Raw genomic sequence first — 56780 nt, forward strand, 5'->3', positions numbered from 1 at the left:
CTGATTTACGGCGGATTCCTACAAAATGGATTGTTTTTTGGCATGTAGCCATCAACAACCAATTACTTCCAATTTAAAATGGCAACTGTCCTGCTGCTTATCGTGTCGGCCCTGCTTTGCTTCGCCGTATTCTACAAAGCCATCGAATGGTTCGAACGTATCTGACCCATGCTAACACTCCTTTTTATTGTCTCTCTGCTGGTCTTTGCGTATATGCTATACGTACTGATCCGGCCCGAACGCTTCTAAACGTATTGATTCATGATAAATGAATTTTTAGGCGTCGCGCTTATGTACGGCCTGACCGTGCTGCTGGCGATTCCGCTGGGTAAGTACCTCGCCAACGTCTTCGCCGATAAGCCTAACGCCCTGGATTTTATGAAGCCGGTCGAACGGCTGATTTACCGCATCGGCGGTGTCGACCCAACCCGCGATATGCACTGGAAAGAGAACCTGGTAGCTTTGCTGACAATTAACCTTGTCTGGTTTGTGCTGGCGTTCGTGTTGCTGTTAACACAGGGCAATCTGCCGCTTAACCCCGATGGCAACCCGTCGATGTCGCCCGATCTGGCGTTTAACACGGCAATCAGCTTTCTGGTAAACTGCAATTTACAGCACTATTCGGGCGAGACGGGGCTGACGTATCTGACGCAACTGGGCGTTATCACGTTTCTGCAATTTGTGTCTGCCGCTACGGGCATTGCCGCGCTGGTGCTAATTTTTCGGCATTTTCTGCCGCAGACAACCGACCGGTCGGGTAACTTTTATACCTTTTTCGTGAAGTCGATAACCCGGTTATTGCTGCCGCTGTCGCTGGTAATGGGTTTGATTCTGGCGTTCAACGGCACCCCGGCCAGTTTTGAGGGTAAAGACACTATCGTTACCATGCAGGGCGACACTGTTGGTGTGTCGCGCGGGCCAGCGGCTGGTATGATTGCTATCAAGCACCTCGGCACGAATGGGGGTGGATGGTTTGGCGTCAACTCGGCGCACCCGCTCGAAAACCCCAACTACCTGACCAATATTGTTGAGATGGTTGCGCAGGTGTTGATTCCCATTGCGCTGGTGTTTGCGCTCGGTTTTTACATCAATCGGCGGAAATTCGCGTGGGTGGTATACGGCGTAATGACCGTTGGTATGTTGCTATTGCTGATACCAACTATCTGGTCTGAACTGAACGGCAACCCGGCCATCGCGCAGATGGGCGTTGCGCAGCCAACCGGGGCTATGGAAGGCAAGGAGGTGCGTTTTGGGCCGCTGGCGTCGGCCTACTGGAGCATCGTCACAACGATTATCTCAACCGGGTCGGTCAACTCCATGCACGACAGTTCGATGCCGTTATCGGGTGCCATGCAACTGCTGGGTATGATGACCAATGCTTTTTACGGCGGCTGTGGAGTTGGCTTTCTCAACTACTACATCTACCTGATTATTGCTGTATTTATTTCAGGGCTGATGGTGGGCCGGACGCCGGAGTTCTTTGGTCGGAAGGTAGAAGCGCGGGAGATGAAAATTGCTTCTCTGATTGCCATTCTGCACCCGTTCCTGATCCTGGTAGGGACTGCTCTGGCGTCTTATGTGTCCGTGACAATGCCCGATGCCGACTGGGCCGTTAAACCCGCCAACTGGCTTAACAACTCTGGATTCCACGGCTTTTCGGAGATGCTTTACGAATTCACCTCGTCGGCGGCTAACAATGGGTCTGGTTTTGAAGGCTTGGGCGATAATAACGTATTCTGGAACGTAACGACGGGGTTTGTGCTCATCCTGGGGCGGTTCCTGCCCATCATTGGCCCATTGGCTATTGCCGGGCTACTGTCGCAGAAAAAGTTTGTACCGGAAAGTGCCGGGACGCTACCGACGGACACGGGTACGTTCGGGCTGATGACCTTCGCCGTAATTTTCATCATTGCCGCGCTGGCATTTTTCCCGGCTCTGGCACTGGGTCCGCTGGCGGAGTTTTTCAGTCTGCGTTGAGTTGCGACGCGATGAAAACGAGTACTTTCTCCAGCGTCATGGGGTCGGAGGGTTGGACATTCTCTTCGGAGCCGACATGCCGGTGGTGGGGGAAAGTTTCAATATGGTTGTGATGTTCAGCATTATCCCAGCGGATGAGGAGTTGGTTATCAGCCGTCAACCACTGGTAACCGTAGCGGAGGTAGTTAGTGTCGAAATACGTAATCTCGTTCACCACTAATCGTGACAGGTCTATGAAAACAATTTCGATTCGACGCTTCAAGCGATCTTCCTTGTCTTGGTCAATGCGTTCAGTCACGCTGACAGTTAGCGATGCGTAAGGCTCAAGTTCAGGGAGCATCATAGTTGAGAGAGAGCATCGAATTTGCGTTGGTAGGACTGAGCCATATACACAGCATCTTCCCATTCAAAATCGTCGTCCTCTTTCTCGATAATGCCAAACCGCTTCAGTGACGTATCAGATGGGTCCATCACCCGTGCTTTGAACTCTTCATACGTCATGCCATACTTTTGCTCATACAGCTCAACACGACTTTTGTAAAAGGCCAGCTTTTGAGCCGCCCGATTGCTTAACTCAATCCGGGCAAAAGCAATAGCACTTTGATACCCCAGGGCGTGAGCGGTTTCTTCCAGTGCTGGGTCTAACGTAAAGATCATAACTCAACCATTTTCTCAAAGATAACAAAAATGGCAAAACAATCTTCCCCGTCCCTGTTCCAGCGAGAACTCGTTGGAACGGCCATTCGGGAATCGTTCATGAAATTAAATCCGGCGATTCTAATCAAGAACCCGGTCATGTTTACGGTCGAAATCGGTACGGCGGTTATGCTGGCCGTAACGATCTACATCGCGCTGTCGGGCGATACAAGCCAGGGTACGCTGGGCTATAATAGTGTCATCACAGCCATTTTGTTGCTGACGATTTTGTTCGCCAACTTCGCCGAGGCCATTGCCGAAGCGCGGGGTAAAGCACAGGCCGAATCGCTCCGAAAAACGCGGCAGGAAACGCCAGCCAAAGTTATTCGCGAGGTGGGTAACATGATCCTCAACGAAGTGCAGGTAATCTCGTCGGCCCAGCTTAAAAAAGGCGACGTGTTTATGTGCGAACCGGGCGACATCATTCCGTCTGATGGCGAAATCATTGAAGGATTGGCAACGATTGACGAGTCGGCTATCACGGGCGAGTCGGCTCCGGTGATTCGCGAAGCGGGTGGCGATAAATCGTCGGTAACGGGCGGCACGAAGGTCTTGTCCGACAAAATCAAAGTGCGCGTAACAACGCAGCCGGGCGAATCGTTTCTCGACAAAATGATTGCGCTGGTGGAAGGGGCGAGTCGGCAGAAAACGCCGAACGAAATTGCGCTGACAATTCTGCTGGCAGGCTTTACGCTGGTCTTTATCATCGTCTGCATCACGCTGCACCCCTTCGCGGTATACGCCAACACGCCCATCACGATTGCGGCCCTGATTTCGCTGTTCGTTTGCCTTATTCCGACCACCATTGGCGGGCTGCTGTCGGCCATTGGCATTGCCGGTATGGACCGCGCCCTGCGAGCCAACGTAATTGCCAAGTCGGGCCGGGCGGTTGAAACGGCGGGCGATATCGATACGCTGCTGCTCGACAAAACCGGTACGATCACCATTGGCAACCGCAAAGCCACCAACTTCTACACAGCTCCGGGCGTTCAGCAGGCCGACATGATTCGGGCGGCTGTGCTGAGTTCACTGGCCGATGAAACGCCGGAGGGTAAGTCGATTGTAGAGCTGGCCGGGTCAGACATAACGCAGAAACTGAGCACAAAAGGGGCAATGTTGATTAAGTTTACCGCCGAAACGCGCTCGTCGGGCATTGATTTGTCCAATGGTCAACGCATCCGCAAGGGGGCCGTCGATTCAATCCGGGCCATTGTCGAACGGGCTGGCAACACCATGCCTGCCGAGACCGATGCGAAGGCGAAAGAGATTGCTGCCAATGGCGGTACACCACTGGTTGTGGCCGAGAACGAACGCGTGATGGGCGTGGTTGAGTTGCAGGACATCATTAAACCCGGCATTGCCGAACGCTTCGACCGGCTGCGGAAAATGGGCGTCAAAACGGTAATGGTCACGGGCGATAACCCGCTGACAGCTAAGTTTATAGCCGAAAAAGCAGGGGTCGATGATTTTATTGCCGAAGCTAAGCCCGAAGACAAAATGCAGTACATCCGCCATGAGCAAACGGGCGGTAAACTTGTAGCGATGATGGGCGACGGCACCAACGATGCCCCCGCACTGGCGCAGGCCGACGTAGGCGTGGCGATGAACTCTGGTACGCAGGCCGCCAAAGAAGCAGGCAATATGGTCGACCTCGACAACGACCCAACGAAGCTAATCGAAGTAGTGGAAATTGGGAAGCAGTTGCTCATTACACGGGGTACGCTCACCACGTTTAGCATTGCCAATGACGTAGCGAAGTATTTCGCCATTGTGCCAGCCTTGTTTGTGGTTGCCATTCCGTCGTTGCAGCGCATGAACATAATGGGCCTGCACTCGCCTGAGTCGGCAATACTGTCGGCGGTAATTTTCAACGCGATCATCATTCCAATGCTGATTCCGCTGGCACTGCGTGGGGTTGAGTACAAGCCCATTGGTGCGAGTGCATTGCTGCGCCGGAACCTGTTTATTTACGGCTTCGGCGGACTGATAGCCCCGTTTGTAGGAATTAAGCTGCTGGATTTGGTAGTAGGTCTATTTGTATAAAACATGAAAAATCATCTTTCGCCAGCCATTCGCCTGACATTGGTGTTGCTGGTACTACTTTCGGTTATTTATCCGCTCGTGGTAGCGGGCATTGCTACATTAGCTCCCGGCGGGGGCAACGGCGTTACGGTTTCGGCCAATGGTCGCGTGGTTGGATATGCCAATATCGGGCAGTCGTTTACAGAAGACCGTTACTTCAACAGCCGTCCTTCGGCAGTTGACTACAACGCGGCTGCCTCCGCTGGCTCGAACAAAGGCCCGACCAACCCCGATTACCTGAAACAGGTGCAGGCCCGCATCGATACGTTTCTGGTGCATAATCCGAACGCGGCACCGCCCGGCGTACAGAAGGCCGATATACCGGCTGAATTAGTTACGGCCTCGGGGTCGGGGCTGGACCCGCACCTGTCGCCTGCTGCGGCAAAAATTCAGGTGGCCCGTATTGCAAAAATCCGCAACCTGTCGGCTGACCGGCTGAATCAGTTGGTGGACGAACACACCGAAGGGCCGCTGCTGGGTTTGTTTGGCCCGGCCACGGTACATGTCCTAAAATTGAATAGTGCGCTCGATGCGCTGAAATAAAGTTGTTACTCCAACAAAATCACATCCATGAAATTAATTTTTGTGGCCGTATCCTTGCTCACGGTCATGTCATCAACAATCGCTCAAACGCCGGATACAACCCTTGTGTCGGCGCCAACGCAGGCAGCTACTCAGGTTATGCCCAATAGCGGACTGGCGTTATCGGGCTATGTTGAAGCCTATTATTCGCATGATTTTACCGCACCGAAAACCGCGCAGGAGCGATCGGGCTTCACCTACAACCACCGACGCAACCGGGAAGTGAACATCAATCTGGCGTTTGCCAAACTGGCCTACACGTCGGAGCGAGTCCGAGGAAACCTGGCCCTTCAGGTTGGTACGTATGCGCAATACAACTACGCGGCTGAGCAGGAATTAGTCAAAAATATCTTTGAAGCAAACGCGGGGGTGAAGTTGAGTAAAACCAAAGACCTTTGGCTCGATGCGGGTATTTTCGCGTCGCATATTGGGTTTGAGAGTGCTATCTCGAAAGATTGCTGGACACTCAGCCGCAGCATCTTAGCCGAAAATTCGCCCTACTATTTGTCGGGCGTGAAGTTGACGTATACGTCAGCCAATGGCAAATGGACGGTGCTGGGTATGGCTACCAATGGCTGGCAGCACATAAAAAAAGTAGACGGCTACGGTGGTATGTCGTTTACCTCGCAGGTGCAGTACCGGCCCTCGGATAAGCTAACGCTTAACTGGAGCAGCTTTCTTGGCTCCGACCTCCCCGATTCACTAAAACAAACGCGCTTCTTCAATAACTTCTACGCCATCATTAATCCGCAGGGCCGTTTCGGCGTGATTCTGGGCTTTGATGTTGGCACCGAGCAAAAGCCGTTCGTTCGGCTGGCAGGTGAGCGTATCGCGGGCTATTACACATGGTACTCGCCAGTGGTAATTGCCCGCTATAAAACATCGGACAAAAGCTACGTCAACGGTCGGGTGGAATATTACGACGATAAAAATGCGGTCATTATTGGCATTCCGGGTTTTCAAACTACGGGCTACTCGCTCGGTTATGATTATGCCATTTTACCGAATGCCCTGTTCAGGGTAGAGGGGAAAGTTTATTCCAGCCAAACGCCGATTTTTGAGTCAAGCAATGGGCTTAGTCGCACAAATACGAGTTTGACAACGAGTTTAGCCATTTCGTTTTGAATGTTGTTGCATGTTGCACAGAGATGCACAAAGGAGGTATAGAGTTACCCAGAAAAGACGTGTGGAGAAAGATTGAGAAAGAGATGTCTTTTTGAAGAAAAAATCTCTGTGCAACTCTCTATTTCTCAGTGTATCTCTGTGTCACAATTACTTTTTTATGACCCCAAACGACGCCAACGCCGAACGTTTCCTAACCCTCATCCGCGAATCACGACGGGGGAAGTTCAAGGTGTATATTGGCATGAGTGCGGGCGTTGGGAAGTCGTACCGGATGTTGCAGGAGGCTCATGCCCTGCTTGGGTCGGGTATCGATGTGAGAATCGGGTTTATTGAAACCCACAACCGGGCCGAAACAGTCGCGCTGGTGGATGGCCTGCCGGTTATTCCCCGGCGCAGGCTGTTTTACAAAGGCCGCGAACTCGATGAGATGGACGTACAGGCCATCATAAACGCTCACCCCGAATTAGTAATCGTCGACGAACTGGCGCACACAAACATTCCCGGCTCAAAAAATGAAAAACGCTGGCAGGACGTACTCGAAATTCTGGACGCCGGCATCAACGTGATTTCGGCGGTGAACATTCAGCACATCGAGAGCCTGTACGACGAAGTGCGTGACATTACGGGCATCGACGTAACCGAGCGCGTGCCTGACCGCGTGATTCAACTGGCCGACGAAGTGGTAAACATCGACCTGACCGCCGACGAACTCATCCAGCGTCTGCGTGACGGAAAAATTTACGACCCCGCCAAAGTGCAAACCGCGCTGGCGAATTTTTTTCAGGCCGACAAAATTTTGCAACTGCGCGAACTGGCCCTGCGCGAAGTGGCATCGGCAGTAGAACGTAAGATTGACCTGAGCGTGCCAACCGGCGGGCAGGGGCGCAACGAGCGATTTCTGGCGGCCATCAGCAGCAACCACGAAACGGCCCGGCGCGTAATTCGGAAAACGGCCCGGCTGGCGGCTTATTACCAGTCGCGCTGGTATGTGCTGTACGTGCAAACGCCCGCCGAAGCACCCGACCGCATTCGGCTCGACGTGCAGCGGCATTTGCTCAATAACCTGAAACTCGCCACCGAACTGGGGGCCGAAGTGATTCAGGCAAAGGGCAATAACGTGGTGACTTGTTTGATGGATGAAGTGGAAAAACGCAGGATTACGACGGTCTGCATCGGTAAACCGCACTTTAGTCTGGCACAGATTATTTTGCGGACGTTTGCCTTCAACCAGCTACTGACTAAACTCTCGGAGTCTGACACGGATTTGATTATACTATCGTGAGTATCAAAACCAAAATATCGGCGGCACTGGCGTTTATGTTCGCCATCATTCTCGCGCTGGGCGGACTCGGAGCTTTTTACCTGAATCAGCTTTCTAAAGATTCGCAGGCCATTTTGCAGGACAATTATATCTCGCTCGAATACGCGGGAACCATGCAGCGCGCCCTCGCTGATCTGGCACAGGGTCCCAACGCTGAAACATTGGGGCAGTTTAATGAATCGCTCAAAAAACAAGAGAAAAATATCACGGAAGTGGGCGAACGGGAGGCCACTGTTAGCCTCCGGCGCGAGTTTGACCGGTATCGGCGGGGGGCAACCGATTCGCTGACCGTTCGGCGGATTCAGGAGTCTTTGTTTCGGCTCGATGATATTAACCGGCAGGCCATTGTGCGGAAAAACGACGTAGCCAAGCAAACGGCCAATGATGCGCTGCTGTGGCTGGCCGTGGTCGGAACGCTCTGTTTCCTGATTCTCTTCTCATTCATCATCAATTTTCCCGGCTACATCGCCAACCCCCTGCGCGAGTTGACGCGGGGTATTAAGCAGGTGACGAGCCGCAACTTTGAAGAACGGCTGCATTTTCAGTCGTCCGACGAGTTTGGCGAACTGGCGCGGTCGTTCAACCGGATGGCTGAGAAATTAGACGAGTACGAACACTCGAATCTGGCACGCGTGCTGTTTGAAAAACGGCGCATCGATACCCTCATTCAGACCATGAGTGAGGGTATTATCGGCTTAGACGAAAACCGCCGGATTCTGTTTGCCAATCCTGTTGCCTGCCGGTTGCTCGGTATCGACCAGCCGCAATTGATGGGGAAATATGCACCCGACGTAGCCGCTTCCAACGACCTGATGCGGACGCTCATTCGCGACATTATGCCTGCCGACGGCACGCGCCCGGATGCAAATAATCTGCTCAAAATCTACGATAACGGCAAGGAAAGCTATTTCAACAAGCGCACGCACACCGTTGACGTAACGCGCACGGGCGAAGAACAAGCTCAATTAGCGGGCTATGTGCTTGTGCTGGAAAATATTACGCCCTACAAAGAACTCGATCTTGCCAAAACCAACTTCATCGCTACGGTTTCGCATGAACTGAAAACACCGTTGTCGAGCATAAAAATGAGCCTTAAACTGTTGGAAGACAGTCGCATTGGCACGCTGAACGATGAACAGCGCGATCTCATTGGCAACGTCAGAGCCGATGCCGACCGGCTGCTGAACCTGACCAGCGAATTGCTGAACATGGCGCAGGTTGAATCGGGGCAGATTCAACTAAACATCCAGCCCGTTGCCCCCGCCGATATTGTGCAGTATGCCACCAACGCCCTGCGCGTTCAGGCCGAACAGAAGCAGGTACGTTTTGCCATTCAGGCACCCAACGAATTGCCTGCCGTAAAAGCCGACCCTGACAAAGCCTCGTGGGTATTGGTAAATTTTTTGTCGAACGCCGTGCGCCACAGCCCCGACGAAACCGTAATCGACGTGTCGGCAACTCTCCGGAACGGTCATGTCGAGTTTCGCGTGCGCGACTACGGCGCGGGCATCCGCCCCGAACACCGCGACCGCGTGTTTGACCGGTATTTTAAAGCACCCGGTCAGAACGGCCAGGCCAGCGGAACGGGGCTGGGCCTGGCTATTTCGAGCGAGTTTATCCAGAGCATGAACGGAGCAATTGGGTTAGACGCGACCGTAACCGACGGAGCCGCGTTCTATTTCCGACTGCCAGTAGCGTAGTACAGTAGTACCCACGGGCCACTACCAAAAAAACATCTCCCCGGCCAGCCGGAAGGTGTTGCAGTGGGCTTCAACAATATCGGCCAGCCGGGGCGAATAGCCACCACCCATCGACACCGTAATGGGCAGGTTGTGTTTGATGGCCTGCTCAAATACGAAACGGTCGCGTTGTCGGCATCCCTCGCGGCTAACCGACAACTTACCCAGCCGGTCGGACTCCAGAATATCGACGCCTGATACGAAGAACAGAAAATCGGGCTGAACGCGTTGAATCAGGTCGGGCAGCGTGTCGTAAAGCGTATTCAGGTAGACGTCATCGGTAGTGCCGGTGGGCAGAGCAATGTCGAGATTCGAGTGTTCTTTTTTGAGCGGGTAATTGTCTTTGCCGTGTATACTGAACGTAAACACGCGTGGCTCGTGCTGAAACATCACCGCCGTACCATTGCCCTGATGTACGTCTAAATCGATCACTAAAATCTGCTTTGCCTGACCCGTTTCGAGCAAATAATGGGCCGCTACGCCCACATCGTTGAGCATACAAAACCCTTCACCACGGTCAGGGTAGGCGTGATGGGTGCCTCCCGCAACGTTCAGGGCCACGCCATCGCGTCGGGCAATCTGAGTACAGTCGATAGTGCCCTGCGTGATAATCCATTCGCGGTCAATCAGTTCGGGCGTAAGCGGGAAGCCAATGCGTCGAACCATACGCGGGTCAACAGCCAGCGTTTTCAATGCATTGACGTATTCGGGCGTATGAACGCCCCGCACCCAGCGGTCGTCGGCGGGGGCGGGACCGAAGAAATTGGCGTTGGTGCAGGTGCCTTCGTACAGCAGTTGTTCATGAATCAGTTCGTACTTGAGCATTGGAAACCGGTGGCCTTCGGGAAGCCGAAGCCGGTACACGGGCGAAAAAGCAATTTGCAGCATCATCTATGCGTACTGTGTTCTACATTCTCTGTTGGGGCTGTGTCCAGCTCCGGGTAAAGTCAGCGTAGAACATAGTACTTAAAACAGTTAATAGTCCCGTTCGATAAGGATACGGCTAACTTAACGCGGTGTTGGCGGCTTGTGTTACTAAACTGGCGTAGTTTGCTCGTTCTTTCGCTTTATCTGAACGATTTAAACTTGTATGAAAACCGCGATTATCACGGGGGGAGGCCAGGGAATTGGCCGCGTAACAGCACAGTATTTATTGACTCACGGTTATCGGGTTGCCATCTGGGAGGCCGATACCGACGCGCTTGCCGAACTGCGCGAAGCTTTCAAAGCATCGGCCAGCCAGATTTTGTTCGTCTCCTGCGACGTATCGAGCGAGATCAATGTCAAAAAAGCCGCCGACCAGACCATCAGCCACTTCGGGCAGATCGACACGCTCATTAACAATGCGGCCATGATGATCGAGAAGCCGCTCGATAAACTGACGCTCGATGAATGGAACCGCGTTATTGGCACTAATCTGACAGGGGCCTTTTTGTGCGCCAAACATACCGCGCCGTATCTGGCAGCTCAGCGCGGCAGCATCATCAACATCGGTTCTACGCGAGCGTTCCAGTCAGAACCCGACACGTTTGCTTATTCGGCCAGCAAGGGTGGCCTGGTGGCTCTGACGCACTCGCTCGCCGTTAGTCTCGGCCCCGATATTCGTGTCAACGTTATCAGTCCCGGCTGGATCGACGTGTCGGCCCTGCGCAAAAAAGTCAAAGCCAAACCCGACGAACTAACGCCCGAAGACCACGTCCAGCATCCTGCCGGTCGGGTGGGGCAGGCCGACGACATTGCCCGCATGATTCTGTTCCTGATTGCGCCCGAAAACAGTTTTATCACTGGTCAGAACTTTGTGGTCGATGGAGGCATGACCCGGAAAATGATTTACGTGTAGGGAGTCAGACATGCGGAGTATATCGGCAGTGTTCTGATACCACTTACGCCGATTCAGTGCCTGTAGCATACTTGGATTGTCGGCATATACCCGTTTCATTCGCCTGGGGGTCAGCGGTAGGATAGGACTGTCTAAGTCGCGGCTGAAATAATCATAAACGCTCCGGCTCGTATAATAGCGATACAGGCAAATACCGCCAACGTGCGTGAGTTCATACGAGCCGGTTCGACCGAAGCGATACGTTTTTCCTGCCAGTCGGAAACCCCAGGCGGTTGACGGGTCGATGAGCAGGGTTGTATCGGGAGTTTTAAGTTGCCAACGCTCTTTCGATATAGGCAGAAAACGCGTTTTAAGCGTGTAGCCCGGTTGCCCATTGCTAAAGCCATACAGAACTCGCCCCGTGCGCAGATCAGACGATTGCAGGAGCAGGCCGTTTTCGTGCATTGGCACCTGAGAAAAAGCAGGAAGCTGCCAGCCATAGCCTACAAACAGAATTGACAGAAACAATCGCCAGGGGCACGTACTGACTTGCCCGACATGAATCAGACGCCTGCGCCAACTTATCGGGTAAGCCATAGTGATAAGCGAATACATGCCGAAACGGTAATTACGAGTGCAGAGCATTGGTTTATGACGGTTGAGTTAAACTTATTTGCCTGATTAACGGTAGCGAACCCCAGATTGATTGCTGAAATCGCTTAGAAAAATCTTAAAATTTCGTGTTATCAGACAAACTGCTTTGTCAATTGTGAGCGGGCTGAGCTGTCAGCGTGGCCTGCGCTTCGTTGTGCAGGTGAGGGGGCAGGCTGCGTAGCTTGCTCAGGTTGTAGAAAGCGAAGCCAGACTTAGAAACGATGGGCAGCAAAATCAGGAGTGCGGTGGTAGTTAGCGGGCCGAATAGACCAACGCCGGGTGTGCCCAGCAGCCAGACGGTTGGATAGAGCAGCCACTGCACGGTTAAGAATACTGCCGAGTCGCGGTAAACATTGGCAATGGCCTGCCCCTGTTGTTGGGCTATGTTGTAGAGTGGCCCCCAAAACAGGCGTAACACAATAAGCAGAGCCACGCAGCCAGCAATGTACCAGAACCAGCGCGGGCCTGCGGGCGAGAGTTCGGCGAGCAGGCCGGTTAAAATCATAATGACCTGTGTGCCCATCAGAGCCGCCGTTAAGGGACCCTTAACATCGACGGTGTATTTCCCGGTCAATACCAGCGAGAGCAACAGCAGTGGGGTTGTAACGGCCCAGTCGATGTAGCGGGCATAGTAAACGGTTTGCCCGAAGGCGTCTAATTTCCCCTGATTCATAGCCAGCGCGGCATAAGCCAGCCCCGACCACACAACCACAAAGGTGTGAATAAGATACTTGTATTGGGGCACCCCTTTCGGGTTGCGGCTCATCAATAAAAAAGTTAGCGCACTGCCAGCCATTACGGCTACGTACAACCAATGCAGAAGTGATTCGAGTGACATAATAGTTGACTGATTAACGTTGAGTTGATAATCAGTCAACCATTTGCCAGTTGTATGGTTTGCAATCAGGATACTTCTAATTATTTTCTAAGCTACTCATTGCCAAAACATTACTACGAAAACTCGACCTCGGCTTTCTCCCGGAAGAATGCGCCATTTTCGGTGTTCAGAAACGCTTCGAACGGAATTTCTTCCTGCTTCAGAAAACCCTGTTGGGGCAATACGACATCGGCAACCATTTCTACTACAGCCGCTACCGAACCGGCAGTGGTCCACGAAATAGCCCGCCAGTGTTTGCCGTCGATGCGCCGGGGGTGGTAGGCCCGGTAGAACTCTTCGCGGGCTAACTGACCGTTTTTCCAACCTTCAACCACGGCGTAAACATACACGACGTCTTCGCGCACGGGAGGTTTGGCTTCAGTCAGAATCTGCTCGGTTAGTTCGCGTTTGTCTTTCAGAATCAGTTCATATAACAGAAACCGCATCAGGCGGCAGTGACCCGGATAGCGGATGGTTTTGTAATTGAGCGTATCGACGCGCCCGGCATACGTTTCGCACATGGTGCCCAACCCGCCCGATGTGCTGAACGCTTCAAATTCCTGACCCTCAATGTTTATGACTTCGATGCCATCCAACGCAGGAACCAGTTTTACGTTGCCGTTGGCAATCACTTCGCAGTCGTTGATATATTCATTGATGACCCCCGCCGGCGACCACGTGAACGAGTAGCCCAACAAGCCGTTGGGGTAGCGGGGCAGTGCGCCTACCCGCAATTCAATATCGCGAAGCCGGTCGAAGCGATTGGCAAGGTCGGCCCCAACGATGCCAATCAGGCCGGGAGCTAAGCCACACTGCGGGGCCATAACACCCCGCGCCGTTTTTGCCATCTCGCGAATAGCCGACGTAGTTGGCACGTCTTCGGTCAAATCGAAATAGTGGATGCCCGCGTCGAAGGCGGCTTTGCAATGGGCAGATTAAGATTGTAGGGTAAACAGGACACTACCCCGTCGAAACCAGCTACCGTTTGGCGGAGCAGAGCCTCGTCGGCAACGTCGCCCTGAAGCGTAGGAAAAGGAAGAACTTCGGCAGGTGTTTGCCGGTCGAAACCTGTAACGGAAAATCGTTTGTGGAGCAGTGTGCCGACCAATGAGCCGACCTTACCTAACCCCACGACCAACATATTTTTCATGAATAAACAGATGAAGGTGAGGTAGCAAAGTTCGTAATAAACGCGGAAGCCCCGCCATGATTTATGGCGGGGCTTCCTGTTTTCAGAGACGTTGAGTAAATCGGTACTAAAAGAATTAGTTCACTTTGAATGAATCTTTGGTATTCTCGATACCAACCTGAGCATCGTCGGCCAGTTCATCGACTTTGTCGTTGTACTGATCCTTGGTCGCTTGCTTGTTATACTCCGACTGCGCCTGACCTTTATACTGGTTGTATTGATCTTTCGCTTTGTCGGCGTATTGATTTACCTGCGTTTTAGCCTGTTCGAGACCGTCTTTTACCTGGGCCATACCTTTCTCCCACTGATCTTTCAGATCGCCCGACCGTTTGTTAGCTTCTTCAGTCAGTTTCTCGCGGGTTTCTTTGCCCGAACGGGGTGCCGTCAGAATGCCGATAACTACGCCCGTGATGATACCCGTCAGAAAATCGCGTGTGCTTCTCATTGTTACTTTGTTTTTGGGTGATTGGTGATTACTGTTTTGACTTACGTTTGGCCTGTCCGACCACATCATGCGCTTTAGACGCAGTTGTGTCGACATAGTCATTGTACTGGTTTTTGATATTTTCCAAACCCGACTGGAGTTGATCCTGAAGGTCTTTGAAAAATGAGTCAGACTCTGACGAAATCCGTCGGCGGGTTTTCCTGCCGCTCTCAGGGGCCAGCAAAACGCCAACGATTGCGCCAACCGCTAACCCTACTAAAATACCGGGTAATGCTTTCATGTGCTTTCGCGTTCGTGAATGACTTGATACATCTACTTCAGTAGAAAATACCGTACCACATTTGTGCAAAGCTACTAACTAACTGTAAACAAGCGTATTGGGGTGAGATTAAAAATAGGTGCCCATCTGCCATGATGAGGAGTATTTTCTACAATGGCGTCCACGATTTACGCAACACCCTCTGTTTCCAGAACATTTAGGGGCCGTTATTAGTCACTATATCAAACCACACTTACTTTTTCGCCTATACCCGGCATGTACACCACCATCTGGCTCAATGACTACGATCACACTTTTCTTCTCCATCTACGCCACTGTATTAGTCGCGGCATCATTTATCCACTTGGTTCGTCTTGATTACTGGTGGATACGTATCTGGGATTTTCCACATACGCAATTAACCGCTCTTACAACGGCAGGGCTGCTGGGATGGCTTCTGTTCGTTTCCGATTTTAGCTGGCCTGCCGTGCTGATACCCGTTGGGCTGTTGGTCGCCATGATCTATCAGGGGTGGCTGATTTATCCCTACACGCCGTTACACAAAAAGCAGGTGCGCCGAATCTCCCGGCGAGTTGCCAAAGACGAAGTCGAGCCTAATACGATTCGGTTAATGACGGCTAACGTGTATATGGAAAACACCCGGACGCCCGACGTACAGGCTCTGATTGCCCGTTACCAGCCCGACGTGGTGTTGCTGCTCGAAACGAATTTGACCTGGCAGAAGGCGTTAGCCCCTATCGAAGATGAGTACCCATATCGGGTCAGTTGCCCGCTCGAAAACACGTATGGTATGCTCCTGTACTCGCGGCTGCCGATTCAACACCACGAAATTCGATTTATGGTGCAGGATGATATTCCTTCCTTTTATGTACAAATGACTTTACCATCGGGGCAGTTGGTGCATTTCTACGGCGTTCATCCTATGCCGCCCAGCCCCACCGAACACTACCGTTCTACCGAGCGCGATGCAGAGCTGCTACTGGTTGGCAAAGAAGCCCGTCGGCGCGATGAGCCAATCATTGTGGCGGGCGATTTGAACGACGTAGCCTGGTCGCACACAACGCGCCTGTTTCAGCGGGTGAGCGGGCTGTTCGATCCGCGCATTGGAAGAGGGCTGTACAGCACCTTTCACGCCCACTACTTTTTTCTGCGATGGCCGCTCGACCATGTATTTGTGTCGCATCATTTTCAGTTGCAACGGCTTCGGCGGTTGCCCAATTGCGGGTCCGACCATTTCCCTATTCTTGTATCGCTGGTTTACCGACCAACCCGCGCACAAAAAGAAACGATCCCGCAGCCCGAACACGACGACCTGCACGAAGCCAAAGACATCATAGAACGGGCAAAGGGCTGAGTGTGCTGAGTAAATAGGTTATTGCACAGAGCCCTGTTATTGCACAGAGTCTCGCAGAGCAACGAAGAAGATTCTCAGAGAACGTTTTAAATGGATCTCGGTGTGTCTCTTTCTCTCGGCGTATCTCTGTGTAACAACATTTCTTTGGTGAAGAATCAACTCACCCGATAGCTGACAACAAAAAAATCCCTGCGTTCAAACTGACGCAGGGATTCCGTACCCACCGTAACTTGTACTTAACCTAAAATGTCGTTGAGTTTGGCAAAAATAGCTCTTAAACTCAGTATATCGTCAAAACCGCAATGGGTTCAGTTAGTCGACTCAAACGCCACGCCCTTGAATGAGCCGCAGAACAACAGCGATGATGGCAATTACTAATAAAACGTGAATCAGGCTACCGAGTCCAAAGCTGTTGAATCCCAGAAAACCGAGCAGCCAGATGATAACTAAAATGACTGCGACTGTGTAAAGAAGATTTCCCATAACGTTTTTTAGTGAGTAAACCAGAAGAATTAATCTCGCATCTGACAACTGTTTAGAAAATTTTGTGCCAACCCGTTCGGAAAGATTGTATGTTTGAATACACACGGCCTACAGCACTGAAAATGAGCATAAAAATCCGGCGAAATAGCTTGTAGGCCACTTTTACGCCCATTGCAATCGGGTGGAAATTATGTAGATAAAATTCCACACATGTAGAACAATCGTAGAAAAATAGCGCAATTGATAGCGTCTGTTGCTACCACAGTTGCTGAATGGCGAATGAGAAGAGAAAGTAAATTATACGTACAATCACTTAATTCATTGGTAATTACTGCCTAAGAAAATATATTAAAAGACATTAACGGGGTCCGGCACTGTTTTCGGCACTAAATTTTATAGGGATATAGGTAGAATATCACTGATTACGTAAGACTTCAATTACCATGATGACGACGGGAGTCGGCGCAGCACAGCCATATAGACCAGCCGTAATGAATGCTACTACACCCGCTAAGCGCGTATTGATTGTAGACGACGAAACAGATATATGTCTGCTGTTGTCAGGTTTGCTGCGTCGCTTAGGTTATCAGCCTACGTGCGCTCACTTCATTGAGGAGGGCCGGCAGTGTTTGAATGCACAACGCTTTGATGCTGTTTTCCTGGATCTGAATCTTCCCGACGGGTTAGGCTTCGATTTATTGCCCTCCATCAAAGAAAAGCAGATACAGGCTAAAGTGATTATGATCAGTGCTTTCGATGGGCAGGCCGAACGCAGGCGGGCGACCGAACAGGGAGCAGATTACTTTATTGGGAAACCGTTTACCCGGCGGTCGGTTGAGATGGCTTTGCAAACCATTCAGGAATGAGTATATTTGTTAGAGTCGAACTGGCTCTTAACTCTCTTTTTAGACAAAAAGCAGGACAAAGCTTGTCCGGGTAAGCTACTCAGTGTTCATGGAGAAAATCCTGATAATTGACGATAACAACGATATATGCCTGCTTCTCGAACGCTTTCTGAGTAAACAGGGCTATAAAACAGCCTCCGTGCAACGGGGTGAAGATGGCCTCGTGCTTTTACGCAAGGAAGCTTTTGAACTGGTCATTTGTGATTTTAAATTGCCGGATATCGACGGGCTTGAAATGCTGCGCCGAATTAAGGTGATGCATCCCAGTACCGCCGTTATTATTATAACCGGCTACTCCGACGTGCGGGTGGCGGTGCAAACGGTGAAGCACGGTGCGTATGACTATGTAACGAAGCCGCTATATCCCGACGAAATTCTGTACACTATTAAAAGTGCGCTCGAACGCCGGATTCAGTCGTTGGGTCAGGCTGGTAACACAGCCACGTCGGCACCCTCGAATGGAGCCGCATCTCCCCGGCCCGCAGCAGCTAAAGCCACTAAACAAACGCTTGCCCCCGATGGCAAACGATTTATTTTTGGTAAAAGCCGGGCCGCCGAACAACTTCAGAAACACATCGATCTGATTGCACCGACCGATATGTCGGTGATTATTACGGGCGAGACAGGTACTGGTAAAGAGTTTGTTGCCAACGCCATTCACCTTAAAAGCAAACGTGCCGATAAACCGTTTGTGGCTATCGACTGCGGAGCCTTGAGCAAGGAACTGGCGGGCAGCGAGCTGTTTGGACACGTTAAAGGCGCGTTTACAGGGGCCATGTCCGACAAAGCTGGCAGCTTCGAGTTTGCCAACGGTGGTACGCTATTCTTAGATGAGATCGGCAACCTGACCTACGATAATCAGATTAAGCTGCTCCGTGTTTTGCAGGAACGCAAAATTCGGCGTATTGGCAGTAATAACGACATTGCAGTTGATGTCCGTATTATCGTAGCTACAAATGAAGATTTGCGCGATGCCGTTCGGCAGGGGAGGTTCCGTGAAGATATTTACCACCGCATCGACGAGTTTGAGATTCATCTGTCGCCCCTGCGCGAACGCAAGGCCGACATTATGATCTTCGCTGAGCATTTCCTCGAACTCGCCAACCGGCAACTGGAGCGCGATGTAATTGGCTTTGACGATGAGGCTAAAGAGAAGCTTAAAGAATACTTCTGGCATGGCAACCTGCGTGAATTGCAGAACGTAGTAAAACGAGCCGTATTGCTAACACAGGGCGACTATATCGAAGCCGACGTTTTCCCGCAGGAAATTATTTCACCCCAGTACTTCACCCCCGAAGACGCACACGCTGGTGGTGTACAGGTTAATTTCGACATGGGTCGGCCTGGCGTTCCGATTCTCAGTCAGTCGGCGGCTAACTTGAAATCGGTATCCGAAAATGCCGAACGAGCCGCTATACTGAAGGTGCTTGAAAAAACGGGTTACAACAAGACCAAAGCTGCTGAAGTTCTGAATATCGACCGCAAAACGCTGTACAACAAACTGAAAGCATACGATATTCATTTGTAAAAGAGGTGTAAGGTTTTAGGGTGTAGGGTATAAGGGGTAGGGTTTTAAGGTGTAAGGTTGGAAAGGCTTTTGCTATATGTACCTTTCCAACCTTACACCTTAAAACCCTACCCCCTAATTCATACTAAACCCGATAGATAACAGGCCAACGCTGTTTTTGGCGTTACCAAGCAGCGTTCGGGCGGCTCCGTCATTGGCAATTCGTTGCAAACCCTGTTCATAACGGGCACCTACGAACATTTTGCCAAAATAAACATTCAGTCCGCCCGCAACACCATAATCCACTCTATTGAAATTGTTGCGGTTGATGGCTGCAACACCAGAGCCGAAATCGCCGTTGGAGTTGATATTTGAGTTTAGCAGATACGACACGTATGGACCGGCCTGTAGTTCGACGGCCTGCCCCAACTTAAACGTAGCCAGAACCGGCAGTTCGACGTAATTTAGTCGGAATGTGTTACGTCCGTTGATACCCAGCACGTTGTAATCAGCCGATGCGCCTTTGGTCATGTACAATAGTTCGGGCTGAATAGCGAAAAACTCGCCCAGTGGAGCTTGTGCGAAAACACCGGCATGGAAGCCAATACGCTCCTGCTTGTTCGAGACGCCCTGATTATCGTAAAAGAGCGAACTGGCGTTCAGGCCGCCTTTGATGCCAGTACGAACGCGGCCCTGTGCCAGCGCGTCTGTTGTAGGTAGTGTAGTTGCCCCCGCAGCCATCAGGGCAACTGCGAACAGCGTGTTGATTGTTTTTTTCATAACGTTTCGGTAGTTAATGACAAAACGTGGATAAATCCGTTTGTGTGGTTAATTGCCCAAAACCGTGCCAATTGTGGCAAAACGTTGCGGTAGTGGGCTATAGGCTTGTATTTTACCAGTTTGCAAAACAATTGGCCCGAAACGGGCATAGATAATTTAGAACAACTATGCGTAGGTTTTTCCCCAATTTGGTAGAACGTAACAAGCAAACTCAACGTGTATGGTACCGCTTTTGAAGGAGGCAGGTGTAACAGACCCAGTTGCATTCATGTTCGATGCCATGAATGCATCGTTAAGTGGAATTATCATTTACACAGCCGTTCGGAAAGATGTATCTGATGATTTAGCTGGCCCTATCATCGATTTTCGTTTTATGGCCGTTAACCGGGCGGCTATGCAACTGCTTAATCTGACAGAGAATCCGCAGGGCAATACCATGTTAACCTTGTTTCCCGGAACGCAGGAGCATGGTTTTTTTGAGCAGTATGTGCAGGTTGTTGAAACCGGTCAGCCAATGCGTTTCGAGACAGAGTATAACGCCGACGGGGTTAGTGGGTGGTACGATGTCGTTGTCGTAAAACTGTACGATGGCTTTGTCATTACGTTCAATGACATCACTACCCAGAAAAACGCCATTCAACAAATAGCGCAGCAAAACAGCCTGCTCAATGGTGTAATGGACACGTCGCGTAATGGCATTGCGTCGATCCGGGCTGTGCGCAATGCATCGGGCGTAATCACGGACTTCCGGCTCGAAACGTTCAATAACGCGCTGGCAGCGAGTTCGGGTTTTACAGCCGATGAGATCAGAAATCAGTCGATAGCGACAATAGACCCCGATGTACACACATCCGGCCTGTTCGACCAGTATGTTGCGGTCTGCGAAACCGGGCAAATACAGGAGGTCGAGTACCACTATCCTAAAACCGGACACTGGTTTAGTGTGGCCGCTGCCCGTCAGGAAACCGACCGGGTTGTTGTTACCGTGACCGACATTACTGAGACAAAACAGACTCTGCTAACCCTGGAGCGACAGGCCCGCCACGCCGATGTACTGGTTGAAGAATTGCAGAAATCAAACGCCAATCTGGAACAGTTTGCTTACATAGCCAGTCACGATTTGCAGGAGCCGTTACGCAAGATTCAATCGTTTGGCGACATTCTGATCGATCAATACGCGCCGAATCTGGGCGAAACCGGTAGCGATATAATTCGGCGAATGCAGGCCGCTTCGGCCCGGATGCATTCACTCATTCGCGACCTACTGGCCTACTCGCGGGTAGCAAGCCGAACCGATGCTTTTAAACGGGTTGATTTGAACAGCATTTTGCATGACGTGTTGACTGATCTGGAAGCCACCCTGCATGAGAAAAATGGCACCATTGAGGCCGACCGGTTGCCTACCCTTACGGGCGAACCGCTCCAGCTACGTCAGTTGTTTCAGAACTTGCTCAGCAATGCCCTGAAATTCACTAAACCGAACCTGCCCCCTTTTATTCGTATCACCTGTGAGATAAAGCAGAGTCAGGCGTTACAAACCCTGGCTCCGACCCTTACATCCGGAGATTACTGCTGTATTGTTATCAGCGATAACGGTATTGGGTTCGACGCTCAATACAGCGAGCGAATTTTTCAGTTATTTCATCGGTTACACACCCGGTCGGCTTTTGCAGGAACGGGTATTGGCTTGTCTATCGTGAAAAAAGTAGTTGATAACCATAACGGCTTTATAAAGGCTGACGGATTCCCTGGTGAAGGTGCAACATTTACCGTATTATTGCCTACGAATACATAGTGTTTTGTTGATTTTTATTTATTTTTGACTGATTTAACGCAGTCACCGTGCTTACCTATATAGGCACTGCTGTTGATTATCAGCTATTTCGCGGATTTGCGCCAGACTCCAACAAAAACGTAAGTTTTCTTTTTCACAGGCCGTAACGATCCTGCTTTATCAACCCTATGCACCGTAAGCCTACCACTATGACCATATTGATTGCCGACGACGACAACGACGACCGCTTGTTTATGGAACAGGCATTGCGTCAGAGTGGTTACGCCGGAGCCACTGCCTTTGTCGAAGATGGTGAAGAATTAATGGAATACCTGCGATGTGAAGGCCGCTACAACTCAACAAATGCGTCGTGGCCGAATTTGCTTATTCTTGATCTGAATATGCCCCGCAAAAACGGCTTTCAGGCACTTCAGGAAATAAAAAATGACCCAAAACTGCGTCGATTGCCGGTTGTAGTGATGACCACCTCGTCAGCCGACGAAGACGTAATTAAAACTTATAATCTGGGAGTCAATTCATTCGTTACCAAACCATTCAACTTTAGCCGGTTAGTGGAGATGGTGGGTGCGCTGAAAACTTACTGGTTAGACACCGTAAAATTACCCTGACGCCCTGGTAGCTGGTTGTACCTGTTAATTGCTCCTCTGTTATGATCCCTGATCTGACAACACTCGACGTTTCCGAAAAAAAACTGTTATCCGCGTTCTCCTCGTTGAGGACGATGAGGATGATTATATGCTGACTCGTGCGCTGGTGTCGGCACGGGAAAATGCAAACATCCGGCTCGACTGGGCCGATAGCTACGAGCAGGCATTGGCCGCTATTGCTGCCGACAACCACGATGTTTACCTCGTTGATTACCGACTCGGACACTACACCGGTATCGATCTGATTCAGGAAGCATTCCGAATGGGGTGCCGGGCACCGATGATTTTGCTGACCGGTCAGGATGATCTGACCGTCGATCAGTCGGCACTCGAACTGGGCGCGGCTGACTATTTGGTGAAAGGCCGTATCGATGCCCAGTTGCTTGGCCGCAGTATTCGCTATGCGCTCCGGCAAGCCAGCGTTCTGGCCGAGGTAGCGCAGAAAGAAAATAAATACCGAACGCTCTTCGAACGCTCGATAGATGCCATCTTCGTTGCCAACAATGAGCTGAAGTTTCAGGATGCCAATCCATCGGTAGAGCGGCTGCTGGGCTATAGTCGCGACGATTTGCGGGCACTCAATCCTGCCCGGCTTTTTACGGACCTTAACCACCTGCGTGAACTCCGGTTCAATGTACGCGAACACGGCCAGATTAAGGATTTTGAGACAATGCTCCTCCACCGTAACGGGCGTAAGCGCGTTTGTCAGATTTCGGTCTGGGCCGTTGCCGATCAGGTTGGCAAGCCCGAGTGGTTTCAGGGTATCGTGCGCGACATTACCGACCAGAAGCGGGCGCAGCAGGATCTGATTCTGGCCGAAAAGCTGACCATGACGGGAAAAATCGCCCGCAGTATTGCCCACGAAGTACGAAATCCGCTCACTAACCTGAGTCTGGCCCTGGAGCAACTTAAGGAAGAATTAGACACCGACAGCGAGTTTGTGACGATGTACACCGACATTATCGGGCGTAACGTAGACCGCATCGGGCAGTTGATTACCGAAATGCTCAACTCGTCGAAGCCCCGCGAATTAGACCGCAAAAAGCAGGATCTGAACGTGGTGGTGAAGGCAACGTTGCAGTTGGTGACAGACCGTATCAGGCTAAAGCGAATGCGACTGGAAACCAAATTCGCGACCGACGACTGTACTGCGCTGCTCGACCGCGATCAGGTGAAAACGGCACTGCTCAACATTTTGGTCAATGCCGTAGAAGCCATGCAGGAAGGCAAGGGTATATTAACTGTTAAAACGAGTTGCCACGAAGAAGGCCGCGTTTGCATAGAAGTGATCGACAACGGCGACGGCATTAGCGAAACAGATCGGCAGCGGCTATTCGACCCATTTTTCACGGGTAAGTCAGGTGGCATGGGGCTGGGTCTTACCGCTACCCAGAACATCATCAACAGCCATAAAGGGTCTATCGAGGTAGAAAGCCAGGTAGGGCAGGGAACCACTTTCCGGCTCTATTTTCCCAAGTGATAAAAAGTAGTTCTTATCGGTTGCAAACGTCGTGCGAAGCCAGTTTTTAATGAACTGGCTTTTTTGTGGAAAAGAGTGAGTAAAATATTACACACCCCCCAACAGAATTTCCACATATTTGGTATAAATTTTTTAGACAAACTTAGTTCAGTATCTATCAAAATTATTCGCAAACACTTGATTATAAGAGATATACTAATAGTTAAAAGGGTATGGTAGCGGCAATCACATGAACTGGCATAATTTGCGCAGTAGGAAAGTCATGACTATGACACCTATGTGGACACCTACTCACTTTCCGGCTGCTATGCGGTCGCTCAACCCCAGCACGCGGGCCAAAGCGATTGAAATTGCAAACCAACTGCTGGAGCAGGGACAGTTGGATAAGCAACGTGCCATTACCATCAGCATTATTGAGGCCCGTCGTCTGGCCCGAATGTATGCTGTTGAGACAGACCGCATCGGACGCTCTGTTTCATCCTACGCTTAATAACCAAAACCTATTACTCAACTACCGACATGATCTGGAACAAGACCATTTACGACACCTTAACCAGTTGCGCCACACTGTGTGATGAGTTTGCCACCGAATGTTCACGGTCGGAAGATATTGAGAATTGGTATCGCAGCATTTTTTTAAACCTCGACTGCGCCGATATGTGCCGCCAACTGGCGATGCTGTACGTGCGTGGCTCAGAAAATACGCGCCTGTTGGCAACTGCCTGCATTGAAGTATGCGAAAAATGCGCCCAGGAAATAGCTCAGTTCGATACAGAACGTTGCCAGCAGGTTTATGCTATGTGTCAGCAGACCATTCTAAGCTGTGTTAGTATCTTGAACATGCAGCGCAATGACGCCGACGCGAAAAATCCAACGTCAACCCCGGCATCGCTTTTTTACGGCATCGACCTGCGCGAGACCATCTATAATTAATAGCTAACAGCCAGCAGCCAACAGTAGTTTTGCCAATTAGCGAAGCTACTGTTGGCTGCTGATTGTTGGTTGATAACTGAAACAACCGTTATGGAAACCAAACCACAGAAAAACGAAAAATTAGAAAAAGTGCGGAAAATGGTTGGCGACATCCGCATTGCGATGATGACGACCGTTAACGACGAGGGTCAGTTGATGAGCCGCCCAATGGCTGCTTTAGAAATGGATGAAGACGCTACAATCTGGTTCTTTACCCAAAAAACATCGCCCAAAGTTGCTCAGATAGAACAGCACGAACGACAGGTTAATCTGGCGTTTGTCAACGTAAGCGATGCGGATTACGTATCCATTTCGGGTACTGCCGATGAAATTGACGACCGCGCCAAAATCGACGAACTCTGGAATCCACAGGCTAAAGCATGGTTTCCCAACGGCAAAGATGATCCGAATCTGACGCTGTTGCGCGTGCATACTCACATGGCCGAATACTGGGACTCGAACGACAGCACGATGGTTCGGTTGTTCCAGCAGGCCAGTGCAGCCCTAACCGGAACCGTTCCTAAAATGGGCGAAAACGAAAAAGTTTACAACTGAACAGACGCAAGGTAAAAGGGGTAAGGCTGGAAAGAGACTTGGTGTGTCCTTCCGGCCTTACCCCTTACGTTTTATCCCACTTTTATGATTGTTATCCAAACAGATACCGGCTGGCAAGTCATTCATCAGCAGGCGCATGGCTTACTGGCTGTGCAGGCCGCCATGCATTGGCAGGTCGATAAACGACCAAAATACTGGATTGAGACGCTGATCGCGCTCACCGAACACGATGATGGGCAAGACCCGTGGGAGGGCCGCAATCATCTGACAACGGCGGGTGCCCCGCTTCATTTTCAGGTTCTGGAGTATTCTGTGGAGCAATGCCGGAACATGATTGCGATTTCGCTCGACAAAAGCCGCTGGAACGCGCTCATGCTGTCGATGCACACGTCATTCTTGTACGAAGAAAAACGCGGTACGGATAAGGCATTGGATGAATTTTTAGATCAACAGATCGACAACCAGAAGAAGTGGCGTAAGCAATACGCAGCTACGAAAGCCGACGCGCAATATGCCTACGATTTTATTCAATGGTGCGATGCGCTGTCGCTTATTCTGTGCCTGAATCAGGTGCCGCCCGAAGGCCGTCGGCTCGAAATCAGCAAAGGGCCCGATGGTGTCTCGTATTACATCCTGCAAAATCCGAACGGTTCGCTCTGCATTGATCCGTGGCCGTTTGATGTACCGGCGTTCGCGGCTCACGTCGAAGTTTTCGAGTTGAATCAGTTGGTTTTCAGCGATGACAATGAATTGTACAACGCCTTGCAGGATGCGCCCTTAGCGTTGAAAGAGTGGCAGTTTGTGCAACGTAGCCAATAATCGGGGTATATTGCCGCTATGGACGTGTATTTAATTCGACACACTGAAGTGGCTGTGGGCCGCAGCGTAGCCTACGGGCAGTCGGACGTTGACCTGGCCGACGCTTATGATGAGCAGCGCGACCGGCTGCTGGCGCATCTGCCCACCGATGCTGCTGCTATTTTCTCCTCGCCCCTGACCCGCTGCCGACGCTTAGCCGACGACATAGCCGGGAGTATGGCTGCCGGGAGCCGCATAGAAACGGCACCAGGGCAAACCGCCCTAATCGACGCACATCGGCCTGTTGTAGTACACGATGACCGGCTGAAAGAGTACCACTTCGGTGATTGGGAAATGGTTCCGTGGGCCACTATCGACCGTGCGGCTCTCGACCCCTGGATGGCCGACTTTGTAACGGTTCGCGTTCCCAACGGCGAGAACTTTCAGGACCTCTTCGACCGTGTCAGCCGGTTCTGGCGCGAGCAGATTCTGCCGTTGGCCGAAACCCAACCGGGTCAGCCCGTGTTTATCGTTACGCACGGGGGCGTAATTCGGGCTTTGCTCTGTCTGTTTCTGGATTTATCTTTGCACAATGCTTATCGAATAAACCTCGACTACGGAGCCGTAACGAAGCTAACCCTAACGGATTTGTCGTATACGATTCAATACATCAATCGTTGACCCTGTGCCACACCGCAGCGAAGTGGTATGGCACTTACTAACAAACTATATGAAATCGATTTCGATTCGTCCTGCCACGCTGATGCTCATGATTCTGGCTGCCGCGCTGTTCCGCTTGCTGCCTCACTGGCCTAATTTTACGCCCATTGCGGCTATGGCTCTGTTTGGCGCGGCCACCTTCGAGCGCAAATGGCTGGGTCTGGCGACTCCGCTGGCGGCTATGCTACTGAGCGATGCGCTGATTGGTTTTCACGGCAGCATGGGGGCTGTTTACCTGAGCTTCGGTTTAACGTGGCTGTTAGGAATATGGGCCTTGCAACGACCAACCGCCGGGCGCGTGGCTTCGGCGTCGGTCACGGCGTCGGTGCTGTTTTTCCTGATTACCAACTTCGCTGTCTGGTACGGCAGCGCGTTTTACCCGCAAACGCTGGCTGGTCTGGCAAGCTGCTATGTGGCTGGTCTGGCATTTTACAACGGCACGTCGTTTTTCCTGAACGGCCTGCTGGGCGATCTCTTTTTCAGTGGTGTGCTGTTCGGCAGTTTCTACCTCCTTCAGCAACGTTTCCCTGTGCTGCGCGTAGCGCAATAAGTCTGCTGTTATAGATGCATGAATAGCTGGTCGCTCGTTGGGAACGAGCGACCAGCTATTTTAATCCCACTCCCACGAATCTTCGTTGATTAGTTCGGCAACGGCACCGGTCCAGCCGGTTTGGTGGCTGGCTCCAATGCCCTGGGCCGTGTCGCCGTGGAAATACTCGAAAAATAAAATCAACTCCTTGTTTTCAGAACGCTGGTAAAATGGACTGAATGGGCCATTGACGGGGCGATGCCCGTTGGCATCCTGCTCGAAGATACTCACTAAGCGGTCGGCCAATGCCTGCGATACCTGTTTGAGATTGAGCCAGTTGCCTGAGCCAGTTGGGTATTCGACCTGCAAACTGTCGCCGTAGAACTGATAGTATTTTTTCAGCGACTTTATCAGCAGATAATTGATAGGCATCCAAACGGGACCACGCCAGTTGGAATTGCCACCAAACATGCCCGAGTCCGAATCGCCCGGCACGTAGGCGATACTGTATGTGTCGCCATTGATTTGCACGGAATATGGGTGCTGCTCATGGTATTTCGACAATGCCCGAATACCGCCCGGCGACAGAAACTCCGATTCATCGAGCATAACCTGCAATAGCTTTTCCAATTTATCCCGCGAAATCAGCGACAGCAGAATATCACCCTGCTCATTCACAAGCTGTTCGGGCATAGGCCGCCCCAGTTCGAGATGATATCGCTGGAAAAACGACATTCGCTTTAGAAAATCGGCCAGCGGTTCGCACTTTTCCCGCCGGATAACCGACACCGCAAACAACACCGACAGCCCAACCGCCGACCGCACTTCCAATTTTGCCGACGGCCCGCGCATGGGGTGGAGCAGGTCGTAGAAAAACTGGTCTTTTTCGTCCCAGAGTGCCTGATTCAGCGATTCGCCAATCAGTACAAAATGCTCGTAAAACTTGGTCGCCACATCTTCAAACGTTGGGTCGTAGCGCGTGATTTCCAATGCCATATCCATCAGGTTGAGCGCGTACATACCCATCCAGGCAGTGGCGTCGGCCTGCTCAAGGAGGGTGCCGGGCGGGAGGTGGCTGCGGTTGATGACGCCGATATTATCAAGGCCCAGAAAGCCTCCGCCAAAAATATTGTTTTCTTCGTCGTCGTGCCGGTTGGCCCACCACGTAAAATTGATAAGCAGTTTCTGAAATGCCCGCTTCAAAAACTGAATGTCGGCATTGCCATAAATAGCCTTCTCAATTTTATAAACCGACAACGCTCCCCAGGCATGAACGGGCGGGTTTACGTCCGAAAAATTCCATTCATAAGCTGGCATTTGCCCCTGCGGATTCATATACCACTCGCGCATCAGCAGAATCAACTGGTTTTTGGCAAATGCCGGGTCCACCATAGCCAGTGGCACGGTATGAAAGGCCAAATCCCAGGCTGCATACCACGGGTACTCCCACTTGTCGGGCATACTCAGCACGTCTTCGTTATTGAGGTGTTCCCAGCGTGCATTTCGGCCCAGCACCCGTTCGGGCGGGGGAGGCAGGTGGCCGGGATCGCCCTGAAGCCAGCGCGGAATGTCGTAGTGATAGTATTGCTTGGTCCAGAGCATACCGGCCAACGCCTGCCGCATAATTTGCAGCCGGTCGGTGGTGGTATCGGCGGGTGCCAGTTGCCGGTAAAAGTCGTCGGCTTCGCGAACACGGTCGGTAAACACCTGCTGAAACTCTTCGCCAAATGGTTTGAGAATCAATTCATTGACTAACCGAAGACAAACCGACTGCGACTCGCCGGGTTGCAGTGTCAGTGCGTAGACGGGCGCGAATTTGGTGCCACTTTGATTTTCCTGAAGCAGTTGGAGCAGATAGTCGTCATCCTGACAAATAGCTTCGTGAAAGGCGTCTTTCACAAACGGCGACGTGTTTGGTACGCCGTATAGCCGCTTCATATTTGTCTCGTTCTCGGTCAGGAGAGCCGTGTCGGTAGGTTCGTAATACAGAAAATACTGCCCCGTTTTAGGATGGCTGAGTTGCGCCAGACCCGTATGCGGGGCGTCGGGTCGGCGGTTGATGGTCGGTTTTTCGACATTTGGCTCAAATGCCCATCGGTTGCGGCACCAGAGGGTAGGCAGCACCGTCAGCGGAGCCGGGTCGAGGCCTTGATTTACGACCGTAATGCGAATGCAAACGTCATTATCGCTTTTCCTGGCGTATTCAACGTCGACATCGAAATAACGACCTTCTTCAAAAACGCCCGTGTGCAGAATCTCGAATTCAGGTTCCTGCCGGTTGCGGATGCCATTTTCGTGTACGAGCCAGCCGTAAGGAAACGGAGCTTGTGGGTACTTGTAGCGCATCCGCATGTACGAGTGCGTGGGCGTGTTGTCGAGGTAGTAGTATAACTCCTTAACGTCTTCGCCGTGGTTGCCTTCGTTATTGGTCAGGCCAAACAGCCGTTCTTTCAGAATACCGTCGCGGTGATTCCAGAGAGCCAGCGCGAAGCAAACGTTCTGCCGCCGGTCGGAGATGCCGCCGAGACCATCTTCGCCCCAGCGGTACACGCGCGAACGGGCATGGTCGTGCGGAAAGAAATTCCACGCATCGCCATTGGCCGAATAGTCTTCGCGCACCGTACCCCACTGTCGCTCCGACAGATACGGCCCCCATTTGGCAAGCGGGATTGTTTTTTTTGCCGCTTCTTCTACCCGTAGTCGTTCAGCCGAAGGTTTTGTCATCGTTTTTCTGTTTATAAGACCATTTTTTACCCACCTGTTGCGAAACTCTCGAAGACTGTCATGCCCCCATCGATGAAAATACTGGCTCCAGTAATGTAGTCCGAAAGGTCAGAAGCTAAGAAAACGGCTAAGTTGCCGATGTCTTCGGGCTGACCAATTCGATTGTATGGAATAAGCCCCAGCAGGCTCGACATGGCCTGTGGCGTTTCCCAGGCGGGGCGATTAATGGGCGTTTGAATGGCTCCCGGACAAATGCTGTTGACCCGAATCCGACGATCACCGTATTCCTGTGCCAGCGATTGCATCATGAGTTTGACCCCGCCCTTCGAGGCCGCGTAGTTAACGTGACCAGCCCACGGAATCAGCTCATGCACCGAACTCATACAGATAATTTTGCCCGTTGCTGCCGACACCTCCGGGCGTGGACCCCGGCGCAAAAACTCACGAATGGCCGCCCGAGCGCATAGAAACTGGCCCGTCAGGTTCACGTTGATGACAGCGTTCCACTGGTCCAGCGTCTGTTCATGAAAGGGCGCATTTCGCTCGATACCAGCATTATTGACGAGAATATCGACCGTGCCATAACGGGAAACCACATCGCTGAACATTGCCTCGACCTGAGCTTCCTGGCTTACGTCGCATTGGGCCGTCATACCCTGCCCGCCAGCGTCAGTAATTTCCTGTAGCACCGCTTCGGCGGCTACCTGCGACGACGCAACGGGGTAGTTAATCACGACCGTAGCACCGGCCTTTGCCAGTGATTTTGCCACCCCCGCGCCAATGCCGCTGCTGGCTCCCGTAATGAGGGCGATTTGCCCTTTCAGTGTTTGATCCATATAAAATAGCTTGATGAAATAGTACTCTGAGTAAGTTTTTAGCTGATAACGCCGAAAGTTCGCTGGTTCAGGCGGGCATAGCTTGTCCGGTTACGTAATCTAATTGTAAATTAATCCCGCTTCCGTACCTTATCTATACATCTTCAAACACCCCACTTATGTTTACCACTAAGCGCGTTCCTTTTTACATTGTTTTCCCGTTTGCTGCCCGATCCATCCTTTTCTTTCTGCTGTATTCTACCGGAATATGCCTGCTCTACTGGGGTTTAGACTGGAAATTTCTGGCGATTCCATTCGTGCCAATTGCTACCATCGGTACGGCAGTAGCCTTTTACGTAGGCTTCAAAAATAATTCCTCCTATGACCGGCTGTGGGAAGCCCGCCGAATCTGGGGGAGTTTAACGAACGCCAGCCGGTCGTGGAGCATCATGGTGCTCGACTACATCGGCCCCGACCAACTTGCCGATCCTGTCAATGAGGCTGAACTGAAGCGACTACACAAAGAGCTTATTTATCGGCATCTGGCCTATCTGACGGCCCTGCGCGTACAGCTTCGCCAAAAGCCCGTATGGGTGCAACATCGCGACCCGGCGCATGAGGTAATCGAGCGGATTACTGAGTTTAAGCAGTGTAGTTTAGACAAAGAGGTAAGCCGGTTCATCTCCGAACATGAGGCCGAACTGCTCATCAGACACCCCAATCCGGCCACGTATCTGCTACGGCAGCAGTCGGCACAACTACGCGAATTACGTAACGAAGGCTACCTGTCGGAATACTACCACGTTGATCTGGAGCGGATGCTGGTTGAGTTTTATAATCAGCAGGGGGCCTGCGAGCGTATTAAATCGTTTCCGTTTCCGCGCCAGTATGCCTTTTTTAGCTACGTGTTTACATGGTTATTCATTTTTGTGCTGCCGTATGGGCTGTTGAGCGAGATGGCGAAAGCCAGTAGCTGGCACATCTGGCTTATGGTGCCATTTTATACCATTATCGCCTGGGTGTTCAATACAATGGAAGTGGTGGGGGATACCAGCGAAAACCCATTTGAAAATAGTATTAACGACGTACCTATGACGGCCATTTGCCGCAACATCGAAATCGATCTGCGCGATATGCTCGGCGAAACCGACCTGCCAAAACGCGTTCAGGCCGTAAATAATATACTGATGTGAGTACCGGCGGCATGCGTGCTATAAACTGAAATTGCACTATGCGATTGAAAATTGTACCCACCCGAACGTATAGTCCTATATTTTAAGAATATTAGAAAAATACAATTCATGCGGTTCTAACAGGGACTTGTTGTGTTTTTCTAAGAAATGCCCTATTTTGCTCAGATTGAATAGTATTTAAAAATGAACTTTCGATAAACGGCTGATTATCAGGGTAGGGGTTCTTGCATTGGATCGAAGTATTGGCGCACCTTTGTCACGGTAAAACCAAATTTCAAACCAATGAAACAGTTCCGTTTATCAATCGCTGTACTGCTTGCAGTATGGGGTCTGGCTGGCATGGGAGATGCCAACGCCGACAATGGTTCGGGCGCAAATGGGGTGAAGATCGAAAAGTCGGAAAACAAAAAAGTTCGTCTATATATCCCCAACGCTCCCTCGAAAACTGCCGTTGACGTAGCCGTCATCGACGCCGAAGGCAACGTTCTTTACAAAGGAATCGTAGCACACAACAAAGCTGGTCGCCAGTTGTTCAATCTGGCGAACCTGCCCGATGGTCAGTACTTCATTACTGCCACGTCGGATGCGTGGTGGATGTCGCAGGGCATAACCGTGAAAGGCAACGCCCTTAGCGTAGACGCCCGCAATCTGCAACAGGTATCGAAGCCAACGGTAGTGGCTTACGAGAAAAACAAGGTAGAAGTTACGCTGCCCGCCAGCAACCTGAGCGGTGCGCACGTAACGATCTACGACGCGCAGAGTACAGCCGTGTATTCCGACAAGTTTGCCGGTACGACCCGTCGTTTCGACCTGTCGTCGCTGCCCGATGGTGCCTACACAGTGGTGGTTGGCCCCGATCAGAAGCAGTTCAGCACGCCGTTAACGATTCGTCACTAAGCCGAAAGGCCCTAAAAGTCCCGTAGGGACGCAACAGCAGAAGGCGTCGGTAGAGATGTAGGGACGCAACAGCCGAAGGCATCGGTAGAGATGTAGGGACGCAACAGCCGAAGGCATCGGTAGAAATGTAGGGACATAACAGCGCAAGCGTCGGTTCGGGGATAAAACCTACGGAGCCGACGCTTTGCTATTGCGTCATAACGCTACGTCGCTCGTTTCGACAGCTTCGGCAGGTGGGTTTTCGGGGTCTTGCTTTTTGGCCTGATTGATGAGTTTTGCCAGTTTTGGTGTTATCACAGGCTCATTGCCCCGCAGCCGCAAAATGGCTAACTCCTTCATTTTCGACTCGAACACAATATCTACCTCTTTGCCATACGTATTCGCGATTGAGTAGAGCCAATCGGCGTGGGCTTCGCGCCTTGCTTTGGGGTCTTCGCGTTCCTGCCGCGAGTCGGAATAGTGAAAAACGGGCCGAACATCCCAGGTACCATAGGCCATCAGAAAGGCTTCTTCTTCAGTTAGCGTACCGGGATTGAGGGCGTGATGAAAATAATCGAAGACCACGGGCGTACCAATGGCTTCGTAAACCGGCACCAAATCCGCTACGGTGTACAGACTAACCCGGTCGTCGTTTTCAACGGTAAGGCGGGCGCGTAAATTCTCTGACAATAGCCCGAAATTCTGACAAAATCGGGCAATGGTGCCGGGCTTATCGCCGTAGGTGCCGCCTAAATGAATATTAATCTTGTTCCAATGTGACGGTTTCAGACCCATGAGGTCGAAAATTTCAGATTGGTATTCCAGATCCACGAGGGTGTTTTTCAGCACGTTGCCCTGTCCGGCCAAATGATTGAATGGGCCGGGGTGGGTGGTTAGCCGGATAGGCCGACTACCTATTTCTTCCAGCAAGGTCCGGATTTCGGTGAAGTCGGGCAAATTGGCAAGCCGATATTCCGATGCCCACGGGAAAATATCGGATGAGATACGAAACAGGCCAAATCCGTGCGCCAGATTCCAGTCAACAATCGTCAGCAGATCCTGTACATTCTTCAGAGCCAGTTGAGAGGCATACTGAATGCCCCGCTCGGCGAATGTCTTTTTTATCATGCCCCGATTGGTCAGAATTTTTTCGGCCTGAAGGGTCAGATTTATACAGGCATAGCCAACATTGAGTGGTGATACAATCATGCCTGATAAACCTGAATTGGTAGCTTCGGGTTTTGCGCATTTACCGTTCAGTCAAAAGTTGCGAGACAAATACAGCAATAGACCGTCTAAGCCTTATCTTACTATTAACTGATTGAGCAAATTGACAAACAGAACAAAAAACCATCCACCCGCAGCTCACTTTGGCCCATACTGGAACCATACCCCTTCGTCTATGGAAGACTTAACCACCGATCAGATCATTGGTATCGCAACTGGGTATCGAAACATGGCCCGCGCGCTGAACGAGTTTCAGGTACGACGCTGGCCGGAATTTACGCATGAGCAACAGTTAGACGTCAACGCCTATCAGAACAGCCTGCTCAACCGCGCCCACGACCTGCAATCGCTGCTTGTGCGGCCTGCGTTCAAGTACCCGTTAGACATCGCTACGGATATTGTTCAGGCTACCGATACGGCACGCAACAGCCTGAAAATCATTCGTAATCTGACTGTTGCTCTCAATGTAGGGGCAATTATGGTGGCGTTGGCGTCATATGTAGCCCGTGCCAATCTGCGCGGCATTCAAACCGCCCTGCGCGAACTGCGCGAACTGGTTATGCTGGAAGAAGAGAAATAAAATACCCCACCCCGGCTGGGGGTGGGGATAAAAATTATTCGTTTGTCTTTACGCCTACAAGCTCAACCTCAAAAACCAGATTTTGCCCGGCAAGTGGGTGGTTGGCGTCGAGTGTAACGCTACTGTCGCTCAGTTGGCGAACAATGACCGGAATGGGGCGCGGATTGCCATCTTCATGCATGTTGAGCGTCATTCCCACTTCGAGCGGAATATCGTCGGGAATGTCGGAGCGGTTGAGTGTGAAAATCATTTCCTCATTGGCCGAGCCGTAGGCGTCTTCCACCGGAATGTTAATTGTCTTCTTCTCGCCGGTGTTCATGCCTTCCACACCTTCATCGAATCCTTTGATAACCTGACCACTACCAACGATGAATTCGAGGGGAGTGCGTCCCGCCGACGAATCGAAAACAGTGCCGTCGGTGAGAGTGCCGGTATAGTGAACCTGAACGGTATCACCGGCTTTTGCTTGTGCCATGTGTGTAATAGTTTGTTAAACGCCGTCGCAAACCTACCCAATTGCCAGATAAGTCGTAGACTATACGCTAATTTTTGACCAACCCCGGACCAGCGTCAAAAGTTCAGCCTGTACCGACTGGGTGTGGTCGTCGTTGTACCACCGCTGCGCCCGCTCAACAGCCTCCGACAGGGGCAGTTTTTCGGTGCGCCAGTCTATCATCAGGTTCTGTAAACCCGCCGGGCGCGGCCCCCAGGTACCAATTTCGCTCAGATCGCGGGTGCGCAAACAAATCAGTTTCGGAATAGATCGACCCCCGTTGGTCAGGTAGGCATTCATCAGTGCAGGATTTTCGTCGCGCAGCAGATAGCCAACCGTAATACTCGGCGATTCGGAAGCCATCAGATCAATCACCGGCAGGCTCTGGGCCGCGTCGCCACACCACGATTCGGTCAGTACGAGCCACGTCCACGGTTCCAGCACCTCCGCCAGTGCTTTACGCAGTTCCGGCTCAAGGGTTGTCAGTCGATGCAGGCGACTCATGCGGTGCAGATTCAGCTTCACATAACCCAGAATTTCGGGCGTGTTGTAGTGTGGATCGATAGTGGTGCTGCGGCCTTCGTTGAAACGTTCGGTTGACAGCGCAACATACTGGTCATACGTCATGGCCGACGCAATAAGGTCGGGCGTGATAACGGGCGAGTCGATTGACATGCAGGTTGTTAGTTGGCAGAGTAATGTTGCAGATACGTAATGAGCCGCTCAAAATGCAACTGCTCATAGGCGTTCTGCGTCTGCCGGATCATCAGATGCCGGTAGCTGTCTACTAAACCATCGAAGTGCGGGTTGTGGTTCAACCGGGCAGCAATCAGACCTTTGTAGCAGCGGTGCGTCTGGTTATACACGTAGCGGCTGGGCTGGTTGGGCTGGTCGTTGAGGAGCCGGTCGAGGTTGTGGAGGGTACAGGCCGTATCGAGAAACTCAAACCCTTCGAGGTCGAAAAACTGTTCAATTTGCCCGCATACGTCGCTCAACTCGTCGTCGCTATGAATTTTATAGCGGAAATACTGAAAGCCATTGAATTTGCCAATCGACAGAATCAGCGTATTGGCATCGGGCCGATAATCGGGCAGGTTATTGAGAAACTGCTGGGCAATTTGCTCGACCTGATCGCTGCGGCACCCAAAATTAACTTCGAGCATGGTTTCGTCGCTGTAAAAAGCGGGCGACAGAATTACGTTCTGGAATCCGGTTTCGGTCGTTCGGCGAAACTGTTTTTTTTCGCTGAGCAACACGTACTGGTGGCGCGCAAAAAAGGGCGTCAGTTGGTGGTAGAGTTTGGTTTCAAAGGGCGTCAGGGTCATACAGGTGCGGTGAAGCAACCGAAAACAGTTGGATTGGATAGCGGCATAACTAAATAAGCGCGAATAAGTTTTCAAGGGGAACTAATTCGTGTCGGGGGTCGTTTTGTCTTACACGCCCAAACCGGGTGTCATACTCTGGGGACGACCGGAATTGACAGCTTGCTGAGGTCGCGTGTAAGCATGCCGGGAGTTGACGGTATTTCCTGCCCAAACAAATCGTCGAAACAATAACTGGCGAATATAACTACGCCATGGCTGCCTAATTCGGAGAATTAAGCAATAGCCATCGTCTCCCCGACCTACGTACTGCTGGTTGGATCAGGGGGCGTCGACTCGCAGTGCTGGCCCGGCTAATGGTGTTAACACCGGGCGAGATCCAAGCACCTACGGCAATTGGTCGGTCTGATTCGAACCAGCCCCTTGCCCGACAATCCAATCGAATCTAAGCATGTAGAAAGCGCGTTGGTTTCCTTGACTGGACGAGAGTTCGAATCTCTCCGTCTCCACGTTCCAAACAGATAACCCCGGCCAACTGGTTGGGGTTATCTGTTTAGGTTATGTTGTAAATATGACTTTCACTGAACTCATCGCATTGATTGAACAGGGCGAGAGCAACCGGCTGGAGTTTAAACGAACGCTCTCATCGGCACACCGCATTGCCCGCACACTGGCCGCGTTTGCCAATACGGCAGGTGGTACGCTGCTCATCGGCGTGGCCGACGACGGGCGGATTACGGGTGTATCGTCGGAACTGCGCGAGATGCGTAAAATTGAAGAAGCTACCGACCAACTCATCAACCCTCCGCTTACAGTCAGCTACCAAACCATTGCCCCCGATGGTCGCAACGTACTCATCATCAACGTGCCTGAAAGCGATGAGAAACCCCACACAGCCATCAGCGAGGCCGGTAAGCACACAATTTACGTGCGGGCCAGAGATAAATCAGTGCCGACCAATCAACTGATTATCAACCCCGAACCTGCCGACGCGCAACTGCTCAAATCGCCCACAGCCCGAACGCTGATTCAGTACCTGCGTAAAAATGACCACATCACCGCCGACAAATTCGCCAAACTCATCAACGTGTCGGAATACCGGGCGACCAAACTGTTGCGTCAGTTTGCCGGGCAGGGATTATTATTGCTCATCGACAACCAACGCGCCGGGCGGTATGCGCTGAAACTCACAGAATGACTTTTCTCAATTTCGCACCTGACCAACGTCGGGCGTGGGTAACAAAAACTTTCGACCTTTGCAGTATGGTAACTGAACAACGTATCTCGAAAGAAACGATAGCCACCTTTTTCATGGACCTACAGGACCGTATCTGTCGGTCGCTCGAAGACGCCGATGGCGGGGCCACCTTCCGCGAAGACGCCTGGCAACGGCCCGGTGGGGGCGGGGGCCGCTCGCGCATCATTACCGATGGAGCCGTGATTGAAAAAGGGGGCGTGGGGTTTTCTGCCGTTCATGGCGAAGCCACCGAGGCTACCTTACGCTCGCTGAACCTGACCGAACCGGCTGAGTTTTATGCTACCGGCGTGTCGATTGTGTTGCACCCGCGCAACCCGATGGTGCCGATTATTCACATGAATGTGCGGTATTTCGAAGTGAGTACGGCAACATTCGTTGGGGGCCACAACTGGTTTGGCGGTGGCATCGACCTGACCCCGCACTATGTGGATGAAGACGACGCCCGCTGGTTTCACACCTACTTGAAAACCGTTTGCGACCGCCACGCCGTAGCCGACTACAGCCGGTTTAAAACTTGGGCCGATGATTATTTTTATATTCCCCACCGGCAGGAAACACGCGGTATCGGCGGCATCTTTTTCGATTACCTCAAACCAACCGACGACGTCGACAAAGCCGATCTGTTTGCGTTTGTGCAGGACGTGGGCAACGCCTTTGCGCCCATTTACACGCATTTTATGCACCAGAATCGCGAATTACCCTTTGGCGAACGCGAAAAACAGTGGCAGTTACTGCGCCGGGGCCGCTATGTGGAGTTTAATTTGGTCTGGGACCGGGGAACGAAATTTGGATTAGAAACCAATGGCCGTACTGAATCCATTTTGATGAGTATGCCCCCGCAGGCCAACTGGATTTACGACCACCACCCCGAAGCCAACACCCGCGAGGCTGAAACGCTCGGCTGGTTACGAAAAGGCATTGACTGGTAAACCCCACCCCAACCCCTCCCCGTTAAGGAGGGGCTAAACCAGTCGTTTATCGTAAGCCCCTCCCTAACGGGGTGAGGTTTACCCACAAGTCGAGGGTTTTGAATTTTCGTCGCATAGCGACCTAATGTTTGTAGTACAATAAGTGACGCCACCCACGCTGCCGTCGCGTAGCGACCTAACTATTCATGCGGGTTGTTAGGTCGCTACGCGACGGAACGCTTCTTAATTTTGCCAATAGCCTACAAACATTAGGTCGCTACGCGACGAATAGATTACATAAAAGTGTGGGTAAACCTCACCCCTAACGGGGAGGGGTTGGGGTGGGGTCATTTATCGACTGACGACCGGATTGAGCTTTTCTGTAAGGCCGAAAAATCCCACGGCTGACCGGGGTGATAATGCAGATAGCCTTCGCGAATGGTAAGCGGGCTGTCGAAATTATTGTAGTATAGTTGCCCCGTGCCTAACCCCTGCGGCATCAGATTCTTAAACTGTGCCGTGTACTGGGCAATGGCGTTCAGGCCAATATTCGATTCGAGAGCCGAGGTAATCCACCAGCCGATATTCAGCCGCCCGGCCAGTTCGATCCACTCGTCGCAATGGCGCATTCCGCCCAACAGCGTGGGTTTCAGGATGATATACTGCGGGTGTATGCTCTTTAGCAGCTTGTATTTATGGACGTATTCCATCTGCCCGATCAGTTCTTCGTCGAGGGCAATGGGCAGGGGTGAATGGCGGCATAATTCGGCCATCTGTTCGGGCTGTCCGGCACGGATGGGCTGTTCGATGGAGTGCAGGCCGTAGGTGGCCAAGCGTTCGAGTTTCGCCATTGCTTCGTTGGGCCGGAATGCTCCGTTGGCATCAACCCGCAGCGTAATCTGTTCGGGCGAAAAGCGGTCGCGGATCATTGCCAGCAGGTCGCATTCCTGCTCGAAATCAATGGCCCCGATTTTCAGTTTGAGCGTTGTGAAACCGGCCTTAATTTTCTCTTCGATTTGCTGCCTCATTGTGGCCGCGCTACCCATCCAGATTAGCCCATTGATGGGTAAGGACCGCTGCCCGGTCGTAAATTCGGTTTCGTGAACAATGTGCCGCCCACCCGACAGAAAATCGAGCATGGCCGTTTCAAAACCAAACAAAATACTCGGAAATTTCGGGTCTATGAGCTGATTCAGCACAATGGGAACGTTCCAGCTAAACAGTTGGAGATCCAAGCTGGTAAACTCCCGGCAATACTCACGAAGCTGCTCCTCAAAATCGGGCCGGTCATCGTAGCTCAGCCCTTTGAGCGGACCGCATTCGCCATAACCAATGGTCGAGGAGTCTTCATCATCGAAGAGCCGGATTAAATACGACGTTTTTTCGGTAAGTGTACCGCGCGACGTACCCGCTTCGAAGCGAAAGTGCAACGTGTATTTCAGGTAGTCGGCTCGAAGACTCATTGTAACTATTGGTGAGGGCGGTTCGCAGTCCTAAAAGTACTACTTTTGACTGCTCGAAAAAGGCAATATTACGAAATTATTAGCGATTCGCTTCGTGAGAAAATGGCTGCTCTTACCAGTTAGTTGGTTGTATGGCTGGGTAATGAATGTTCGTAACATACTGTTTGACAAGGGTTTATTCGTTTCATTGATGCCTGACGTCCCAACCATTTGTGTTGGCAATCTAACCGTTGGCGGCACCGGTAAGACGCCAGCGGTAGAATATTTGATTAAGTGGTATGTTCGCAACGAGCCGGGTGTGCCTCTTGAGACGGTAACGCTGAGCCGAGGTTACGGACGACGCACAAAAGGCTTTCGGATAACAACGGAATCAGACACTGCCGACACCGTTGGCGACGAACCGCTGCAACTCTATCGCAAGTTCGGCCACCTTGTCCGGGTGTGCGTGGGCGAACGCCGGGCCGATGCCATTCAATTTATTTTGCGGCAATTTCCTGAAACCGAACGGATTCTGTTAGACGATGCGTTTCAGCACCGCGCCGTTCGTTCGCACCTAAACGTGCTGCTCATGGACTACAACCGACCGTTCTACGACGATTATCCGTTTCCTGCCGGGCGGCTGCGCGAATCGCGGCACGGAGCCAGTCGGGCCAACGTTATTATCGTTACCAAATGCCCCGACAACCTGAACGCAACCGAACGGACCGCTATCGAAGCGCACATCCGGCCCTATGCCCGGCCCGAAACGCCGGTATTTTTTGCCGGGTTGCATTATGAGCAACCTGTTTCATTTGCCACTCATCAATCGGCCAATGGGCTGACGAATGTGGTGCTGGTATCGGGTTTAGCCAACGCCGATCCGCTCGAACGCTATGTTAGTCAGGTATTTAAGCTGGTTCGCCATCATCGTTTTGCCGACCATTATGCCTACTCCCGAACCAATCTCAACGCCCTGCTGGCAAGTCTGCCCACGGATGCGGCCTTGCTGACCACGGAAAAAGACTGGGTAAAAATAGATGTATTACTGACGCCCAACGAACGCGCTACGTTGCCGCTGTATTATTTGCCGGTGGCTATGCGTTTTCTGGAAGGTGAAGAACGGTTTAGCGCGTTGTTAACACAAGACGCCCTTAAAAAAAGTTAACCTAAGCCAACTAACCACAGCCGTTCAGCGATTTGGCGTATTTTTGACCGAATGAATCAGCGTTTTCTTTTTCTCCTATTGTTCAGTATAGCTGCCCTTTCGGGCCGGGCGCAGCAATTTCCGGGCACCACCCAGCCGGGGCAGTTTCCGGGCGGCTTTGGCAATCAGCAGGGACGCCCCACCGGCAGCGGCAACAGTCAGTCGAGCAGTTCCGGTGGTATCGACGATTCTACGAAGGTTATTTACGGGCCTAAATCGACGCGGTATATTCTGGAAGACGACGTGCTGAACAATCGGCAGAAACAGTACCTCGTTGACACAACGATGGACGACGTGCATCGGTATCTGTACGTACACCGAACGCAGAATCAATATCAGGATTTGGGGAATCTGGGAACACCCATGCGCCCGGTATTCGTGCAGGTTCCCGACCAGTTAGGGTCGCAGACGGGGTATTCAGTATTTTCAGAATACGCGTATAACCCCATGAATGTCAAGTATTTCAACACCCGTTCGCCGTTTACGGACATGTATGTGGCATTGGGCGGGCGCAATCAGAACATTCTTCGGTTCGATTTCGCGCAGAACATCACTCCCCGCTGGAATGTGGGCTTTGCGCTGCAACGATTTACATCGAACCGGCAATTTGGCGCACAGGGGCAAACCAGTCAGTTGAACCGACAACTCGCTGAAAACTGGGGTTTTCTGGGACACACGAACTACCAGTCGAAAAACAATAAATATACGTTGTTGATGAACTTCATCAACATGAACCATAGCTTAGGTGAACAGGGGGGACTGATACCGGGTCAGTTTCTTGACGGAAGCATCAATCGGTTTGCGTATACGGGCGATGCACGCCTGTCGAGTGGGGTTGTACAAACGGGTTTTGCACCGGCAGTACCTGGCCCGCGCGGTAACGAAATTCGCAACAATTGGCATGTGTATCAGCAATATGTATTAGACAAAGGGTTCCAGATTTATGACCGGCTCGAGTACCAGCGGCAAAAAAATTCGTACCGCGATGATACGTTGCGGTTCAATCAGGAACCGAGGCAAGTAACGGATAATCTGGTTTTGCCGGGCTTTTACCCATCCCGACGCAACGACCCGAACCTGACTACGCTGGGCGATACGTCGCGTATTCTGGTCGATGCCCGGTTTCGGGTGCTTGATAATCAATTCGGTGTAAAGGGCATTTACCAACTTGGCAAGTCGGCGTTCAACTATCGGGCATATTTGCGGAACCGGCTGTTGGGCCAGTATACGCTGTACAATACCGGGCGTGCTGTTGAGAATGAATATGAAACCCGGCGGCTCGAAACGTTTGTAGGCGGCTGGCTTGGCTATTATTTCCCGGATAGTCTTTCACGATTGACGGCAGAACTGGAATATCAGTTAGGTGGCGGATTTCGGCTGAAGGGGCAGCTTGAAAGCAAGTGGTTCACAGCGGGTTACACGGCCATGCTGGTACAGCCAACGCTGTTGCAGGAGCGATTCGAGAGTATTGTATTCAACTGGCGTAACAGCGGCCTGCGTGGTTTCAACCACGCGTATGGCCGGCTGAATCTGCGCTACAAGGGCATCCGGCTCGAACCGGGTTTAGACTATCATCTGCTCAGTAATTACATTTACTTCGACACCAACGCCGTAGCCCGGCAAGACAATGGTTCGTTCAGCGTACTGCGAACGGGGCTGGGCTATCAGTATCAACGGGGGCGATTTCTACTGGCTGGGCAAGCGTATTACACCTTGCAATCGCGCGACGACGTGCTGCGAACACCGCCGTTTTTCTGGAATGGCCGGTTCCAGTACGAGCTGATTTATGCCAAAGTACTTTACATTCAGGTGGGTGTCGATCTGCATTATAAATCGCCGTATTTTGCCGATGCCTACATGCCTGTAACACAGCAATTTCATCTGCAAAACCGGCAGAGGGTCGAAGGCTATGTGCTGGCCGATCTGTACGCCAATCTGCGCGTCAACCGAACCCGGCTATTCGTAAAACTCACCCACGCCAATCAGGGCGTGTTGCAGGGACCGGGCTATTTTGTGGCACCCGATTTCTTACAAATGCGCCGAGGCTTCGCATTCGGCGTCGATTGGTATCTGTTCGATTAGCTTTTCGGGTAAGATTGGCGGAACCGGGTCTTTTTCTCGCAGATTTGCGAAAAATTATGATGAGCGTACTTCCTGCTTTACTATTCTTCAGCCTGATGCTAAACACACCCCTGTTCGATGGTCGGTCGTTTCGGGGCTGGGAGGGCGATACGGCCCGGCTGTGGCACATCCGCGATGGGGCATTGGTGGGCGGTTCGCTCACCGAAATGGTAAAAAACAACGATTTCCTTTGCACTACCCGCTCCTATAAAAACTTCGAGTTGACGCTGAACTGGAAATTGGTCGGCACGGGCTTTGTCAATGCTGGTGTACAATTCCGCAGTCAGCGGCTAACGAATCCGGCTTATGAAATGACGGGCTATCAGGCCGATTTGGGTAAAGGCTACTGGGGCTGTCTGTACGACGAATCGCGCCGAAACACAGTACTGGCCCGGCCCGACTCCGCGCAGGTGCAACGCGTGTTGCGACTCAATGATTGGAATGAGTACAAAATTCGCTGCAACGGCCCGCGCATTCAAATCTGGCTCAATGGCTTGCAGACCGTCGATTATACCGAACCTGACCCGGCTATTCCGCAAACGGGCGTTATTGGTCTGCAAATTCACGGAGGTGGCAAGGCCGAGGCTTCCTACAAAAACATCAGCATTGAAGAATTACCTTAATCGGAACAGGATAATTTGCGGCTTTCTGCCTTTATAGAATAGAATACTAATCTGACGTTCTGCATGGATTCTTTCCAATATCAAAAACCGCCGGTTCAGTACGACGTAGCCATTGTTGGCTCCGGAGCTGGGGGTGGTATGGCCGCCTACACATTGGCAAAAGCCGGGGCAAAAGTCGTGCTGCTCGAAGCGGGCGGCTACTACGACCCCGCCGATCCCAAATACATTACGCAAATGAAATGGCCCTGGGAGTCGCCCCGGCGCGGAGCGGGTACAACGCGAGCCTTCGGCGATTTCGACGCGGCCTGGGGCGGCTGGGATATTGAAGGCGAACCCTATACCACAGCCAAAGGCACTGAATTTCACTGGTTTCGGTCGCGGATGCTGGGCGGTCGCACCAACCACTGGGGGCGTATCTCCCTGCGCTTCGGTCCCGACGACTTCCGGCGCAAATCCATGACCGGCGTGGGCGAAGACTGGCCCATCGGCTACGATGACATCAAACCCTTCTACGACCGGGTCGATAAACTGATCGGCGTGTTTGGCTCGGTAGAGAATTTTCCCAACGAACCCGACGGTATTTTTCTGCCCCCACCCAAGCCGCGTCTGCACGAGCTGATGATTCGGAAAGGGGCCAAGAGCATCGGCATCCCGGTGATTCCCTCGCGGCTGAGTATTCTGACGAAACCCATTAACAATGAGCGCGGAGCCTGTTTTTATTGCAGCCAATGCGGGCGTGCGTGTCAGGCGTATGCCGATTTCTCGTCGTCGTCGGTGCTGGTAAAACCGGCTCTGAAAACGGGTAACGTCACGCTCATCAATGGAGCAATGGTACGCGAGGTAATCACCGACCCGGCAACGGGCCTTTGCACGGGCGTGAGCTACGTAGACACCCAGACGTTGCAGGAGGTGACTGTTCGCGCCAAAAGCGTGGTGCTGGCTGCCAGTGCGGGTGAAACGGCCCGACTGCTGCTCAACTCCAAATCGAGCCGCTTCCCGACGGGCCTTGCCAATGGTAGTAACGTGGTTGGTAAGTACATCAATGATTCTACCGGAGCCAGCCGGTCGGCATTTGTACCGGCCCTGATGGATCGCAAACGCTATAACGAAGACGGCGTGGGCGGAATGCACGTGTTTACACCCTGGTGGCTCGATAACAAGAAGTTAGACTTCCCGCGTGGCTACCACATCGAATACTGGGGCGGTATGGGAATGCCTGCCTACGGTTTTGGCTGGGGTATCGAAGCGATGAATGGCATGATGGCCGCCCGCGATGGCAGCAAGAAACCGGGCGGTGGCTATGGAGCCAGTTTGAAAGACGACTACCGCCGGTTCTACGGAGCTTATGTGGGTATGGCTGGTCGGGGAGAGCCGGTGCCGCTCGAAAGCAACTACTGCGAAATTGACCCGAATGTGGTCGATAAGTATGGTATTCCGGTGCTACGGTTCAACTACAAATGGTCTGATTATGAGGTGAAGCAGGCCAAACACATGCAGGATACTTTCGAGCAGATTATTCACTCGATGGGCGGCATTGCGCTGGGTCAGAAACCTGGCCCCGAAAACAGCTACGGGCTGGAAGCTCCGGGCAAAATCATTCATGAAGTAGGTACGGCGCGTATGGGCAACGATCCCAAAACTTCGGCCCTGAACAAGTTCCAGCAGGCCCACGACGTTAAAAACCTGTTTGTAGTCGATGCAGCAGCGTTCCCCTCGCAGGGCGACAAAAACGTAACCTGGACTATTCTGGCAGCATCCATGCGCACGAGCGAATATTTGATCGATCAGGTGAAGCAGAAAAACATATGAAACGCAGAGACCTCCTCAAAACGATACCCGTAACGGCCCTCGGCATGGCCGTTGCACCCGCCGAAGCCGCTGTTCCGGCTCCACCCGACACCAAACCGCTCAAAATTCCGGGCGGGCGACAGAAGTTTGAAGCCGAACGCGACGCGAAGCTCAACGCCGAAAAATTCTTTACTCCCCACGAGCTGCAAACCGTGACGGTGCTGGCCGACATTATCATTCCTGCCGATGAGCGGTCGGGGAGTGCATCGCAGGCGGGCGTACCGGCGTTTATCGAGTTTATGATGAAAGACCAGCCGCGCAGCCAGACCCCTATGCGGGGCGGCATTCGCTGGCTCGATAACACCTGCGTAAAACGCTACGGCAAGCAGTTTGTGCAATGCACGAAAGCCCAGCAGATCGACATGGTGGAGCAGATTGCTTACCCGGCCAAGGCCACTCCCGACATGACGCAGGGCGCGGCTTTCTTCAGCCTGATGCGCAACATGACTGCCAGCGGTTTTTACACAAGTCAGATCGGTATCAAAGACCTCGGCTATGTAGGTAATGTGCCCAATCAGTGGAACGGCGTTCCCGACGACGTGTTGAAGCAATACGGCCTGGCTTACGAAGACCGCGAACTGGCGTGGTGGAAAGAATAAAGCTGATTATAGCAAAAGCGGCCTGATTCTGTGCATCGGGCCGCTTTTGCTATTTCAGGCGGGTATCGAACGGGTGCGGTTCAATACTGCTGATGTGTAGTGTGCGGTGTTCGGGATGGAGCGGGTTAAGCAGGTAGTTGTATTCAGTAGGCGACTGCGCCGATGGGACGCGCATAATCCAGAACTGCCCCTCGCGCAGCCATTGGTCGGTAAGGTCGGCGAGAGCAGGTAAATATGGAACGTCGCGCCAGTCGGTGGGTAACTGGTCTGGTTCGAGACTCATGATGCTGGCCGAGTCGGGGATTTTCAACATAATCAAAGACTGGTCGTTAGGTAATCTTTTCGAGTTAGCCAAGATTTCTATTTTTGCCAGCGATACATATTCAGAGGTGTAAAGAATGCGAGTGCCCTCGCGGTGCCAGCGACCGGGTCCGAAAAGTCCACCAGTGCCGGTGAGGTCATCAGCATATTTTGTTGAGGCAATGCGGTACAAATTCACACCAACATAGTAAATTAGGGTTCATATAGAATATAACCAACATCGGCGAATTTTACAAATAGATACCATGTAAGATGGCATTTAATACATTCATAACCTGTTTACGCCCCAGCATGGAGCCTAACAGCGTAATTGGTCTTCTATTTTGTAAAGAGGGAATTTTAGCTGTGAGCCAGTCATCAAGGTCTTCCTTATTTTGAAAAACTTCCATTCCCTTTTCATAAACTTCGGCTAAGGAGATAGCTTTTTCGCTTTCATCCTGTGTAAGCCTGGTTTTGGCGCGGACCCTCCGTTGATACGTGCTTTCTGAAATTGCCAAAATATGACTCATCTCCTTGTTAGTGAAGCCGAAGTTATTTTGCAGATAAGCAACTGATGCAATAGGCAGACCTTCTATTGCCACATCCATTAAATCGAACTCCTGACGAACACGGTGATTGATTAGCTGCTCTCCTCCCAAAGCTGCTACTATTCTACTGATTGGTACGTTCATAGTCGATTGATTGTTTTACTGCTGTCAAATGACAACAGGTTGACAAAGATAATAATTCCTACCCATGCAATCCCTGTAGATTTTACCTTTGCAACGATTCACAAAGAGTGAAAGAGCGAAAAGGTGAAAGAGCGAAGAGCCGCACCACTTGCTTGCTCTTTCACTCATTCACTCTTTCGCTTTTTATTCATGGAATACCGCATCGAGAAAGACACGATGGGCCAGGTGCAGGTGCCGGCCAACGTTTATTGGGGCGCGCAGACGCAGCGTTCGATTGAAAACTTCCCCATTGCTCAGGACATCAACAAAATGCCCCGCGAGATTATCCGGGCGTTTGCGTACCTCAAGAAAGCAGCCGCCCTCACCAACCTCGACGCGGGCGTATTGCCACAAGATAAAGCCGACCTTATCGGGCAGGTGTGCGACGAAATTCTGGCCGGTAAGCTCGACGATCAGTTTCCGCTCGTGGTCTGGCAAACCGGCTCCGGTACGCAGAGCAACATGAACGTAAATGAGGTAGTAGCCTACCGCGCCCACGTCCTGAACGGCGGCCAACTCACCGACGAGAAAAAATACCTCAACCCCAACGATGATGTAAATAAGTCGCAGTCGAGCAACGACACGTTCCCGACGGCCATGCACATCGCGGCCTACAAAATTCTGCTCGAAGTAACTATTCCGGGCATTACTAAATTACGTAACACGCTCGATGCCAAAGCGAAGGCGTTTATGCACGTCGTAAAAATTGGCCGGACGCACTTCATGGACGCTACCCCGCTGACGGTTGGGCAGGAGTTTTCGGGCTACGTCTCGCAACTCGACCACGGGCTGCGGGCCATTAACAATTCGCTGGCGCACCTGAGCGAGCTTGCGCTGGGTGGCACCGCCGTTGGCACGGGCATTAACACACCCAAAGGCTACTCGGAAAACGTGGCGAAACACATCGCCAACCTGACGGGCCTGCCGTTCGTGACTGCCGAGAATAAATTTGAAGCTCTGGCCGCCCATGATGCTATTGTTGAAGCGCACGGTGCGCTGAAAACCGTAGCAGCTTCGCTGATGAAAATTGGGAACGACATTCGGATGCTGTCGAGTGGCCCCCGCGCCGGTATTGGTGAGTTATATATTCCTGACAATGAGCCGGGTAGTAGCATTATGCCGGGTAAGGTGAACCCCACGCAGTGCGAAGCCATGACGATGGTGGCCGCGCAGGTGATGGGCAACGACGTAGCGATTAACATCGGCGGTATGAACGGCCATTTTGAACTGAACGTGTTCAAGCCGGTCATGATTTATAACTTCCTGCACTCGGCCCGGCTCATCGGCGACGTGTGCGTATCGTTCAATGATAAATGCGCTGAAGGCATCCGGCCTATCGAAGCCAACATCGAAAAGCACGTACAAAACTCACTGATGCTGGTAACGGCCCTGAACACCAAAATCGGCTACTACAAAGCCGCCGAAATTGCCCAAACGGCGCACAAAAACGGCAGTACGCTGAAAGAAACCGCCGTTGCCCTCGGCTACCTCACCGCCGAAGAATTCGACCAGTGGGTTGTGCCGGGCGACATGGTGGGGGAGGTAACGGGTCAGTAATAGATGTAAAAAATTGCCATGCAGTTTGACAATAAAGGGTTGTTAACTCCAGCGGAGATAGTTCTGTTGTCTCTTGCAGAGCTTAAGGAGGTATTTGTTAATTCTTTCCCTAATTCAGAGACTCAGCATACCATCTTTGCTTCTTATTGTCAGTTTGTAGAAGATTTTACCCGTGAAATTTGCCCTGTTTTCACGCATTGGATAGACGGTAGTTTCATCACAAACAAGTTGAATCCTAACGATATGGATTTTGTTGTCCACGTTGAGGATTTAATGTTCGAGACTAACGTCGCTTGATTGACAGTAAATTTCGTCTCACTGGCGCGAAACGGTTCTACCCAAAACTGGACGTTTACACGGTTCGTTGTTATCGGCCAGAAGATTCGCGGTATTTCATTACAGAGCATGATTTAGCTTACTGGCACGATTGGTTTACACACACACGCCCAAATCGATTTGGGAAGCGGAGCCGAAAGGGGTATATTGAGGTGAATTATAATCGCACTTAAGCAATGGAAACAGAAGAAGTTACTCTGGATATTCGGATGAATGACTTACTTCAGCAGGTTAGGCGGTTGGATGAAATGATCACGTTTCATCAGCAGCATTCCGGCGATGCAGCAACGATACGTCAATACGAGTTTATGAAGGCTGATTTTATTGACAAAGCAAATCAGGCTCTTAAGGCGTATCATGTTCAATTAATAGCCACGCCAGTACACTAATTCAAGTACCTAATCCTCGGCTAACTCGACAATCGGGTTGTATCCGGCGATATGGTGGGGGAGGTACAGTAGTGTATAGCCACCCCTGTTGGTCAGCAGTTTAAATCATACTTTGAGTAACTAACTCTGTGGTAAAAGCCGGAAGAATCAGCTTCCGGCTTTTTTGTTTGGCGGGTTTTCTGTAGAATCGTGGCTGCAAAATCATTTCAACAACCCGTACATGACGAATTCATTTCCGTTACCTTTCCGAGTACCGTATGCGGTTACCCGGCCTTTCAAAAAATCGGTTGTTTATTTTTCGATGGAAATCGCCGTCGATCAGGCTCTGAAAACGTATTCGGGTGGACTGGGGTTTCTGGCCGGGTCGCACATGAAAAGTGCCTATGAACTTGGTCAGAACCTGATTGGAATCAGCGTTTTATGGAAATACGGCTATTACGACCAAAGCCGGAAAACCGACAACAGTATGGACGTACAGTTTCGCGAGAAAATGTACTCGTTCCTGCAAAATACGGGGATCGAATTTACCATCGACGTGTTGGACCGGCCCGTCCGGGTTCGGGCGTATTACTTGGCCCCGGAAGTGTTTCAGACCGTACCGCTGTTCTTTCTGACTACCGACATCGATGGCAACGATACGGCCACCCGGCTGATTTCGTACCGGCTCTACGATAACGACGTGCGGCTGAAAATTGCTCAGTGTATGCTGCTGGGGCTGGGTGGTGCCAAATTAGTCGATGCGCTCGGTTTTGCGCCCGACGTGTATCACCTCAACGAAGCCCACGCCCTGCCCGCAGCGTTTCACCTGTTTCAAAAACTCGACACGGTAGCGAAGGTGAAAAAGAAAATGGTCTTTACTACGCACACGCCCGAAGAAGCCGGAAACGAAAAACACGACATTCATTTGCTTAATGAATTAGGCTTTTTTGGGAGTATTCCACTCGATAAAGTGCGAAAAATCAGCGGTATTCAGGACAGTACGTTCAATCATTCGCTGGTGGCATTGCGGCTGAGTCGGCAGGCCAACGGCGTATCGAAGCTGCACGGTGAGGTAGCGCGTCAGATGTGGAGCCACTACAAAGGTATCTGCCCGATTACGCATGTCACGAACGCCCAAAACCAACGCTACTGGACTGACCCGGCCATTGAAACCGCCCGGCTGGCAGGCGATACCGGGGCGATTATGGCCCGTAAAAAAGAGTTGAAGGCCCCGCTATTCCGGTTCGTAGCCGATCAGGTGGGAAAACTGTTTGACCCAAACGTGCTGACACTGGTGTGGGCGCGTCGGTTTGCCACTTATAAACGCCCCGATTTACTCACGCAGGATGCCGAACGGTTTGCACGGTTGCTCAATCAGACCAAATACCCGGTGCAGATTATCTGGGCCGGTAAGCCATATCCGATGGATGCCGGAGCCATTGAAGTCTTTAACCGGCTCTATTACCTGAGTCATCTGTTTCCGAACATGGCCGTGCTGACGGGCCACGAACTGGCCCTGTCGAAAATGCTGAAAGATGGAGCCGATGGCTGGCTGAATACGCCCATCGTGACGCGCGAGGCATCGGGCACCAGCGGCATGACAGCCGCCATGAACGGAGCCATAAACATGTCAACCAACGATGGCTGGGTTTGCGAATTTGCCAAACCGGGCGAAAACAGTTTCATTGTCCCAACTGCTGACCCCATGCTGTCGTATCATGACCGCGACGACCACGACCGCAGCCACTTGTTCGACCTGCTTGAAACGCAGATTCTGCCCTGTTACTACGACCGCCCCGGCGATTGGCAAAAACTCGTATTCCAAAGCATGAACGACGTAAACGCTTATTTCGGAGCCAACCGCATGGCTGAGGAGTACTACGAGCGGGTGTATTAAGGTAGAACAGCGTAATTTTGTCTTCTATGATCCGCCTTTTACTGCTCTACATTCTTGCTCTATTTACAATCAGCGTTCACGCCCAGACCACTGACGAAAATCCAGCCGCAACCAGTTGGTACAGCGAACCCGACGGTATCAACTGGCTGCTCGAACGCTACCGGCCCATCTACGACTTCAAACCCCGCGAAACCATCGCCAGCATCGGAGCGGGACAGGGCATTCGCGAAGTCGTGTACTCGCTAATGGCCGACAGCCTGACGGTTTACTTACAGGACGTAGAAACCTACTGGCTTTCACCCGAACGACTCTATAAAACGCTGCGGACAATTTACGGGAAAGCGGGCCGTTCTGACTGCTCGGCAACGTTCAAAATTATACGCGGCACTGACCGCGATACCGGTTTGCCCACGCAGCTTTTCGATAAAATTATCATCGAAAACAGCCTGCACGAGTTTGATCATCAGGCAATTATGCTGCAAAGCATACGCGACAATCTGAAACCCGGCGGAACGTTGTTTGTCTGGGAAGAAATCGCCACCAAGCCCAACCGTAAACATTCTGGTTGTCGCAAACCTATGTTTACTGACCAGTCGCTGCGGCAGTTAATGGCCGAACATGGTTTCCAGTTTGTTGATAAAACCGTTGTCGACCCGCCCCGTGGCAGCGATGTAGTGTATCGTTTTTCGTTTTGATTACCGCGTTACTTCGGGCGTTTGTTCATCCATCGTTAAGCCAAGAATGCGGCTGGTTTGCTCGCGGAGTTGGCGGGTCAGTTCGGCGTTTTTCGCCAGCGATTGCCCGTAACTCGGAATCATTTCGCGTAGTTTCTGCTGCCAGTCGGGCGAGGCTATTTGCGTGGGGAAACACTTGGTCATCAGGTCGAGCATGATCGATACGGCAGTGGAGGCACCCGGCGAAGCACCCAGCAGCGCGGCAATGCTGCCGTCAGCAGCACTCACTACCTCTGTGCCAAATTCCAGCACACCGCCCTCTTCGTCGTCTTTTTTGATGACCTGCACCCGCTGCCCGGCAATTTCCAGTTCCCAGTCGTCCATCTGCGCTTCGGGGAAATACTCTTTTAAAGCCGCCAGCCGGTCTTCGGGCGATTGCATCACCTGCTGAATCAGGTACTTCGTCAGCGGAATATTGTGCAAACCAGCCATCAGCATCGGAGCCATGTTGCTTAACTGTATCGACTTCGGCAAATCAAGATACGAACCGTGTTTCAGGAATTTGGTCGAGAACCCGGCGTAGGGACCGAACAGTAACTCCTGCTTACCATCGATCATGCGGGTGTCTAAGTGCGGCACCGACATGGGTGGGGCACCTACCGACGCTTTGCCGTAGACTTTGGCATGGTGCCGTTCGACCACGTCGCGGTTGGTGCATTTGAGCCACTGCCCGCCCACCGGGAAACCACCATAGCCCCGGCTTTCGGGAATGTCTGATTTTTCGAGCAGCCGCAGCGAACCGCCACCAGCCCCGATGAATACAAATCCCGCTTGTACGTCGCGGGTTGCGCCGGTCGTTAGGTTTTCGACCCGAACTTTCCAGCCGCCGAGCGACTTCGACCGCCAGAGGTCGCGCACGTCGTAGCCAAAGTGCATCGTTACGCCCGGCATCTCTTGCAGTTTGGCGAACATGCAGCGCGTGAGTGCGCCAAAATTTACGTCGGTGCCAATGTCCATGCGGGTGGCCGCTACGGGCTGAGCCGGGTCGCGGCCTTCCATTACGAGCGGCATCCAGTCGGCGAGATGTGCCGGGTCTTCGGAATACTGCATCCCATGAAACAGGTGGTTCTGCTGGAGCGCGTCGTAGCGTTTGTGCAAATACCGCACATTCTCATCGCCCCACACGAAACTCATGTGCGGAATCGACCGGATAAAGCCCGGTGCATCATTCAGAAACCCGTTTTCAACCAAATGCGCCCAGAACTGCTTCGACTGCTCAAACGATTCGGCAATTTTGACGGCCTTAGGTGTTTCAATAGTGCCGTCTTCGCGTTCGGGGGTGTAGTTGAGTTCGCAGAAGGCCGAATGGCCGGTGCCTGCGTTATTCCAGGCGTCGGAGCTTTCGGCGGCTGCCTTGTCGAGCCGTTCGTAAATATCAATCGTGAGCGACGGTTCCAGTTCTTTTAACAGTACGCCGAGCGTAGCACTCATAATACCCGCGCCAATCAGCAGAACGTCGGGGCCTTTTTCAGTTGTATTTGTATGCTTTGCCATATTCATAACGGGCTGAACGCCCCTTCTATCTACAAAAATGGTAGGCGGGTTGTTCCGGATTAGACCGTACCTTTAGGGCATGAAGTGGCAAATTAGGGCTGTAAGCCTACTTTTTCTCGCTATCTTTCTATCGAACGTACCGACTCAGGCGCAGCCGTTGCCTGTGGCTCCGGTTTCGCCAGTCGAACAGCCGGGTATCAATCAGGGCCGGTTCATTGGCGTGGTGGCCGGAACGGCTGTCTTCTACACCGTTACGCTGCTCTTACTGCGGAAACAATGGTACAAGAAGCGGGTGCCGTTTCATAGCTTCAATGACAATCGGGAGTGGCTGCAAATGGATAAACTGGGCCATGCAACCACCGCCTATTGCATGAGCCGGGGAGGCTACGAACTCATGCGCTGGAGTGGCGTAAACGAGCGGGCCAGCATTATCACAGGCAGTTTGCTGGCATTGCTGTTTCAGTCGACGCTCGAAGTCTACGACGGATACTCGGAAGGGTGGGGGTTTTCTAAGGGCGATATGATTGCCAACGTTGCCGGAATGGGCCTGTTTATGGGGCAACAGCTTGGAGCCGGGCAGCAGGTGGTGACAATGCGATACGGTTTTCGGAAAACTATCTTTCCGCCGTATCGACCCAATCTGCTGGGTAAAACCACGGGGCAGCAGATGCTGAAAGATTATAATGGACAACAATACTGGCTGTCGGTCAATCTGGCATCAGCGTTGCCCGTTGGTCCCTCGTTTCCGCGCTGGCTGAATCTGGCCGCAGGCTACAGTGGTAGCGGCATGATTGGCGGCCACCAGAACCCCAAAACGTTCGACGCAGCCGGAAACGAAGTGAAATTTGAGCGATACCGTCAGTTTTTTCTCTCGCCCGACGCCGATCTGTCGCGCATCGACGCCTTTAGTCCATCGTTGCAGCGGTTTATCGGAACGGCGCAATTCTTTAAAATTCCCGCCCCTTCGCTGGAATATAATCGGGTGAAGGGTTTTCGGTTTCACCCGCTGCTACTGCCGAAAGAGTAGCATGTCTAAAACCACAGCCACGTAGAGAACAACAAGGTTGGTGTTAGAAAACCTGCTGTCCGCTGCGTGGCTGTGATCACTCATCTTTTACAGCCGACCTCCGCCGATGTCGAAGCCGAGTTTGATGCCGAGGTATGTGTTTTTGCTTTCGATAGTGGCATTGGTAAGTCTATTCGACGTAGTTGGTACGGCATTGTACTCAACGCCAACCACAAAATGTCCGGCTTTAATACCACCCCGGATCATACCACCAAACTTAGTGGCACCGGTGAGCGTAACCTGCTCTGGCCCCTGTCCGTCAACAATGGTTATAGTTCCCGCCGACGCTATCGTGTATAAGCCTGCACCAACACCCAGGAAAGGACGAACACCATTTGTGCCAAACAGATACGTGCCGGTCAGCAAATAGGAGCCAAAGGCACCTGCGTCGCCCGTAACGGTATTACCACCACTTACAACCCCTCGGGCTACCAGTGCCCATTCGGCCCGCAGCCCGAGGTCGAGATTATCGCTAATGCCATATTTGGGTTCAACGGCGAACAAAACTCCCCCCGAAACACCTGAAGCGAGTGGCTTGGCTATGCCTACTGAGAGGTTCACCTTGAACGGCTTGAACTCTTGCGCAGTAGCTGAAAAAGCTACCGAAAGAAATAGAACGGTTAGAAAACGTTTCATGAACTTATAATCTGGTGAACGGTAAAAATTACCGTGCAAACATAGAGCGTCTTCTACTCAACACAAAATAATGTTACACTTTTTTTGAAGTGGTTATTTCAGTTCGCCCGGTGTTACCATAATGCCCTGCTGTCGGTTATCGCGCAGGATAGTAAGCTGAACGCGACGACCAATGATTTCGTCGGTCAGGAGTCGGTGGAGGTCATCGACAGTAGCTACGGGCTGGCCGTTGAAGCCAACGATAATGTCGCCCTGCCGAAGTTCGCCGTTGCCTGCCACGCCGTCGGGTTCAACGCTGGCGACCATAATACCCGTTTTAACCGAAAGCTGGTTGTACTGCCGGATACGCTCCGTGAGGTTAATCAACTGACCGGCAATGCCCAGATAGCCCCGCCGAACGCGCCCTTCCATAATCAGTTTACCAGCCACCAAAGCTGCCAGGTTCGACGAAACGGCGAAACAAATCCCCTGCGCGGGCAAAATTACCGCCGTATTCACGCCAATGACATCACCGCTGGAGTTTACCAGCGGACCGCCTGAATTGCCCGGATTCAGAGCCGCATCGGTCTGGATAACGTCATCGATTAACCGGCCCGACTCAGAACGAAGCGTTCGGCCCAGCGCACTCACAACACCTGCCGTAAGCGAGTACTGAAAACCGTAGGGATTGCCAATGGCGATGGCTATCTGGCCCACCTGTACGTCTTTAGAATTAGCAAACCGAATAGCTTTCAACCCATCGGCATAGATTTTCAAAACAGCTATGTCGGTGGCGGGGTCGCGGCCAATTAATGCGGCCTCGAAAGAGTGGCCCGGCCCGTCGTTGCGGTCGGGCAGTGCAACGTCAATCTGGCTGGCTCCGGCCACAACGTGGTTGTTGGTCACGATATAGCCGTCGGTCGAAATAACAAACCCGGACCCCGTACCTCCCTCATTACCGCCCTGACCGGGCCGACGTTGTGGCGAGTTGGCTGGTTGAGAACGTTTTGAGACCGTACGATTAACTTTTATCTGTACAACTGACGAACTTACTTTTTTGGCTACATTTACGACCGTGTTAGAATAAGCATCTAACAGCGTCGCATCTGACTCGCCCGCCCGGCCCAATGAAGGCGAG

The 56780-nt window shown here is 51.9% G+C and carries 58 protein-coding genes and 1 other RNA gene (1 of these 59 cut by a window edge); 37 read left to right on the plus strand and 22 right to left on the minus strand.

Features of this window, described 5'->3' with window-relative positions; all coding sequences use genetic code 11:
- Nucleotides 1-168 precede the first annotated feature (168 nt).
- Nucleotides 169-249: a potassium-transporting ATPase subunit F gene (locus tag AWR27_RS03940; protein ID WP_018619445.1), complete on the plus strand. Its 81-nt coding sequence runs from the start codon at nucleotides 169-171 to the stop codon at nucleotides 247-249.
- A 12-nt stretch (nucleotides 250-261) separates the two neighbouring features.
- Nucleotides 262-1977 (plus strand): potassium-transporting ATPase subunit KdpA, encoded by a 1716-nt coding sequence (gene kdpA, locus AWR27_RS03945; protein ID WP_077130003.1) that lies wholly within the window; start codon nucleotides 262-264, stop codon nucleotides 1975-1977.
- On the opposite strand, the gene AWR27_RS03950 is transcribed toward kdpA, so the two are convergent.
- Both AWR27_RS03950 and AWR27_RS03955 read right to left on the minus strand, forming a co-directional pair.
- Nucleotides 1964-2320, minus strand: a complete 357-nt coding sequence (locus AWR27_RS03950; protein WP_083732743.1) for a toxin-antitoxin system TumE family protein — start codon at nucleotides 2318-2320, stop codon at nucleotides 1964-1966. The genes kdpA and AWR27_RS03950 overlap by 14 nt on opposite strands.
- Nucleotides 2317-2634 (minus strand): hypothetical protein, encoded by a 318-nt coding sequence (locus AWR27_RS03955; RefSeq protein WP_077130004.1) that lies wholly within the window; start codon nucleotides 2632-2634, stop codon nucleotides 2317-2319. Before AWR27_RS03955 ends, AWR27_RS03950 begins: the two co-directional genes overlap by 4 nt.
- 30 nt (nucleotides 2635-2664) lie before the next feature.
- On the opposite strand from AWR27_RS03955, the gene kdpB reads away from it, so the two are divergent.
- From kdpB to AWR27_RS03980, 5 genes are all read left to right on the plus strand, one after another.
- The gene (gene kdpB, locus AWR27_RS03960) at nucleotides 2665-4716 is read left to right on the plus strand and encodes a potassium-transporting ATPase subunit KdpB (protein WP_077130005.1); all 2052 of its coding nucleotides are present in this window, start codon (nucleotides 2665-2667) and stop codon (nucleotides 4714-4716) included.
- Between the two features lie 3 nt (nucleotides 4717-4719).
- Entirely contained in the window at nucleotides 4720-5298 is a 579-nt protein-coding gene (locus tag AWR27_RS03965; protein ID WP_077130006.1) for a K(+)-transporting ATPase subunit C, read from the plus strand.
- 27 nt (nucleotides 5299-5325) lie between these two features.
- The gene (locus AWR27_RS03970) at nucleotides 5326-6462 is read left to right on the plus strand and encodes a porin (protein WP_077130007.1); all 1137 of its coding nucleotides are present in this window, start codon (nucleotides 5326-5328) and stop codon (nucleotides 6460-6462) included.
- Between the two features lie 157 nt (nucleotides 6463-6619).
- Nucleotides 6620-7744, plus strand: coding sequence for a sensor protein KdpD (locus tag AWR27_RS03975; protein ID WP_077130008.1), 1125 nt, complete (start codon nucleotides 6620-6622; stop codon nucleotides 7742-7744).
- Nucleotides 7741-9483, plus strand: coding sequence for a sensor histidine kinase (locus tag AWR27_RS03980; RefSeq protein WP_077130009.1), 1743 nt, complete (start codon nucleotides 7741-7743; stop codon nucleotides 9481-9483). The genes AWR27_RS03975 and AWR27_RS03980 overlap by 4 nt, the downstream gene beginning before the upstream one ends.
- A gap of 21 nt (nucleotides 9484-9504) precedes the next feature.
- On the opposite strand, the gene AWR27_RS03985 is transcribed toward AWR27_RS03980, so the two are convergent.
- Nucleotides 9505-10410: a histone deacetylase family protein gene (locus AWR27_RS03985; RefSeq protein WP_077133785.1), complete on the minus strand. Its 906-nt coding sequence runs from the start codon at nucleotides 10408-10410 to the stop codon at nucleotides 9505-9507.
- 202 nt (nucleotides 10411-10612) lie between these two features.
- Here AWR27_RS03985 and AWR27_RS03990 point away from each other — a divergent pair, with 202 nt between their 5' ends.
- Complete coding sequence (locus tag AWR27_RS03990) at nucleotides 10613-11362, plus strand: SDR family oxidoreductase (protein WP_077130010.1); 750 nt, start codon at nucleotides 10613-10615, stop codon at nucleotides 11360-11362.
- 742 nt (nucleotides 11363-12104) lie between these two features.
- Here AWR27_RS03990 and AWR27_RS03995 read toward each other — a convergent pair.
- The 5 genes from AWR27_RS03995 to AWR27_RS04010 all read right to left on the minus strand — a co-directional run bounded on the left by AWR27_RS03995 (nucleotide 12105) and on the right by AWR27_RS04010 (nucleotide 14786).
- Entirely contained in the window at nucleotides 12105-12833 is a 729-nt protein-coding gene (locus tag AWR27_RS03995; RefSeq protein WP_157579127.1) for a bacteriorhodopsin, read from the minus strand.
- A 113-nt stretch (nucleotides 12834-12946) separates the two neighbouring features.
- The gene (locus tag AWR27_RS04000; protein ID WP_335695409.1) at nucleotides 12947-13759 is read right to left on the minus strand and encodes a saccharopine dehydrogenase family protein; all 813 of its coding nucleotides are present in this window, start codon (nucleotides 13757-13759) and stop codon (nucleotides 12947-12949) included.
- Nucleotides 13756-14022: a hypothetical protein gene (locus AWR27_RS26025; RefSeq protein ID WP_335695410.1), complete on the minus strand. Its 267-nt coding sequence runs from the start codon at nucleotides 14020-14022 to the stop codon at nucleotides 13756-13758. Before AWR27_RS26025 ends, AWR27_RS04000 begins: the two co-directional genes overlap by 4 nt.
- 115 nt (nucleotides 14023-14137) lie before the next feature.
- The gene (locus tag AWR27_RS04005; RefSeq protein ID WP_077130012.1) at nucleotides 14138-14506 is read right to left on the minus strand and encodes a YtxH domain-containing protein; all 369 of its coding nucleotides are present in this window, start codon (nucleotides 14504-14506) and stop codon (nucleotides 14138-14140) included.
- A 28-nt stretch (nucleotides 14507-14534) separates the two neighbouring features.
- Nucleotides 14535-14786, minus strand: a complete 252-nt coding sequence (locus tag AWR27_RS04010; protein ID WP_077130013.1) for a YtxH domain-containing protein — start codon at nucleotides 14784-14786, stop codon at nucleotides 14535-14537.
- 277 nt (nucleotides 14787-15063) lie between these two features.
- Between AWR27_RS04010 and AWR27_RS04015 the strand changes: the two genes are divergently transcribed.
- Nucleotides 15064-16140, plus strand: a complete 1077-nt coding sequence (locus AWR27_RS04015) for an endonuclease/exonuclease/phosphatase family protein (protein ID WP_077130014.1) — start codon at nucleotides 15064-15066, stop codon at nucleotides 16138-16140.
- Nucleotides 16141-16461: 321 nt separating this feature from the next.
- Here the strand turns inward: AWR27_RS04015 and AWR27_RS25175 are convergent, their stop codons facing one another.
- Nucleotides 16462-16623, minus strand: a complete 162-nt coding sequence (locus AWR27_RS25175; protein ID WP_157579129.1) for a lmo0937 family membrane protein — start codon at nucleotides 16621-16623, stop codon at nucleotides 16462-16464.
- A gap of 491 nt (nucleotides 16624-17114) precedes the next feature.
- Here AWR27_RS25175 and AWR27_RS04020 point away from each other — a divergent pair, with 491 nt between their 5' ends.
- The gene (locus AWR27_RS04020; RefSeq protein ID WP_077130015.1) at nucleotides 17115-17489 is read left to right on the plus strand and encodes a response regulator; all 375 of its coding nucleotides are present in this window, start codon (nucleotides 17115-17117) and stop codon (nucleotides 17487-17489) included.
- A gap of 88 nt (nucleotides 17490-17577) precedes the next feature.
- Nucleotides 17578-19056: a sigma-54-dependent transcriptional regulator gene (locus AWR27_RS04025; RefSeq protein ID WP_077130016.1), complete on the plus strand. Its 1479-nt coding sequence runs from the start codon at nucleotides 17578-17580 to the stop codon at nucleotides 19054-19056.
- 114 nt (nucleotides 19057-19170) lie between these two features.
- On the opposite strand, the gene AWR27_RS04030 is transcribed toward AWR27_RS04025, so the two are convergent.
- Entirely contained in the window at nucleotides 19171-19815 is a 645-nt protein-coding gene (locus AWR27_RS04030) for a porin family protein (RefSeq protein WP_077130017.1), read from the minus strand.
- Between the two features lie 220 nt (nucleotides 19816-20035).
- Here AWR27_RS04030 and AWR27_RS04035 point away from each other — a divergent pair, with 220 nt between their 5' ends.
- From AWR27_RS04035 to AWR27_RS04075, 9 genes are all read left to right on the plus strand, one after another.
- The gene (locus AWR27_RS04035; protein WP_077130018.1) at nucleotides 20036-21610 is read left to right on the plus strand and encodes a sensor histidine kinase; all 1575 of its coding nucleotides are present in this window, start codon (nucleotides 20036-20038) and stop codon (nucleotides 21608-21610) included.
- 188 nt (nucleotides 21611-21798) lie between these two features.
- The gene (locus AWR27_RS04040) at nucleotides 21799-22218 is read left to right on the plus strand and encodes a response regulator (protein ID WP_077130019.1); all 420 of its coding nucleotides are present in this window, start codon (nucleotides 21799-21801) and stop codon (nucleotides 22216-22218) included.
- Nucleotides 22219-22345: 127 nt separating this feature from the next.
- On the plus strand, nucleotides 22346-23737 hold the full coding sequence (locus AWR27_RS04045; protein WP_232325968.1) for a hybrid sensor histidine kinase/response regulator: 1392 nt from the start codon (nucleotides 22346-22348) through the stop codon (nucleotides 23735-23737).
- A 262-nt stretch (nucleotides 23738-23999) separates the two neighbouring features.
- Nucleotides 24000-24227 (plus strand): DUF2188 domain-containing protein, encoded by a 228-nt coding sequence (locus AWR27_RS04050; protein ID WP_232325969.1) that lies wholly within the window; start codon nucleotides 24000-24002, stop codon nucleotides 24225-24227.
- A 29-nt stretch (nucleotides 24228-24256) separates the two neighbouring features.
- Complete coding sequence (locus AWR27_RS04055) at nucleotides 24257-24670, plus strand: four-helix bundle copper-binding protein (protein WP_077130021.1); 414 nt, start codon at nucleotides 24257-24259, stop codon at nucleotides 24668-24670.
- Between the two features lie 90 nt (nucleotides 24671-24760).
- Entirely contained in the window at nucleotides 24761-25264 is a 504-nt protein-coding gene (locus AWR27_RS04060; RefSeq protein WP_077130022.1) for a pyridoxamine 5'-phosphate oxidase family protein, read from the plus strand.
- 84 nt (nucleotides 25265-25348) lie between these two features.
- On the plus strand, nucleotides 25349-26083 hold the full coding sequence (locus AWR27_RS04065) for a DUF3891 family protein (protein WP_077130023.1): 735 nt from the start codon (nucleotides 25349-25351) through the stop codon (nucleotides 26081-26083).
- Between the two features lie 18 nt (nucleotides 26084-26101).
- Complete coding sequence (locus AWR27_RS04070) at nucleotides 26102-26743, plus strand: histidine phosphatase family protein (protein WP_077130024.1); 642 nt, start codon at nucleotides 26102-26104, stop codon at nucleotides 26741-26743.
- Between the two features lie 49 nt (nucleotides 26744-26792).
- On the plus strand, nucleotides 26793-27332 hold the full coding sequence (locus tag AWR27_RS04075) for a DUF6580 family putative transport protein (RefSeq protein WP_077130025.1): 540 nt from the start codon (nucleotides 26793-26795) through the stop codon (nucleotides 27330-27332).
- 60 nt (nucleotides 27333-27392) lie between these two features.
- Here the strand turns inward: AWR27_RS04075 and AWR27_RS04080 are convergent, their stop codons facing one another.
- Nucleotides 27393-30035, minus strand: a complete 2643-nt coding sequence (locus AWR27_RS04080) for an MGH1-like glycoside hydrolase domain-containing protein (RefSeq protein WP_077130026.1) — start codon at nucleotides 30033-30035, stop codon at nucleotides 27393-27395.
- Nucleotides 30036-30061: 26 nt separating this feature from the next.
- Nucleotides 30062-30871, minus strand: a complete 810-nt coding sequence (locus AWR27_RS04085) for an SDR family oxidoreductase (RefSeq protein WP_077130027.1) — start codon at nucleotides 30869-30871, stop codon at nucleotides 30062-30064.
- Nucleotides 30872-31029: 158 nt separating this feature from the next.
- On the opposite strand from AWR27_RS04085, the gene AWR27_RS04090 reads away from it, so the two are divergent.
- Complete coding sequence (locus AWR27_RS04090) at nucleotides 31030-32043, plus strand: bestrophin family protein (RefSeq protein ID WP_077130028.1); 1014 nt, start codon at nucleotides 31030-31032, stop codon at nucleotides 32041-32043.
- 282 nt (nucleotides 32044-32325) lie between these two features.
- Complete coding sequence (locus AWR27_RS04095; RefSeq protein ID WP_077130029.1) at nucleotides 32326-32940, plus strand: T9SS type A sorting domain-containing protein; 615 nt, start codon at nucleotides 32326-32328, stop codon at nucleotides 32938-32940.
- Nucleotides 32941-33135: 195 nt separating this feature from the next.
- On the opposite strand, the gene uvsE is transcribed toward AWR27_RS04095, so the two are convergent.
- Nucleotides 33136-34128 carry a UV DNA damage repair endonuclease UvsE gene (gene uvsE / locus AWR27_RS04100; protein WP_083732744.1) on the minus strand — a complete coding sequence of 331 codons (993 nt, stop codon included), beginning with the start codon at nucleotides 34126-34128 and terminating at the stop codon, nucleotides 33136-33138.
- Between the two features lie 193 nt (nucleotides 34129-34321).
- Between uvsE and AWR27_RS04105 the strand changes: the two genes are divergently transcribed.
- Nucleotides 34322-34726: a hypothetical protein gene (locus AWR27_RS04105; protein ID WP_077130030.1), complete on the plus strand. Its 405-nt coding sequence runs from the start codon at nucleotides 34322-34324 to the stop codon at nucleotides 34724-34726.
- 34 nt (nucleotides 34727-34760) lie between these two features.
- Here AWR27_RS04105 and AWR27_RS04110 read toward each other — a convergent pair whose 3' ends face one another.
- Genes AWR27_RS04110 through AWR27_RS04120 form a run of 3 tightly spaced genes read right to left on the minus strand, consistent with a single transcriptional unit; the run spans nucleotide 34761 to nucleotide 36544 of the window.
- Nucleotides 34761-35201: an FKBP-type peptidyl-prolyl cis-trans isomerase gene (locus AWR27_RS04110; protein ID WP_077130031.1), complete on the minus strand. Its 441-nt coding sequence runs from the start codon at nucleotides 35199-35201 to the stop codon at nucleotides 34761-34763.
- A 60-nt stretch (nucleotides 35202-35261) separates the two neighbouring features.
- Nucleotides 35262-35894 (minus strand): thioredoxin family protein, encoded by a 633-nt coding sequence (locus tag AWR27_RS04115; protein ID WP_077130032.1) that lies wholly within the window; start codon nucleotides 35892-35894, stop codon nucleotides 35262-35264.
- Between the two features lie 8 nt (nucleotides 35895-35902).
- On the minus strand, nucleotides 35903-36544 hold the full coding sequence (locus AWR27_RS04120) for a hypothetical protein (RefSeq protein ID WP_077133787.1): 642 nt from the start codon (nucleotides 36542-36544) through the stop codon (nucleotides 35903-35905).
- 137 nt (nucleotides 36545-36681) lie between these two features.
- Between AWR27_RS04120 and ssrA the strand changes: the two genes are divergently transcribed.
- From ssrA to hemF, 3 genes are all read left to right on the plus strand, one after another.
- Nucleotides 36682-37053: a transfer-messenger RNA gene (gene ssrA / locus AWR27_RS04125) on the plus strand.
- A gap of 59 nt (nucleotides 37054-37112) precedes the next feature.
- Nucleotides 37113-37739, plus strand: coding sequence for an AlbA family DNA-binding domain-containing protein (locus tag AWR27_RS04130; protein ID WP_077130033.1), 627 nt, complete (start codon nucleotides 37113-37115; stop codon nucleotides 37737-37739).
- Between the two features lie 65 nt (nucleotides 37740-37804).
- On the plus strand, nucleotides 37805-38728 hold the full coding sequence (gene hemF, locus AWR27_RS04135; RefSeq protein ID WP_077133788.1) for an oxygen-dependent coproporphyrinogen oxidase: 924 nt from the start codon (nucleotides 37805-37807) through the stop codon (nucleotides 38726-38728).
- A 326-nt stretch (nucleotides 38729-39054) separates the two neighbouring features.
- Here hemF and AWR27_RS04140 read toward each other — a convergent pair whose 3' ends face one another.
- Nucleotides 39055-40170 carry an o-succinylbenzoate synthase gene (locus tag AWR27_RS04140; RefSeq protein ID WP_077130034.1) on the minus strand — a complete coding sequence of 372 codons (1116 nt, stop codon included), beginning with the start codon at nucleotides 40168-40170 and terminating at the stop codon, nucleotides 39055-39057.
- Nucleotides 40171-40264: 94 nt separating this feature from the next.
- On the opposite strand from AWR27_RS04140, the gene lpxK reads away from it, so the two are divergent.
- The 5 genes from lpxK to AWR27_RS04165 all read left to right on the plus strand — a co-directional run bounded on the left by lpxK (nucleotide 40265) and on the right by AWR27_RS04165 (nucleotide 46544).
- Entirely contained in the window at nucleotides 40265-41314 is a 1050-nt protein-coding gene (gene lpxK / locus AWR27_RS04145) for a tetraacyldisaccharide 4'-kinase (RefSeq protein WP_257788524.1), read from the plus strand.
- Nucleotides 41315-41365: 51 nt separating this feature from the next.
- Nucleotides 41366-43435, plus strand: a complete 2070-nt coding sequence (locus tag AWR27_RS04150; RefSeq protein WP_077130036.1) for a putative porin — start codon at nucleotides 41366-41368, stop codon at nucleotides 43433-43435.
- Nucleotides 43436-43491: 56 nt separating this feature from the next.
- The gene (locus AWR27_RS04155) at nucleotides 43492-44097 is read left to right on the plus strand and encodes a 3-keto-disaccharide hydrolase (RefSeq protein ID WP_077130037.1); all 606 of its coding nucleotides are present in this window, start codon (nucleotides 43492-43494) and stop codon (nucleotides 44095-44097) included.
- A gap of 63 nt (nucleotides 44098-44160) precedes the next feature.
- Entirely contained in the window at nucleotides 44161-45906 is a 1746-nt protein-coding gene (locus tag AWR27_RS04160) for a GMC oxidoreductase (RefSeq protein WP_077130038.1), read from the plus strand.
- Entirely contained in the window at nucleotides 45903-46544 is a 642-nt protein-coding gene (locus AWR27_RS04165; protein ID WP_077130039.1) for a gluconate 2-dehydrogenase subunit 3 family protein, read from the plus strand. Before AWR27_RS04160 ends, AWR27_RS04165 begins: the two co-directional genes overlap by 4 nt.
- A 49-nt stretch (nucleotides 46545-46593) precedes the next feature.
- Here AWR27_RS04165 and AWR27_RS04170 read toward each other — a convergent pair whose 3' ends face one another.
- Nucleotides 46594-47043: an RES family NAD+ phosphorylase gene (locus AWR27_RS04170; RefSeq protein ID WP_077130040.1), complete on the minus strand. Its 450-nt coding sequence runs from the start codon at nucleotides 47041-47043 to the stop codon at nucleotides 46594-46596.
- A 52-nt stretch (nucleotides 47044-47095) separates the two neighbouring features.
- A complete protein-coding gene (gene parS / locus AWR27_RS04175; RefSeq protein WP_077130041.1) occupies nucleotides 47096-47536 on the minus strand; it encodes a type II RES/Xre toxin-antitoxin system antitoxin in 441 nt (146 codons plus the stop codon).
- A 189-nt stretch (nucleotides 47537-47725) separates the two neighbouring features.
- Between parS and fumC the strand changes: the two genes are divergently transcribed.
- The 5 genes from fumC (at nucleotide 47726) to AWR27_RS04200 (ending at nucleotide 52428) form a co-directional block, all read left to right on the plus strand.
- Nucleotides 47726-49132 carry a class II fumarate hydratase gene (gene fumC, locus AWR27_RS04180; protein ID WP_077130042.1) on the plus strand — a complete coding sequence of 469 codons (1407 nt, stop codon included), beginning with the start codon at nucleotides 47726-47728 and terminating at the stop codon, nucleotides 49130-49132.
- 18 nt (nucleotides 49133-49150) lie between these two features.
- The gene (locus tag AWR27_RS26095; RefSeq protein ID WP_077130043.1) at nucleotides 49151-49429 is read left to right on the plus strand and encodes a DUF6932 family protein; all 279 of its coding nucleotides are present in this window, start codon (nucleotides 49151-49153) and stop codon (nucleotides 49427-49429) included.
- Between the two features lie 215 nt (nucleotides 49430-49644).
- Nucleotides 49645-49857 carry a hypothetical protein gene (locus tag AWR27_RS04190; RefSeq protein WP_077130044.1) on the plus strand — a complete coding sequence of 71 codons (213 nt, stop codon included), beginning with the start codon at nucleotides 49645-49647 and terminating at the stop codon, nucleotides 49855-49857.
- A 220-nt stretch (nucleotides 49858-50077) separates the two neighbouring features.
- Nucleotides 50078-51733: an alpha-glucan family phosphorylase gene (gene glgP, locus AWR27_RS04195; RefSeq protein WP_077133789.1), complete on the plus strand. Its 1656-nt coding sequence runs from the start codon at nucleotides 50078-50080 to the stop codon at nucleotides 51731-51733.
- Between the two features lie 26 nt (nucleotides 51734-51759).
- On the plus strand, nucleotides 51760-52428 hold the full coding sequence (locus AWR27_RS04200) for a class I SAM-dependent methyltransferase (protein ID WP_077130045.1): 669 nt from the start codon (nucleotides 51760-51762) through the stop codon (nucleotides 52426-52428).
- Here the strand turns inward: AWR27_RS04200 and AWR27_RS04205 are convergent, their stop codons facing one another.
- Nucleotides 52429-54000: a malate:quinone oxidoreductase gene (locus AWR27_RS04205; RefSeq protein ID WP_257788527.1), complete on the minus strand. Its 1572-nt coding sequence runs from the start codon at nucleotides 53998-54000 to the stop codon at nucleotides 52429-52431.
- 40 nt (nucleotides 54001-54040) lie between these two features.
- Between AWR27_RS04205 and AWR27_RS04210 the strand changes: the two genes are divergently transcribed.
- A complete protein-coding gene (locus AWR27_RS04210) occupies nucleotides 54041-54988 on the plus strand; it encodes a DUF2279 domain-containing protein (protein WP_083732745.1) in 948 nt (315 codons plus the stop codon).
- A gap of 87 nt (nucleotides 54989-55075) precedes the next feature.
- Here AWR27_RS04210 and AWR27_RS04215 read toward each other — a convergent pair whose 3' ends face one another.
- Nucleotides 55076-55663: an outer membrane beta-barrel protein gene (locus AWR27_RS04215; RefSeq protein ID WP_077130048.1), complete on the minus strand. Its 588-nt coding sequence runs from the start codon at nucleotides 55661-55663 to the stop codon at nucleotides 55076-55078.
- A 93-nt stretch (nucleotides 55664-55756) separates the two neighbouring features.
- Nucleotides 55757-56780, minus strand: partial view of a S1C family serine protease gene (locus AWR27_RS04220; RefSeq protein WP_077130049.1) — the 3' portion only. Its footprint extends 35 nt past the window's final position; the window shows 1024 of its 1059 coding nt (coding positions 36-1059); its start codon lies off the right edge, out of view — the gene reads right to left on this strand; the stop codon is at nucleotides 55757-55759.

Origin of the sequence: Spirosoma montaniterrae (genome assembly GCF_001988955.1) — a bacterium.
Taxonomy (GTDB): Bacteria; Bacteroidota; Bacteroidia; order Cytophagales; family Spirosomataceae; genus Spirosoma; species Spirosoma montaniterrae.

Excerpts from the sequence above, each read along its gene's own strand:
- AWR27_RS04120 (WP_077133787.1), bottom strand. The coding sequence starts at position 36,544 with ATGACCCTGACGCCCTTTGAAACCAAACTCTACCACCAACTGACGCCC.
- AWR27_RS04155 (WP_077130037.1), top strand. The coding sequence starts at position 43,492 with ATGATGAGCGTACTTCCTGCTTTACTATTCTTCAGCCTGATGCTAAAC.
- AWR27_RS04040 (WP_077130019.1), top strand. The coding sequence starts at position 21,799 with ATGACCATATTGATTGCCGACGACGACAACGACGACCGCTTGTTTATG.
- AWR27_RS26095 (WP_077130043.1), top strand. The coding sequence starts at position 49,151 with ATGCAGTTTGACAATAAAGGGTTGTTAACTCCAGCGGAGATAGTTCTG.
- AWR27_RS04005 (WP_077130012.1), bottom strand. The coding sequence starts at position 14,506 with ATGAGAAGCACACGCGATTTTCTGACGGGTATCATCACGGGCGTAGTT.
- AWR27_RS04150 (WP_077130036.1), top strand. The coding sequence starts at position 41,366 with ATGAATCAGCGTTTTCTTTTTCTCCTATTGTTCAGTATAGCTGCCCTT.
- AWR27_RS04105 (WP_077130030.1), top strand. The coding sequence starts at position 34,322 with ATGGAAGACTTAACCACCGATCAGATCATTGGTATCGCAACTGGGTAT.
- AWR27_RS04130 (WP_077130033.1), top strand. The coding sequence starts at position 37,113 with ATGACTTTCACTGAACTCATCGCATTGATTGAACAGGGCGAGAGCAAC.
- AWR27_RS04020 (WP_077130015.1), top strand. The coding sequence starts at position 17,115 with ATGAATGCTACTACACCCGCTAAGCGCGTATTGATTGTAGACGACGAA.
- AWR27_RS25175 (WP_157579129.1), bottom strand. The coding sequence starts at position 16,623 with ATGGGAAATCTTCTTTACACAGTCGCAGTCATTTTAGTTATCATCTGG.
- AWR27_RS04115 (WP_077130032.1), bottom strand. The coding sequence starts at position 35,894 with ATGTCAATCGACTCGCCCGTTATCACGCCCGACCTTATTGCGTCGGCC.
- AWR27_RS04025 (WP_077130016.1), top strand. The coding sequence starts at position 17,578 with ATGGAGAAAATCCTGATAATTGACGATAACAACGATATATGCCTGCTT.
- AWR27_RS03985 (WP_077133785.1), bottom strand. The coding sequence starts at position 10,410 with ATGCTGCAAATTGCTTTTTCGCCCGTGTACCGGCTTCGGCTTCCCGAA.
- AWR27_RS04075 (WP_077130025.1), top strand. The coding sequence starts at position 26,793 with ATGAAATCGATTTCGATTCGTCCTGCCACGCTGATGCTCATGATTCTG.
- hemF (WP_077133788.1), top strand. The coding sequence starts at position 37,805 with ATGGTAACTGAACAACGTATCTCGAAAGAAACGATAGCCACCTTTTTC.
- AWR27_RS04200 (WP_077130045.1), top strand. The coding sequence starts at position 51,760 with ATGATCCGCCTTTTACTGCTCTACATTCTTGCTCTATTTACAATCAGC.
- AWR27_RS03955 (WP_077130004.1), bottom strand. The coding sequence starts at position 2,634 with ATGATCTTTACGTTAGACCCAGCACTGGAAGAAACCGCTCACGCCCTG.
- AWR27_RS26025 (WP_335695410.1), bottom strand. The coding sequence starts at position 14,022 with ATGAAAAATATGTTGGTCGTGGGGTTAGGTAAGGTCGGCTCATTGGTC.
- AWR27_RS03975 (WP_077130008.1), top strand. The coding sequence starts at position 6,620 with ATGACCCCAAACGACGCCAACGCCGAACGTTTCCTAACCCTCATCCGC.
- fumC (WP_077130042.1), top strand. The coding sequence starts at position 47,726 with ATGGAATACCGCATCGAGAAAGACACGATGGGCCAGGTGCAGGTGCCG.
- uvsE (WP_083732744.1), bottom strand. The coding sequence starts at position 34,128 with ATGATTGTATCACCACTCAATGTTGGCTATGCCTGTATAAATCTGACC.
- AWR27_RS04160 (WP_077130038.1), top strand. The coding sequence starts at position 44,161 with ATGGATTCTTTCCAATATCAAAAACCGCCGGTTCAGTACGACGTAGCC.
- kdpA (WP_077130003.1), top strand. The coding sequence starts at position 262 with ATGATAAATGAATTTTTAGGCGTCGCGCTTATGTACGGCCTGACCGTG.
- AWR27_RS04060 (WP_077130022.1), top strand. The coding sequence starts at position 24,761 with ATGGAAACCAAACCACAGAAAAACGAAAAATTAGAAAAAGTGCGGAAA.
- AWR27_RS03950 (WP_083732743.1), bottom strand. The coding sequence starts at position 2,320 with ATGATGCTCCCTGAACTTGAGCCTTACGCATCGCTAACTGTCAGCGTG.
- AWR27_RS04110 (WP_077130031.1), bottom strand. The coding sequence starts at position 35,201 with ATGGCACAAGCAAAAGCCGGTGATACCGTTCAGGTTCACTATACCGGC.
- AWR27_RS04140 (WP_077130034.1), bottom strand. The coding sequence starts at position 40,170 with ATGAGTCTTCGAGCCGACTACCTGAAATACACGTTGCACTTTCGCTTC.
- AWR27_RS04095 (WP_077130029.1), top strand. The coding sequence starts at position 32,326 with ATGAAACAGTTCCGTTTATCAATCGCTGTACTGCTTGCAGTATGGGGT.
- AWR27_RS04010 (WP_077130013.1), bottom strand. The coding sequence starts at position 14,786 with ATGAAAGCATTACCCGGTATTTTAGTAGGGTTAGCGGTTGGCGCAATC.
- AWR27_RS04090 (WP_077130028.1), top strand. The coding sequence starts at position 31,030 with ATGTTTACCACTAAGCGCGTTCCTTTTTACATTGTTTTCCCGTTTGCT.
- AWR27_RS04030 (WP_077130017.1), bottom strand. The coding sequence starts at position 19,815 with ATGAAAAAAACAATCAACACGCTGTTCGCAGTTGCCCTGATGGCTGCG.
- AWR27_RS04065 (WP_077130023.1), top strand. The coding sequence starts at position 25,349 with ATGATTGTTATCCAAACAGATACCGGCTGGCAAGTCATTCATCAGCAG.
- AWR27_RS03970 (WP_077130007.1), top strand. The coding sequence starts at position 5,326 with ATGAAATTAATTTTTGTGGCCGTATCCTTGCTCACGGTCATGTCATCA.
- glgP (WP_077133789.1), top strand. The coding sequence starts at position 50,078 with ATGACGAATTCATTTCCGTTACCTTTCCGAGTACCGTATGCGGTTACC.
- AWR27_RS04210 (WP_083732745.1), top strand. The coding sequence starts at position 54,041 with ATGAAGTGGCAAATTAGGGCTGTAAGCCTACTTTTTCTCGCTATCTTT.
- AWR27_RS04165 (WP_077130039.1), top strand. The coding sequence starts at position 45,903 with ATGAAACGCAGAGACCTCCTCAAAACGATACCCGTAACGGCCCTCGGC.
- AWR27_RS04085 (WP_077130027.1), bottom strand. The coding sequence starts at position 30,871 with ATGGATCAAACACTGAAAGGGCAAATCGCCCTCATTACGGGAGCCAGC.
- AWR27_RS03965 (WP_077130006.1), top strand. The coding sequence starts at position 4,720 with ATGAAAAATCATCTTTCGCCAGCCATTCGCCTGACATTGGTGTTGCTG.
- AWR27_RS04055 (WP_077130021.1), top strand. The coding sequence starts at position 24,257 with ATGATCTGGAACAAGACCATTTACGACACCTTAACCAGTTGCGCCACA.
- AWR27_RS03995 (WP_157579127.1), bottom strand. The coding sequence starts at position 12,833 with ATGTCACTCGAATCACTTCTGCATTGGTTGTACGTAGCCGTAATGGCT.
- AWR27_RS04190 (WP_077130044.1), top strand. The coding sequence starts at position 49,645 with ATGGAAACAGAAGAAGTTACTCTGGATATTCGGATGAATGACTTACTT.
- kdpB (WP_077130005.1), top strand. The coding sequence starts at position 2,665 with ATGGCAAAACAATCTTCCCCGTCCCTGTTCCAGCGAGAACTCGTTGGA.
- AWR27_RS03940 (WP_018619445.1), top strand. The coding sequence starts at position 169 with ATGCTAACACTCCTTTTTATTGTCTCTCTGCTGGTCTTTGCGTATATG.
- AWR27_RS04215 (WP_077130048.1), bottom strand. The coding sequence starts at position 55,663 with ATGAAACGTTTTCTAACCGTTCTATTTCTTTCGGTAGCTTTTTCAGCT.
- parS (WP_077130041.1), bottom strand. The coding sequence starts at position 47,536 with ATGAACGTACCAATCAGTAGAATAGTAGCAGCTTTGGGAGGAGAGCAG.
- AWR27_RS04050 (WP_232325969.1), top strand. The coding sequence starts at position 24,000 with ATGACTATGACACCTATGTGGACACCTACTCACTTTCCGGCTGCTATG.
- AWR27_RS03990 (WP_077130010.1), top strand. The coding sequence starts at position 10,613 with ATGAAAACCGCGATTATCACGGGGGGAGGCCAGGGAATTGGCCGCGTA.
- AWR27_RS04045 (WP_232325968.1), top strand. The coding sequence starts at position 22,346 with ATGCTGACTCGTGCGCTGGTGTCGGCACGGGAAAATGCAAACATCCGG.
- AWR27_RS04035 (WP_077130018.1), top strand. The coding sequence starts at position 20,036 with ATGGTACCGCTTTTGAAGGAGGCAGGTGTAACAGACCCAGTTGCATTC.
- AWR27_RS04015 (WP_077130014.1), top strand. The coding sequence starts at position 15,064 with ATGACTACGATCACACTTTTCTTCTCCATCTACGCCACTGTATTAGTC.
- AWR27_RS04070 (WP_077130024.1), top strand. The coding sequence starts at position 26,102 with ATGGACGTGTATTTAATTCGACACACTGAAGTGGCTGTGGGCCGCAGC.
- AWR27_RS04080 (WP_077130026.1), bottom strand. The coding sequence starts at position 30,035 with ATGACAAAACCTTCGGCTGAACGACTACGGGTAGAAGAAGCGGCAAAA.